The sequence below is a fragment of the Amycolatopsis sp. NPDC114484 genome, assembly GCF_055633755.1.
This window is the reverse complement of sequence record NZ_JBVKDQ010000015.1, coordinates 57,672-114,563: the sequence shown is the minus strand read 5'-3', so window position 1 is coordinate 114,563 and position 56,892 is coordinate 57,672. Positions and strand designations below refer to the sequence as shown.

Below are 56,892 nucleotides of genomic sequence, written 5' to 3'. Positions count from 1 at the left end.
GGCAACGGTTCCGGCAGCGCTGGTTCGTCCACTTCGGACAGTTCAAGAGTCTCGGAAGCGGGCGCGATGTCCACCTTGGACCCGTCGGGCAGCACCGCGACATGCGGAACGGCACCAGCGGACACAAAGGCCGCTGAGTAGACCCCGAACGGCGACGCGTCCGAAGGCGGTGCGGTGACGTGGAATCCCGGGTAGCTCGCCAGCGCCAGCTCAATCGCCGCTCCGCTGAACGCGCGTCCGGCGATCTTCGGATCGTTGTCCTTCACCGCGACGTGCAGCAACGCGCTGGCGCGTTCCTCAGTGTCGGCGTCCGCGTGATCGGTGCGAGCGAGCGTCCATCGGACGTCGGCCGGCGGACGCTTCGCCAGCGCGCCTTCCAGCTGCTCCCGCACCAGCGCGGCTTTCTCCTCGATGTCCAGTCCAGTAAGGACGAACGTCGTCTCGTTCCGGAAACCGCCGAGCCGGTTGAGGCACACCTTCAACGTCGGCGGCGGCGCTTCCCCGCGAACCCCGCTGATCCGCACCCGATCCGGCCCGTCGTCCGACAGCGACAGTGTGTCGAACCGTGCCGTCACATCAGGATTCGCATACCGCGCACCGGTGATCTCGTACAGCAGCTGCGCCGTGACAGTTCCAGTATTGACCACGCCACCGGTTTCCGGATGCTTCGTGATCACGCTGGAGCCGTCCGCGTGGATCTCCGCGAGCGGGAATCCCGGCAGGCCGATCGGCTGTTCGCGGAAGAACGAGTAGTTGCCGCCAGTCGCCTGTGCGCCGCATTCGATGACATGGCCCGCCGCGACCGCTCCGGCGAGCGCGTCGTAGTCGTCACGGGCCCAGCCGAAGTGCGCCGCCGCCGGTCCGACGATCACCGACGCGTCCGTGACCCGACCGGTCACCACCACGTCCGCACCGGCCTTGAGACATTCCGCGATCCCCCACGCGCCGAGATAAGCGTTGGCAGTCAACGGTTTCTCGAACCCGAACTCATCCGCACGCGCGATCAGGTCGTCGCCCTCGACGTGCGCGACGCGGACCTCGAGACCGAGCTTCGCGGCCAGTTCCCGCAGCGCGTCGGCGAGCCCGGCCGCGTTGAGCCCGCCCGCGTTCGCGACGATCCGGACGCCCTTGTCCTTCGCCAGGCCGAGGTTCTCCTCCATCTGCCGGAGGAACGTCTTGGCGTAGCCGCGGGCCGGGTCCTTCATCCGGTCGCGGCCGAGGATGAGCATGGTCAGCTCGGCGAGATAGTCGCCGGTCAGTACGTCGAGCGGGCCGCCGGTCAGCATTTCCCGCACGGCGGAGAACCGGTCGCCGTAGAACCCGGACGCGTTCCCGACGCGCAACGGCGCGCTCACGCGAACTGCCCCGGCTCGCGCCCCGCCCCGGGCGGCCCGGCGAACGCCTGCGCGATCCCCAGCCATTCCTCGACGTCCGCGCCGGTCGCGACCAGATCAGTGTCCGCCGGATGCCGCCGCTGCGTCGCGACCAGGCAGAAGTCGAGCGCACTGCCGGTCAGCCGCTGCTCCGCGTCCTCCGGGCCGAACGCCCACGTGCCGCCGTCCGGCGCGGTCAGCTCGACCCGGAATTCCTCGGTCGGCGGCGCGAGCGAGTGGAGTTTGTACGCGAAATCGCGCGTGCGCGTGCCGAACCGGGCGATGTGCCACAGCCGTTCGGTGGGCTCGCGCGTGACGCCGAGCGCGTCGGCGATGTCCTGGCCGTGCGCCCAGGTCTCCATCATCCGCGCGGACGCCATGGACGCCGCACTCATCGGCGGGCCGTACCACGGAAGCTTCTGTCCCTCCGGCACCGCGGCGAGCGCTTCGGCCAACGCGGCCCGTCCCGCGCGCCACTGCGCCAGCAGCTCGTCCGGCGGCAGCTGGGCACCTTCCTCAGCACCCGCGTCGACGTAGTTTTCGCCGATGCTCAACAGGTTTTCGACCTCGGACTGCCAGTCCTCCGGCCGGCTCGCGGAGATCAGCGATTTGCCGTCGGTCCACGCCAGATGCGCGACCTGATGCGCGATGCTCCAGCCGGGCGCCGGCGTCGGCCGCGCCCACCCGTCGGCGGGCAACCCGGCGACCAGGTCGTCGACCGCCTGCGATTCGGCCGCGAGATCCCGGAGAATCCCCGCGAGATCAGCCATTCCTGCGCCTCCCTGCGTCCGCCGCACCACCTCGTGCGGGACCCAGCGTGGACCCTGCCCCCGGAAAAATCAAGCGCGCCTGATTGTTTTGTCCCCGGCCCCAAGTCCGTGAGGGGAACCCAGACGGAATCAGAGTCCCTCAGGGTTCCCTTAACGGACAGCGGGTCAGCCGTGCGCGGTGTCGATCACGCAGAACCGGTTGCCTTCCGGGTCGGCCAGCACCACGAAATCCGGATCCTCCGGATAGTGCGGCCAATCCACCCGCCGCGCCCCCAGCCCCACCAGCCGCGAAACCTCCGCCTCCTGGTCCGCGGCGTCCCCCGCGTACAGGTCCAGATGCACCCGCGGCACCTCCTGCACCGGCACCGAACTCCGCTGGAACGCCATCCCCGGCCCCGCGCCGTCAGGAGGCAGCAGCACCACGAAATCCGTCGCGTCGTCCCGCCGCGCGTACCCCAGCGCGTCGCTCCAGAACGCGACCGCGCGCTCCATGTCCTCGACTCCCAGCACCACCGTGCCCAGCTTCAGCATGCTCCGAGCATGCCCAAGCCGCGGCCGCCCAAGCCTTATTGACGCATTGAAAATAAGGCCACGGCGCCCTACCGTCCTCCCATGGACTCCTATGCGGAGATCACCTGCGAGGTCGCCGCCAAGGTCGCGACCGTCCTGCTCGACCGGCCCGAAGCCCGCAACGGCTACACGATCCGGATGGCCGACGAACTCGCCCACGCCCTCGACCGGGCCGATCGCGACGAGGACGTCCGTGCGGTCGTGCTCGGGACCACCGGCCGGGATTTCTCCGTCGGGGCCGATCTCTCGTCCGGCGGATTCGACTTCGGCGACCGTCCGCCGGACGACTGGCAGGAACCCGCGGGCCGGGTGTCGAAGCGGATCTTCACCATGAACAAACCGGTGCTCGCCGCGTTGCGCGGGGCGTCCGTCGGCGCGGGGATCACCATCACGCTCTCCTGCGACTACCGGTTCGCCTCGACCGATTCCAAGTTCGGCTTCGTCTTCACCCGCCGCGGGATCTACCCCGAGGGCGCGTCCGCGTGGTTCCTCCCCCGGCTCGTCGGGATGGGCGCGGCCGTCGACTGGATGGTCAGCGGACGGCTCTTCGGACCCGACGAAGCGCTCCAGTCCGGGCTCGTCCACCAGATCCACGACGCCGGCGACGTCCTGAGCCAGGCCCAAGCCAAGGCCCGGGAAATCGCCGAGACGACCGCCCCCGTCGCGGTGGCAGTCACCCGGCAGCTGCTCTACCGGATGGCCTCGGCCCCGTCGCCGTTCGACGTCCACCAGGTGGACTCGAAGCTCATCTCCCGACTGGGCTCGAACCCCGACGCCGTCGAAGGCATCGCTTCCTTCTTCCAGAAACGCCCGCCCGAGTTCCCGTTGCGAGTGGACCGCGATCTGCCGCCGTACTTGCCATGGATGAGCGAATGACCGAGTACCCGCCCGAACCGTGGCACCTCGCCGCCGACGCCCGCATCTCGATGTGGCGGGTCCCCGTCGACGAACTGCCCGCGCTTCCCGCTGGAGCCGAACCACTGCTCCTGGGCGACCAGGCCGCCGTCTTCACCGCCTGGATCGACTACCTGCCGTCCGGCCAGCTGAGCTACCACGAACTCCTCTCCTGCGTCGCCGTGCGCGGTCGCGGGCTCGCCGCGTCGATCACCGGCATCTGGGTCGACAGCGAGATCTCGCGCGTGGGCGGGCGCGAGCTGTGGGGCATCCCGAAGGAACTGGCAACCTTCGCCTTCACCGGCGGGCGCACCTTCACCGCCGCGACCTCCGACGACTGGATCGCCACCGCCGCCTTCACCCCGCGCGTCGGGCTCCCGATCACCCTCCCGGTACGCTTCGAGATCGCGCAAGACCGCGGCGGCAGCCCGCTGCGTACCCCGGTCGAGTGGCGCGCGAAACCGCGCGCGGCGGCCGCGGACTGGTCGGTCAATCCGGCCGGGCCGCTGGGCTTCCTGGCCGGGAAACGGCCCGTGGCCAGTGCGGCACTGGGCGCCACGAAGCTCCGCTTCGGATCTTGCCCTCGGTGATCGGATAACCCGCCAGGGTGAGAGTGACACGCCATACCTTGGGGCCCGTGCGAGCCCCCACCCCAACATGTAGTCTCTGGGAACCGGCAGCCCCCAGCGACGGGGAGACCGCTTGAGGAGGGCGGCCGGGCTGTTTCGCCGAAACCGCAGCGCATGGCCTTGATCGGCCGTGTGCCGCTCGAACGCGCCCATTTCGAGGAACTGTTGGAGACACGCATGTCAGTGGAAACCGGTCAGCGGCCGCCGTCGGCGGCGGAGGGGGCCCCGAGCGCGGTCCGCGTCATCCGGCGGGACGGAAGCGTCTCGCCCTTCGACGCGGGCAAGATCTCGGTGGCGCTGACCAAGGCCTTCCTCGCGGTCGAGGGCGGCGACGCCGCCGCGTCCTCCCGCGTGCACCACGTGGTCGCGGAGCTGACCGGGCAGGTCGAGGCGGCTCTGCTGCGCCACACCGGCCCGGAGACCCCGCTGCACATCGAGCAGATCCAGGACCAGGTCGAACTCGCCCTGATGCGCGGCGAGCACCACAAGGTCGCCCGCGCCTACGTCCTCTACCGCGACGAGCGCAAGAAGGCCCGCGAGGCCGCGGCGCCCGCGCACGCCGAGGTCGCGCTGAGCGTCAAGGGCGCCGACGGATCGCTGCGTCCGCTCGACTGGGCGCGCGTCTCGCACGTCGTCGGCGAGGCTGTCGCCGGGCTTGAGGACGTCTCCGCCGAACCGGTGCTGGCCGAGGCCAAGCGCAACCTCTACGACGGCATCACCGCCGACGAACTGGCGCTCGCGCAGATCATGGCCGCGCGCGTGCTCGTCGAGCAGGAGCCGAACTACTCGTTCGTGTCCGCCCGGCTGCTGCTGGACAAACTGCGCGGCGAAGCGCTGAGCTACCTCGCCGGCACCCCGCGCCAGGCCAGCCAGGACGAGATGGCGGGCGAGTATCCCGCGTACTTCCGCGCCTACCTGCGCCGCGCGGTCGAACTGGAACTGGTCGACGGCGAGTTGCTGGGCTTCGACCTGGACAAGATCACCGCCGCTATTCACGCCGAGCGCGACCTCGACTTCGGCTTCCTCGGCCTGCAGACGCTGTACGACCGGTACTTCCAGCACCACAACGGCGTGCGGTTCGAGCTGCCGCAGGCGTTCTTCATGCGCGTCGCGATGGGCCTGGCGATCCGCGAGGACAACCGCGAAGCCCGCGCCATCGAGTTCTACGAGCTGCTGTCGACGTTCCACTTCATGGCGTCCACCCCGACGCTGTTCAACAGCGGCACCAACCGCGCCCAGCTGTCGTCCTGCTTCCTGACCACGGTGGACGACGACCTGGACTCGATCTTCCAGGCGTACAAGAACAACGCGCTGCTGGCCAAGTACTCCGGCGGCCTCGGCAACGACTGGACCCCGGTCCGCGGCCTCGGCGCGCACATCAAGGGCACCAACGGCCAGTCCCAGGGCGTCGTGCCGTTCCTGAAGATCGCCAACGACACCGCGGTCGCGGTCAACCAGGGCGGCAAGCGCAAGGGCGCGGCCTGCGCCTACCTGGAGACCTGGCACGTCGACATCGAGGAATTCCTCGACCTGCGCAAGAACACCGGCGACGACCGGCGGCGCACGCACGACATGAACACCGCCAACTGGGTCCCGGACGAGTTCCTGCGCCGCGTCGAGGCGAACGCCGAGTGGACGCTGTTCTCGCCGAACGAGACGCCGGACCTGCACGACCTCTACGGCAACGCGTTCGCGCAGCGCTACCGCGAGTACGAGGCGGCCGCCGCGCGCGGCGAGATCAAGGTGTTCCGCAAGGTCCGCGCGGTCGAGCTGTGGCGGCGGATGCTGACCATGCTGTTCGAGACCGGCCACCCGTGGATCACCTTCAAGGACCCGTGCAACCTGCGTTCGCCGCAGCAGCACGTGGGCGTCGTGCACTCGTCGAACCTGTGCACCGAGATCACGCTGAACACGAACACCGAAGAGGTCGCGGTCTGCAACCTCGGCTCGGTGAACCTGCTCAAGCACGTCACGCCTTCCGGGCTGGACACCGAGCGGCTCGAGAAGACCGTGCGCACCGCGGTTCGCATGCTCGACAACGTGATCGACATCAACTTCTACACGATCCCGGAGGCGCGCCGTTCCAACCTGCGCCACCGTCCGGTCGGCCTGGGCATCATGGGCTTCCAGGACGCGCTGTTCGAACTGGGCGTGCCGTTCGCGTCGAAGGAAGCGGTGAAGTTCGCCGACGTCTCGATGGAGCACCTCTCCTACTACGCGATCTCGGCCTCGACCGACCTCGCGCAGGAGCGCGGCCAGTACCAGACGTTCGAGGGTTCCTTGTGGAGCAAGGGAATCCTGCCGATCGACTCGATGCAGCTGCTGATCGACGCCCGCCAGGGCGACGGCCTCGACGTGGACACCTCCACGACGCTGGACTGGGCCCCGCTGCGCGAGCGCGTCAAGACCGTCGGCATGCGCAACTCGAACGTGATGGCGATCGCGCCGACCGCGACGATCTCCAACATCTCCGGCGTCGGCCAATCGATCGAGCCGCTGTTCCAGAACCTGTACGTCAAGTCGAACATGTCCGGCGACTTCACGGTTGTGAACCCGCACCTGGTCAAGAGCCTGAAGGCGCGCGGCCTGTGGGACGAGGTCATGGTCAGCGACCTGAAGTACTTCGACGGCAGCCTCGGCCAGATCGACCGCGTGCCGGACGACCTCAAGGCGCTGTACGCGACCGCCTTCGAGATCGAGTCGAAGTGGATCGTGGACGCCGGTTCGGTGCGGCAGAAGTGGATCGACCAGGCGCAGTCGCTGAACCTGTACATCGCGGCTCCGAGCGGGCGCAAGCTCGACGAGCTGTACCGCTACGCCTGGCACAAGGGTCTCAAGACCACGTACTACCTGCGGGCGCAGTCCGCGACGCACGTGGAGAAAAGCACCCTGCGCGGCACCGACGGCAAGCTGAACGCCGTCTCCGCCACCCCGGCCCCGGCCGCTCCGGCTGCCGCTGCCCCGGCCGCCGCGCCTTCCGCGGCGCCGTCGCCCTCGCCGTCCGCCGCGGTTCCGGCCGCCTCCCCCGCGCCGTCGCCGTCGCCCGCCGCGGCGGTCCCGGCGGAGCCGAAGGAGATGCCGAAGACCGACGTCGACTTCGTCGCCACCGAGGGCGCCGCCTGCCGGATCGACGACCCCGACTGCGAAGCCTGCCAGTAAGGAATCCCTGAACCATGACGAACGTGGAAACGACGGACGCGACCGGCCTCGGCGAGATCGAGGTCGGCGCGGCCCGGATCAACGTCGACGACAAGCGGATGATCAACGCGCGCGCCGACGTCAACCAGCTGCTGCCGATGAAGTACCGGTGGGCGTGGGACAAGTACCTCGCGGCGTGCAACAACCACTGGATGCCGACCGAGGTCGCGATGCAGGCCGACATCGCGCTGTGGAAGTCGCCGGACGGCCTCACCGAGGACGAGCGGCAGATGCTCAAGCGCAACCTCGGCTTCTTCGCCACGGCGGAGTCCTTGGTGGCCAACAACATCGTGCTCGCGGTGTACCGGCAGATCACCAACCCGGAGTGCCGCCAGTACCTGCTGCGCCAGGCCTTCGAGGAGGCCGTCCACACGCACACCTTCCAGTACATCTGCGAAAGCCTCGGCCTGGTCGAGGGCGAGCTGTTCAACATGTACCGCGAGGTCCCGTCCATTTCGGACAAGGACGCGTGGGCGCTGAAGTACACGCAGAACCTGGAAAACCCGGACTTCGAGACCGGCACACCGGAAGCGGACCGGGCGTTCCTGCGCGATCTCGTGGCGTTCTACGTGATCTTCGAGGGCATGTGGTTCTACACCGGTTTCGCGCAGATCCTGTCGCTGGGCCGGCGGAACAAGATGGTCGGCATCGCCGAGCAGTACCAGTACATCCTGCGCGACGAGTCGATCCACCTGAACTTCGGCATCGACTGCATCAACCAGATCAAGATCGAGAACCCGCACCTGTGGACTGAAGAGTTTCAGGCCGAGGTGCGAGGAATGCTGCAGGACGCGTGCGAACTGGAAGTCAAGTACGCCCGCGACACCATGCCGCGCGGCATGCTCGGCCTGTCGGCGGACCTGTGCGAGCAGTACATGCACTTCATCACCGACCGGCGCGCACAGCAGATCGGACTGTCCCCGATCTACGGCGAGAACGAGAACCCGTTCCCGTGGATGTCGGAGGCGATGGACCTGAAGAAGGAAAAGAACTTCTTCGAAACCCGCGTCATCGAATACCAGTCCGGCGGCGCACTAGACTGGGACTGATCCACCCCCGAGGCACCCCCTGAAACTCGGCCACGCCTGCCAAGGCGTGGCCGAGTTCGTCTACCCCGGCAAAAACACCAGCCCAGCAACCCACAGCACCGTGCAGCCAGCCCCCACCCCGCACCCCGATACGAAGCCTCCCTGCGGTCTGGGGTTGCTTGTCAAGGCATCTTTCCCGCCTTGACAAGCAACCCCAGACCGTCAGCACAATCAAGCTTCGGGGTGCCCCCACGCAACAACGAGGAGCAACGTCGCCGCCAGGCGACGAGCCAACTCCCACCCTCCAAAACACCCCCACCTCGCACCAAACCCGCTAAACTCTCCCCCGCCACTGGTTCGCCAGGACGCAGCCGCGTCCCGGCGAGGCAACAGGGAACCCGGTGCGATTCCGGGACTGCCCCGCAGCGGTATGTGGGAACGAAAGCTGTCACCGCGAAAGCGGTAAAGCACTGGGCACCCCGCCCGGGAAGCGACAGCCGGTAGGCACGAGCGACCCGCCCACGAGTCCGAATACCTGCCAATGGCACGCACGCCGACGGCGTGCGTGAGTCCGGGCCTCGCGGGACAGGGCACCGACCGAAGCACGGCTTTCCGCGTGCCCGGACTCTTCCGGCGAGCACGTGAGGATGCATGCTGTGAACCCCCTCGGCACCACCGTTCTTGGCTACCCGCGAATCGGCCCAGCCCGAGAACTGAAACGGGCGCTGGAGTCCTACTGGGCAAGCAAGAGCACCGAACAAGAACTACTGGCCACCGGTCGACGGCTGCGCGAGCAGACCTGGACCACCCTCCACGACCAAGGCCTGGACTCAATCCCGTCCAGCACTTTCTCCCTCTACGACCAAGTACTGGACACCGCCGCACTGTTCGGCGCACTGCCGGAACGCTTCACCCGGCTAGGCATGTCCCCGCTGGACACCTACTTCGCCGCCGCACGCGGAGTCCCGGACGCCCCAGCGCTCGAAATGACGAAGTGGTTCGACACCAACTACCACTACCTAGTCCCGGAACTGGGCCCGGACTCCCGATTCGCACTCACCGGCACCGCACCGATCGACGAGGTGCGCGAGGCTCGCGCGCTCGGGATCACGCCGCGTCCGGTGCTCGTCGGACCGGTCACCTTCCTCTTGCTGGCCAAGGCGACCGAGCCCGGATTCAGTCCGCTGGAACTCCTCGACGAATTGCTGCCCGCGTACACCGAGTTGCTGGGCAAGCTGGCCGACGAGGGCGTCGAATGGGTACAACTGGACGAACCAGCGTTCGCCGCCGACCGGACGACTCCGGAGCTCAACGCACTCACTCGCGCATATCACTTGCTAGCCAAGGAAAAGCACCGGCCGAAGCTCCTCGTGGCCGGATACTTCGGCGGACTCGGCCGAGCACTGGGCGTACTGGCTCGCTCCCCCATCGAAGCGGTAGCCGTCGATCTCGTAACCGATGCATCCTTTGTGGACAAAGTCGCGACGGAAGGAGCGTTGCGAGACAAGGAGGTACTCGCCGGAGTCGTGGACGGCCGAAACGTCTGGCGAACCGATCCGGACGTCGCACTGGCCCGCGCAGCACGGCTGAAGAACACTGCAGCGCACGTGAGCGTATCGACGTCCTGCTCGCTGCTGCACGTGCCCTACGACGTGGAAGCGGAGACAAATCTCGCCCCACGGCTGAAGAACTGGCTCGCCTTCGCGCGGCAGAAGGTAGACGAGGTCGTCCTGCTCGGCCGAGCGCTAAACGGCGAGAACGTCGACCTCGGCCCGGCACAGGCCGCCGTCGCCGACCGAGCCCGGGCCGCCGAGCTGAACGACGCCGACGTCCGAACGCGCGTCGCAGCTCTCCAACCACAAGACATCGTCCGCACGCCATATGCCGAACGTGCTGCGGCCCAACAGAAGTCCCTGAACCTGCCCCCACTGCCGACCACCACGATCGGTTCCTTCCCGCAGACCGGCGAAGTCCGTCGAGCCCGCGCCGCACACCGCGCGGGCAAGCTCGACGACAACGGCTACCGAACCGCGATGCGCGCCGAGATCGAGCGCGTCGTGCGGCTGCAGGAAGACCTCGGTCTCGACGTCCTCGTGCACGGCGAACCCGAGCGCAACGACATGGTCCAGTACTTCGCCGAACAGCTGACCGGGTTCGCGGCGACGACGCTCGGCTGGGTCCAGTCGTACGGATCCCGCTGTGTCCGCCCGCCGATCCTGTTCGGCGACGTGTCCCGGCCGAAGCCGATGACCGTCGAATGGGCCCAGTACGCGCAAAGCCGCACCGACCGGCCGGTGAAGGGCATGCTGACCGGCCCGGTCACGATCCTGGCCTGGTCGTTCGTCCGCGACGACCAGCCGCTGGCCGACACCGCGCGCCAGGTCGCGCTGGCCGTCCGGGACGAGGTCGCGGACCTGGAGGCGGCCGGGATCCGGATCGTGCAGGTGGACGAACCCGCGTTGCGCGAACTGCTTCCGCTGCGCGCGGCGGACCGCGAGGCGTACTTCGACTGGGCGGTGCCCGCCTTCCGGCTGGCCACGTCCGGCGTCGCGGAAACCACTCAGATCCACACGCACATGTGCTACTCCGAGTTCGGCGACGTGCTGCCCGCGATCGACGCTCTCGACGCCGACGTCACGAGCATCGAGGCCGCCCGCTCGAAAATGGAGGTGCTCGCCGATCTGAACGAAGCGGGCTTCGGCCGCGGCGTCGGGCCCGGGGTGTATGACATCCACTCGCCGCGCGTGCCGGACCGGGACGAGGTGGCTGGTTTGGTGCGCACGGCGCTCGGCGCGGTTCCGGCGGAGCGGCTGTGGATCAACCCGGACTGCGGCCTCAAGACCCGTGGCTACGCCGAGGTCGAGCCGGCATTGCGGCATCTCGTCGGCGCGGCCCGGGAACTGCGCGCCGACCCTCGCTGACCTGACCGGTGCCGGGCGGCGCGGCCAGCCGCCCGGCACCGGCCCGAGGATCACCCGAACGGCACGCCCGCAAGTATTGTCACAGCGTCAATAACAGGGGACCGTGGAGGCGGCCGATACCCTGGCCGGGAGGTGGTCGCCATGGCGGACGTGACCGGAAAGACGGCAATCCCCGCGCCGCGCGGCGCGCTCGGGCGGGTCGCGCACGCCGGGAGCGACGGCGTCACCCGGCTCTCGGAGAACCTGCGCGGGCGGATGCCGCCGCTGACCGCGATCCCGTTGCCGCGCAAGGTGGACGAACGCTGGCTCGGCGCACGCTGGCCGGTCCGCGAACTCGCCGCGCCGCCCGCGGGCAGCGGGCTGAAACCGGTGCTCGGCGACGACGGGCCGCCGCTGATCGGCCACACGCTCGACGGGATGCGGTTCGGCCTCGACTTCAGCCTGCGCCGCTTCGAGCAGTACGGCCCGGTGTCGTGGATGGGCGTGTTCGGCCAGCGGCTCGTGACGCTGTCCGGGCCTGAGGCCACCCAGGCCGCGCTCGTGAACAAGGACAAGGCGTTTTCCCAGGAGGGCTGGAAGTTCTTCATCGAGCGGTTCTTCGAGCGCGGGCTCATGCTGCTCGATTTCGGCGAGCACCACCTGCACCGGCGGATCATGCAGGAGGCGTTCACCCGCGACCGGCTCCGCGGCTACGTCGCGCAGATGGGCCCGGCGCTGCGCGAGGGCGTCGCCGCGCTGCCGTCCGGCCGGCCCCAGCTGTACTGGGCGTTCAAACAGCTGACACTGGACGTCGCGACGCAGGTTTTCATGGGCATGCGCTCGACCGCCGACGCCGAGCGCATCAACCGCGCGTTCGTGGCCGCTGTGCGCGCCGGTACGGCCGTGGTGCGATATCCGGTGCCCGGCGGTCGCTGGGCCGCGGGTTTGCGCGGCAGGCGGACGCTGGAGCGCTATTTCGGCGAGAACCTGGCGGCGAAGCGCGACGCGGACGGCGACGACCTGTTCTCCGCGCTCTGCCACGCGGCCTCCGAGGACGGCGACCGGTTCAGCGACGCCGACATCGTCAACCACATGATCTTCCTGATGATGGCCGCGCACGACACGACCACCATCACCGCCAGCGCGATGGCCTACTACCTCGCGAAACACCCGGAATGGCAGGACCGCGCCCGCGAGGAGTCGCTGCGCCTCGGCGACGACCTGCCGGACCTCGAAGCACTGGAAAGCCTCGAAACGCTGGACCTGGTGATGAAGGAGGCGCTGCGGCTGCGCGCGCCGGTGCCGTCGCTGGCCCGAAAGACCACAAAGGACACTTCCGTGCTCGGCCACTACCTGCCGGAAGGCACGCTGGTCGGGGTTTCTCCGACGCTGAACCACTACTCCCCCGAGCACTGGACCGATCCGCTGCGCTTCGACCCCGAGCGGTTCGGCCCGGACCGCCGCGAGGACAAATCGCACCGGTTCGCGTGGATGCCGTTCGGCGGCGGCGCGCACAAGTGCGTCGGACTGCAGTTCGGCGGCCTGGAAGTCAAGGCGCTGATGCACGAGCTGCTGCGGGCGCACCGCTGGTCGGTGCCCGAGGACTACGTCGCCAAATGGGACTACGTCTCGCTTCCGGTGCCCGCCGACGGGCTCCCGGCCCGATTGGCCTATCGTTGACGGCCGCCGAGCGGGACAGAAAGGTCGACAACTGGAGACAAAACCACAGTACAGGCCACCTTCGTGTACTCAAGGTGACTTGATGTCACCAGTTGTGTAGTGCCCATCACTCGTTCAGCCGGTAGACACCCTGTTTGGTCCGTGATGCCGTGGCATCACTTATGGCCGACTCGTACCCAGTGTGGGTCCTCGGATCCTCCGCACCGGGCCTGAGCTGGTCTTTGTCCGCGTATGAAGAGGTGGAGAGTGCCGGAGCCTGGTGCCACGCCAGGGTTGGTCGACGTCGCGCGCAAGTACGCGGCGGCGCTGACCGACACCAACGGAGTAACGCTCCCTCCCGCCGAGGTGGAGCGGATCCTGCTCGACTTCGCCGGAGAGGTCGCCGAGCGTCCCGAGGACGCCGGCGCCACGCGCCGGTTCACCGCGCTCTTCTCCTCCGCGCCGATCGGCATCGCGCTCACCGGCCCGGACGGGACCGTCGTCGAGGCGAACGCCGCGCTGGCCCGGCTGCTCGGCACGTCCGTGATCGAGTTGCGGGACAAGCACATCGCCGATCTCGCCGCCGGTCCGCAGGACGCCGAGCGGCTGCGCGCCGCGCTCGACGGGCTGCCGCTCACCGGCGACGCCCGCCGGACCGTCCGCGCCGTGCACCTCGCCCACAGCCGCGACGGCGGGCTCACCACGAACGTCACGATCACCTCGCTGCCCGGCGACCGTCCCGGGACGTACTTCCCGGTGGTCATGGCCGCCGATGACGACGACGTGCATCTGCTCGGCGAACGGCTGCGCCACCAGAACCTGCACGATTCGCTGACCGGGCTGCCCAACAGCGCCGCGTTCACCGCCCAGCTCGAACTCGCGCTCGGCTCGGGCGGCTCCTCCGAGATCGCCTTGCTGTACCTGGACATCGACGGGTTCAAGGTGATCAACGACGGGCTCGGCGCCGGCATGGGCGACCAGGTGCTGAAGGCGATCTCGAGGAAGCTGAAGTCGGTGTTCGACGGTCAGCACGAGGGCTACGTCGCGCGGCTGTCCGGCGACGGCTTCGCGGTGCTGCTGCGCGGCCCGGAGCTGACCGCGCAGAAGACGGTCGTGCTGGCCGACCGGGTGCTGGAGGAGCTCAGCGAACCGGTGTACGTCGAAGGGCACGGCATCGGTGTCAGCGCGAGCATCGGGATCGTCGTGCGCCCGGCGAACGAAGGCAGCCACGGCGATCTGCTGCGCGCGGCCGAACTGGCGCTGCACCGCGCCAAAGAGGCGGGCAAGGCGCAGTGGATGCTGTTCGATCCGCAGCTCGACGCGCGCGACCGCAACCGCTACCAGCTCGGCGCGGTGATCGCCGGGGCGCTGGAGAACGGCGAGTTCTCGCTGATCTACCAGCCGACGGTCAAACTCGCGAAGCCGGACGAGATCGCCGCGGTGAACGCCGGGCTGCTCTGGAGCCACCCCGAACGCGGCGAACTCGGCCCCGAGGAGTTCTACCCGCTCGCGCAGACCACCGGGATGACCGTGCCGCTCGGCAAATGGCTGCTGCAGGAGTCGCTCGGCGCGACCGCGCGCTGGCGCGAGCAGTACGGCCCCGCCGCGCCGGACGTGTGCATCCGGCTGCCGAAGCGGCTGGCCACCGACCCGGATCTGGTGCTGCTGGTCAAAAACCAGCTCGACCGGCACCGCCTGCCCGCGCGAGCGCTGCGGCTGTGCACCGACCGCGCGTCGATGTTCGACGGCGAGGGCGAACTGCTGGACTCGTTCACCGTGCTCGCCGACCTCGGCGCGCAGCTCGTGCTCACCATCTCCGGATCGTCCGACCTGGAACTCATCCCGCGCTACCAGCTCCCGGTCAAGCACGTCATCCTGAGCGGCCCGGTCGTCGACGCACTGGCCGGGCCCGATCCGGCCGAGACCGACGTGCGGCACCTGTCGCAGCTGGTCACCCGGGCGAAGGAGCTGGGGCTGCGCATCGGCGCCGAGGGCGTGCGCGACGACCAGCACGCCGAACGCCTGCGAGAGCAGGGCGTCCTGGCGGCGCGGGGTTCGTTCGTGGCGGAGTCCGCGACGGGCGACGAGGTCGACGAAATGATCGCCCGGCACGCCAGCTGACGTTCACTCCCGCCAGGGACGCCAGCGACCGGAGCTGTCGACGGTTCCCAGTTGCTGATCGGCGAAATGCACCCCGAACCCGAAGACGCCGTCCTTGGCCAGGTACTCGACGAGCTGGCGGCGCGAGCGTTCGGCGGCCGCCCGGTCGGCGTCGAGGACGACCTCCCAGTCCGGGTGCTCGACCTGGACCGGCGAGTGCATCGCGTCGCCGAAGGCCACGATCTCCCTGCCGTCGCCGGTGTCGAGGATCCAGGCCGTGTGCCCGGCGGTGTGCCCGGGAAGCGACCACGCCCGCACGCCGTCGGCGATCTCCTCGCCGTCGGACACCGCGGCGGCACGTTCGTCGTGGCCGGCCAGCACCGCCGGTTCGCCTTCTCCCAGCACCCATCGGGCGTGGGGGAACAGGCTTCGCCCGCCCTCGACCGCGTCAGGCCGTGCCCAGCCGCTGTGGTCCTCGTGAAGGTGGGTGAAGGCGACCGTGTCGAGCGCGGCCGGGTCGACGCCCAGTTCGGCCAGCGCCTCCGGCAGGCTCCGCACGTGGTGGAACGAGTCCTGGAAGTGCGCGGTTTCCTCGCCGGAGATGCGTCCGTGGCCCGCGTCGATCAGCAGCCGGGTCCGGCCGCGTTCGACGAGCAGGGCTCCGCAGCCCATGGCCAGGTGGCCGCGCGGAGTCGTGTGGGGCTTTTCCCAATCGTCCTCGGTCGAAAGCGGGTAGACCCGGGTCGGGATCATCGCCACGGCCGCGTCGGGGACGTAGCTCAGGGTGAGTTCGCCGACGGTGCGGGTCCAGAGTCCGGGCATCCGGGCCGCCGGGTGGTCCGGGGTCTGCTGCGCGTGCGTCATGCCGGGGACGTGCCTTTCTTGTGGTCGAGTTGCCGGATCGGGGTGCCGGCGGCGTAGGAGAGGACGGCTTCGAGCGCGTCGCGGTAAAAGATGTCGTAGGTTCCTCCCGTGACATAGCCCAGGTGCGGGGTGAGCACAGTGCGCGGGGCGCCGCGCCAAGGCGAATCGGCCGGAAGCGGTTCGGCGGAGTACACGTCCAGGCCCGCGCCGCCGATCGTTCCGGCGTGCAGTGCGTCGAGCAGGGCGGCCTCGTCGACCACCGGGCCGCGAGAAGTGTTGACCAGCAAGGCATCCGGACGCAGGAGTGCCAGTTCCTCGCGGCCGAGCAGGCCGGTGGTGCTCGGCGAGAGCTTGAGATGGACCGTCACGACGGCAGAAGTGGCGAGCAGTTCTTCCTTGCCTACGGGGACAACGCCGAGGGAGCGGGCATGCCCGGGATCGAGGTGCGGGCTCCATCCGACGACATCCATGCCGAATGCCAGCCCGATCCGGGCCACCGGCGCACCGACCCCGCCGAGCCCGATGACGCCGAGGCGGGCGCCGTGCAGATCGCGTCCGACGGTCCGTTGCCAGGCGCCCTCGCGGACGCCCCGGTCCTCGGCGGGAATGTGCCGGGCGAGGGCGTGGATCAGGCCCCAGGTGAGTTCGACCGTCGAGGTCAAGCCGCCGCCGCGAGTCCCGGACACGACGATCCCCCGTTGCCGGGCCGCGGCGACGTCGATGGCGGCGTTGGCGGGACCGGTCGTCACCAGCAGGCGCAATTTCGGCAGCCTGGCGAGGACCTCCGCCGGGAACGCGGTGCGTTCGCGCATGGCCACGACGACATCGAACGGTTCCAGCGCGGCGATCACGTCGGCCTCGTCGCCGAGATGCCCGGTGAACACGGTCAGCTCGGCGCTGCCGGGCAACGCGCTCCAGTCGGCGTGCCGGTGCGCCGCTTCCTGATAGTCGTCGAGAACGGCGACCTCGCGGATCTCAGGCATGGTTGTGCTCCTCCACGAGGGCTGCGGCGTGCAAGGGATCGGACGGGCTGGGACGGCGGAGTTCGAGAACCCAGATCCCGATGCCGGCCAGCGCGACGACAGCGCCGAGCCCGCAGACGCCGAGCCATCCGACGAGCGGGTAGAGCGCGGCGGTCGCTGCGGAAGCGATTGCGCTGCCCAGGAAAGCAGCGACCATCAGAGCCGTCGTGACCCGGCTCCGGGCGTGCGGGGCCCGGCGGTAGATCGCGCTCTGGTGGCTGATCAGCAGCGACTGCTGAGCGAGATTGACCGCCATGATCCCGACGATCAGCGCGACCGCGCCGACGGCTCCGCCGACGACGGCGAGCGCGAGAATTCCCCAGCTGAGCAAGAGCAGGATCACTCCGGCCGTGCCGACCTGCCGTCCGCGGCCCCGGTCCGCCAGCCGTCCCGCGACGACGGCGGCGCCTGCCCCGGCGATCCCCGCGAGGCCGAACAGTCCGATGGCGGCCGGACGGTAGTCGTACGGCGGATCGGCGAGCAGGAACGAGGACGCCGTCCACAGGACGGTGAACGCGGCCATGCCCGCCGCGGCGAGTCCCATTCGCCTGCGCAGCAACGATTCGGTGCGCACCAGGTGCAGGACCGACCGCAGCAGCCGCGGATACGGCGTCCGCTCCGGCGCCGGAACCCGGCGCAGCACCAGCCGCAGGACCACGGCGAGCACCGCCATCAGCACAGCCGCGACGACGAACACCAGTTGCCAGCCGCCGGCCTCGGCGAGCAGCCCGGCCACGACGCGAGCGATCATGATCCCGATGAGCAGCCCGCTCATGACCGTGCCCACCACGGAACCGCGCTCGTGGTCCCCGGCCAGCGACGCGGCCATCGGCACCACGATCTGCGCGACGGCGGAAGTCACCCCGACGACGGCGATCGCGGCCAGCAGCGGCCCGAGCGACGGGGACGCTGCCGCGGCCAGCAGCGCGACGGCGGTCAGGCCGAGCAACAGGCTGACCAGGCCGCGCCGCTCCCGCACATCCCCCAACGGCACCAGCAGCGCCAGCGAAAGCGCGTAACCGACCTGCGAAGCGGTGACCACCAGGCCGCCCGCCGCCTCGGAAACGCCCAGCGCCCGGGACAGGACCGGCAGCAACGGCTGCGCGTAGTAGATGTTCGCCACCGCCGAGCCGCACACCACCGCCAGCAGCCACACCGTCGGCCTGCCGAGCCTCGCCCGGCCCGCCACCACTTCTGGATCGACCATGCCAGAAATGCTACGCACGGATCGGCGGATATGCGGAACGATCGATCCAAAAGTGTCCGGCGGCACATCCCCGCCGGACCCGCGGACCGGAAGACCTACGATGGGGCGACCGGGCGACGCGGGGAGGGATTCGATGGTGCGCACAGGCCGGCCGCGCGCGTTCGACCTCGACCAGGCGCTGGAATCCGCCTTGCTGGTCTTCTGGGAACACGGGTACGAGGCGACGTCGCTGGCGCAGCTGCGCGAGGCGCTCGGCGTGTCGTCCGCGAGCTTCTACGCCGCTTTCTCGTCCAAGGAAGACCTGTTCGCGCGCGTCGTCGAGCGCTACATATCCGGCTACGGAATGGTGGCAGGCCATCTCGCCGACAAAGACCTCACGCCCCGGGAGGCGATCGAACGCTTCCTGCGCGCCTCAGTGGCCATGCAGACCGATTCCGCGCACCCGCTCGGCTGCCTCCTGATCATGACCGGCACCCTCACCGGCCAGGCCAACGCCCGCGTCCGCGCGCTCCTCGCCGGATACCGGGACATCCAGCGCCGGAACCTCCTGGCCCGTATCGAACGCGCCGTCGCCGACGGCGAACTTCCGCCGGATACCGATGCGGCGGCACTGGAAACGCTGTTCCACATGTTCGTCGCGGGCATCTCCACCGAGGCCCGCGACGGCGTGCCCGCGAAGACGATCGACGGCGCGCTGGACCACCTGATGCGCCTGTGGGACTCCCTCGCCCGCTGACCCTCTCTGGAAGGACCTCTCCGCGATGCAGCCTGGCGACCTCGCCCCCGACTTCACCCTGCCCGACGACCAGGGCGTGGAACGCACCCTGTCGGGTTTCCTCGCCGACGGCCCGGTCGTGCTGTTCTTCTACCCAGCCGCGATGACGAGCGGCTGCACCGCGGAAAGCTGCCATTTCCGGGACCTGGCCGCGGAATTCGCCGAGGCGGGCGCGCAGCGCGTCGGCATCAGCCCGGACGCGGTCGGCAAGCAGCGCGAGTTCTCCGCGAAGCACGGTTTCGACTATCCGCTGCTGTCCGATGTGGACGGTGTGGTGGCGAAGCAGTTCGGCGTGTGGCGCAAAATCCTGCCCCTGCACACGAAACGGCAGACCTTCGTGATCGGGACGGACCGGCGGGTGCTGGACGTGGTCAAGAGCGAGCTGAACTTCACCGCGCACGCTGACCGGGCTCTGCAGGCACTACGGGACCACACCCCCGCCTGACCCGCCGGGCGCGCGAGAGTTCTCGCCAGCCCGATCGACTCGGTGCGCGCTGCCGAAGGTCCGTGAGGGGAACCCTGAGGGACTCTGATTCCCTCAGGGTTCCCCTCACGGACTTTTCCGCGGGAACGAAACCAGCGTCACGCGGGCCGATCGAGCCGCCACACGACGTTGACCCCGCTGCACGCCGACGGCAGCGGCGGCTCGGCCTTTTCCTCACCCGCCCGCGAGAACCCCAGCCGAGCCGGAACCGCCCCGCTGCGCACATTCAGCGAGTCGTGCTTGATCAGCACATGCGTGGCGCCCAGCTGCCAAGCCCGCTCGATCAGCAGCGCACTAGCCCGGGTCACATAACCCTTGCCAGTCTGGGTTTTCGCCAGCCAATACCCGATCTCGCGCCCCTCGCCGCGCGCCATCAGGCCAGCGCTGCCCGCCAGTTCCCCGTCGGGCCCGAAGACCGCGTAGTGGTGCGCTTCCCCGCTCTCCCACTGTTCCGCGACGTGCCGGACGAACTCGTCGCCCTTCGCCTGGTCGTAGCCGTCGATCGCCCAGGGCAGCCAGGGGCTGATGTGGTCGAGCGATCCCACGACGGCGTCCACGAGCAGGCCCCGGTGCTCCGGAAGCCAGCGAACGAGGGTGATCACGCCGTCGGTGAGAGTGTCCATGCGGTCATCCTGACAGCAGAAACGGCGGCAAGCTCGCGAATTAAGCGAAGCCTGCCGCCGTCCCCGGCGAACATCAGTTCATCACGATGTCCTTCGGCACCTCGGTGTCGTTCTTCAGCGCGTCGAACAGCTGCCCCGACTTCTTCTTGTCCCAGTGCTGCGCGGACGCGTCGGTCAGCGGCACCGTCGTGGTCGTGACCCCGTCGGACGAGATGCCGCGCATCGCGATCGCCAGGCCGGCCAGGTTGTGCACATGGTCGCCGGTGTCCATGGTCAGCGCGTCCGGCGCGGAACCCAGCAGCGGGAAGAAATCGAAGGGGTTCAGCAGCGTCCAGGGGCTCGCGATCTGGCTCACCAGCGCGCCGATGAACTTGCGCTGGTTCGCCACCCGGTCGAGGTCCGAGCGCGGCGTCGCGTCGGCGTGCCGCATCCGGACGAAGCCGAGCGCCGAGCGTCCGTCGAGCTTCTGGCAGCCCGCCTTGATGTCGATGCCGGTCATCGGGTCGTTCATGTCCTTCTCGATGCACATGTCGACCCCGCCGATCGCGTCGACGATGTTCGCGAAGCCGCCGAAGCCGATCTCCGCGTAGTGGTCCATGCGCAGCCCGGTCGCCTGTTCGACCGTCTGGACCAGCAGCTTCGGCCCGCCCAGCGCGAACGCGGCGTTGATCTTGCTCGTGCCGTGGCCCGGGATCTTCACCTGCGAGTCGCGCGGCAGGCTCAGCAGCGTCGGTTTGGTCGAATTGTCCGGAAGGTGCGCGATCATGATCGTGTCGGTGCGCTGCCCGCCCGCCTCGCCGGAGTCACCGGTCGCCAGCCGCTCCTCGTCCGCCTCGGACAGGCCCTGGCGGCTGTCCGAGCCTACGATCAGCCAGTTCGTGCCCGACGCCGCGGCCGGGCGCCCGGAGTAGTCGCCGATCGCGTCCACCCGGTTGATGTTGAACTCCAGGTACGCCCAGATCGCGCCGATGAACAGCACGAACACGATCAGCAGCGTCATCAGGACCTTGCCGACGCTCCACCGGCGGCGACGGCGCGGCCGCGGCTGCTGGCCCCCGTACCCCGGCGGGTCCTGCCGCGGCGGCGCCGGCGGCGGGGCAGGTGCCTCGCCGCGCGCGCTCATCGGCCGGGTGCGGGCGTCATACGGGCTCTGCCCTCTTCCCGGCAGCGGCATCATCTGCGCCCGCTGCTGCTGGCGCGGGCGTGCGGGGGGCTGCGGTGGACCGGGCGGCATCCGCCGCCTGCCGTCGTCGCCTCCGTACGTCATGGGCCTGTCTCCCCGATCCGGTGGTGCGCGTGGCCGCGCAGAGTCCTGCGCGGTCCTCCTGCGGTGGACGTGCGGGACCCTACGCGGGTTGTCCCGGCGGGGAGCGTCGGCCTCAGCGCGGGTCGGCGAACCCGAACTGGTGGACCTTCAGATGCCCCGATGAGAACCCGGCCTCGGAGTAGGCGAGGTAGAACTCCCACATCCGCCGGAACACGTCGTCGAACCCGAAGCCGCGGATGTCGTCCCAGCGCTGCTGGAAGCGGTCCCGCCACAGCTTGAGCGTGCGTGCGTAGTCCTGGCCGAACTCGCGCATCCCGGCCAGCTTCAGCCGGGTGTTCTCCCGCATCCCGTCCTCGATCGCCTGCACCGACGGGATGATGCCGCCGGGGAAGACGTACTTGTGGATCCACGTGTAGGACTTGGCCGAGGCCAGCATCCGGTCGTGGTCCATGGTGATCGCCTGCAGGCCGAACTGCCCGCCGGGGCGCAAGCGCTTGCCGATCGTGGAGAAGAACGTCGGCCAGTAGGACGCGCCGACCGCCTCGATCATCTCCACGCTGACCACCGAGTCGTACTCGCCGGTGGCCTCGCGGTAGTCGCACAGCCGCACGTCGACGCGGTCGGAAAGGCCCGCTTCGGCGATCCGGGCGTCGGCGAGCACCTTCTGCTCCTGCGAGATGGTCAGCGACGTGACCTTCGCGCCGCGCGAGGCCGCGCGGATGGACAGTTCGCCCCATCCGGTGCCGATCTCCAGCACCTCGCTGCCTTTGCGCACGCCGGCGTAGTCGAGCACGCTGTCGAGCTTGCGGTGCTGCGCCCGGGTGAGCGTGTCCCCGGGGCCGAACAGCGCCGAGGAGTACATCATCGACTCGTCCAGGAACGCGCTGAACAGGTCGTTCGACAGGTCGTAATGCCGGTGGATGTTCGACCGCGCGCCCTCGACGGTGTTCTCCTCCTCGGACGGCTGGACGCGCTCGGCGATCCGGCGGAACCGCTGCAGGAACGGAGGCACGAGCGTGGCGAGCCGCTCGGCGAACGGCGTGAGGACGCCGGCCAGGTCGTCCGCGGTCCAGTCGCCGACCAGGTACGCCTCGCCGAAGCCGATCTTCGCGTCGGCGCCGAGCCGGTGGAAGAACGCCGCGGGCCGGTGGATGCGCATCTCCGGCGCGTCCGGGCCGCCCGCGCCGAGCACGGTGCCGTCCGGGAACGTGACGCGCACAGCCAGCGTTTTCACCGCGTGCCGGAACAGCGCCTCGGCCGCGCGCGCCCGAAGGGGCGAATGCGGCGGCGTGGCGAGACCGGGCCATCGGGATTCGTCGGGCACCGGCTGCGAAACCACCGTCGGATCGACTCGTGACGTGGACAAGACACTCCCTCCGAACGGGCTTTTCGAGCCCTTCCCCATGATATTCCCGCTTCGTCCCCGTCGCCCTCGCGACCGGGCCGCACGCTCCGGTTACCCCGGAATGCGCAGCCGGTCGCCGGAGGGGCGGGACCAGGCCTGACGAAGAGTTTCGTCCGTCTCGCCCACTCCGATCCGGTCCAGTGTGAAAGCACACATCAGCCGGGTCCAGACCGCGGGACGGCGCACCATCGAATGGCCCTCGCCGGCGATTTCGAACCGCGCGACCAGGTCGGTGACCTCGCGGGCGCGCGCGGCGAAGGCGTAGGACTCGGCGGGCGAGGTCATCCGGTCGCGGGTGCCGTGCGCGATCAGCACCGCCCGGCCCGCGACGGCGTCCACCGGCTCGCCCTGCGGCGTCCACGGGGCCATCGCGCAGACCCCGGTCACCGCCGGGTCGTCGGCGACCCGCAGCGCGACGCGGCCGCCCATCGAATGACCGACGAGGACCACCGGGAGCCCGGGATGGTCCGCACGGATCCGCTCCAGGGCCCAGCGCGCGTCCGGGATCGGGCTTTCCATCCGCCCGTTCCAGCCGTACAGCCGGTTCCGCATCAGCCGGACTTCCAGGCCGTGCCGCTTTCCGGCGCGGTGCAGCGAGCGGGCCAGCGGCACCATCCGCTGATATGCCAGCCGCCACGGCTGGACGGCCGTGGTGCTGCGTTCGGCCCCGCCGTGCAATACGAGCGCCACCGCGCGGGTCTGCCCGGGGGCCCGCCACACCCGCACGGCCGGATCCGCCTGGCCGCCTTGCCGTTTCCCGTTCACCGGCACCCCCGTTTCGATCAACTCCACGGTAATCCACCACGAAGCGTGTCCACCCGATAGATTCGGTGCCCGGACCCGCGAGGAAGGGCAGGTGTGGTGAGCGCCACGGATCTCGTGAAGAGCACTTCGGACCAGCTTGCGGCGGCAGCGGAGGCCAACGCCGCGCAAGTGTCCGCCGCCGCGGACCTGCTGCTGGGGGTGATCCGGGCCGACGCGCTGGTCTTCACCGCCGGCGCCGGGCACTCGCTCGCCGCGGTAGCCGAGACGTTCTACCGCGCGGGCGGGCTCGCCTGCGTGTATCCGGTGTATCACCCTGAACTGCTGCCGCTGCACGGCGCGCAGCAGAGCACGCGCACCGAACGCCGTTCCGGGCTCGCCGAAGAGGTGCTGGCCGAACGCGCGCCAGGCCCGGAAGACGTGCTGGTCGTGTTCTCCACGTCCGGCGTCAATCCGTACCCGGTCGAGCTGGCCGCAGGTGCGCGCCGCCGGGGCGCCGCGGTGATCGCCGTGACGTCGCGGGCCTGCGCGGCCGCCGCGCCGCGCCGCTCGGCCACGACGTTGGCCGAGGAAGGCACTGTGGTGCTGGATTCGCTGGTGATTCCCGGCGACGCCAGCTATCCGGCGTCCGCGCCGCGCACCGGCCCGCTGTCCACTGTGGTCAACGCGTTTCTGTGGAACCTGATCCTGGCCGAGGTTTACGACCGGGGCACGGCCGAGGGGCTCGACGTTCCGCTGTGGCGCAGCTCCAATGTGGAGGGTGGCGACGCGGCGAACGCGGCGCTGCTGGCCAAGTACGAGCCGCGAGTGCCCGCCCTGCGCTGACCCCGCCCCACTCGCCCCACTCGCCTCAATGTGGCATTGGGTGTGTCACATGCACCCAATGCCACATTGAGGTTTTCTCAGTAGCGCGAAGGGATTCTCGACCCCGTCGACGGGCCTGGCGCGCGATGCCAAGGTCCGCCAGAACAGAGCCGCACGCCCGTCTCACCAGACGGAGCACCGCATCCTCCTCACCAGCACCCCCACAACGAACCCGCCGAACACCACGGACGCTGCTGAGAAAACCTCATTGGGGCGTTCGGGTCACGCCGCGGCCGGTTCTTCCGAGAACTGCGTGTGGTACAGCTCCGCGTACCGGCCTTCCTTCTCCAGCAGTTCGTCGTGCGTGCCGCGTTCCACGATGTCCCCGTTTTCCACCACCAGGATCAGATCCGCCGCTCGCACGGTCGACAGCCGGTGTGCGATCACCAGCGACGTCCGGCCTTCCAGCGCGCCGGTGAGCGCTTCGCCCACCGCGGCCTCGGATTCCGAATCCAGGTGCGCGGTCGCCTCGTCCAGCACCACGACCTTCGGCTGCGCCAGCAGCAATCGCGCGATGGTGAGCCGCTGCCGTTCCCCGCCGGAGAGCCGGTAACCGCGTTCGCCGACGGTCGTGTCCAGTCCGTCCGGCAGCGAGTGCACCAGATCGCCCAGCCGCGCCTTTTCCAGCGCGGCCCAGATCTCGTCGTCCGTGACGTCCGGGCGCGCGTAGCTCAGGTTGGAACGGATCGTGTCGTGGAACAGGTGGCCGTCCTGGGTCACCACGCCGACCGTCTCGCGCAGCGAAGCGAAACTCAGGCCCTTGACGTCCACATCGGACAGTCGAACCGAACCGGCGTCCACGTCGTACAGCCGCGGCAGCAGCGAAGCGATCGTCGACTTGCCCGCACCGGAAGAACCGACCAGCGCGACCATCTGCCCGGCTTCGGCGCGGAAGCTGAGGCCGTGCAGCACCTCTTCGCCGCCTCGGCTGTCCAAAGTGGCCACGTCCTCCAGCGAGGCGAGCGAGAACTTGTCCGCCGCCGGGTAGCCGAACCGGACGTCGGAGAACTCGACCGAAACCCCGCCCTCGGGCAGTTTCTTCGGCTCGGCCGGCTCCTTGATCATCGGCTCCAGGTCCAGCACCTCGAAAACGCGCTCGAACGACACCAGCGCGGTCATCACGTCCACGCGCACGTTCGCGAGCGCGGTCAGCGGCGTGTACAGCCGGGTCAGCAGCAGCGCCAGCGCCACCACGGTGCCCGGTTCGAGCTTCCCGGTGAGCGCCAGGTAGCCGCCGAGCCCGTAGACGAGCGCCTGCGCGAGCGCCGAGACGAGCGTCAGGCTCGTCATGAACCAGCGCGTCAGCATCGCGGTGCGCACGCCGATGTCGCGCACCCGTCCGGCGCGGAGACCGAAGTCGGCGACCTCCTGCCGCGGCCGGCCGAACAGCTTCACCAGGGTGGCGCCCGGCGCGGAGAACCGCTCGGTCATCTGTGTGGTCATCCCGGCGTTGAGCTGCGCGGCCTCGCGCTGCAGTCCGGCCATGCGGCGGCCGAGCCGCCGGGCGGGCAGTACGAAAATCGGCAACAGCACCAGCGCGACGAGCGTGACCTGCCACGAGAGCGACACCATCACGATCAGCGAGAGCACCAACTGGATCACATTGGTGACCAAACCGGACAAAGTCGCGGTGAAGGTGCGCTGCGCGCCGATCACGTCGTTGTTGAGCCTGCTGACCAGCGCGCCGGTGCGAGTGCGGGTGAAGAACGCGATCGGCAGCTTCTGCACGTGCTCGAACACCGCCACGCGCAGGTCCAGGATGATGCCCTCGCCGATCCGCGCGGACTGCCAGCGTTCGGCGAGACCGAGCCCGGCGTCGAGGATCGCCAGCACCGCGATCACCACCGACAGCCAGATCACCACGTTCAGCTCGCGCTTGCCGACGATCGCGTCGACCACCTCGCCCGCGAGCACCGGCGTCGTCACGGCGAGCACCGCCGAGATCACGGTGAGCACCAGGAACGCCAGCAGCCGCTTCCAGTGCGGCCGGGCGAACCGCGCGACCCGGCGGACCGTGCCCCTGGTCAGCGCTTTCGGCGCGTCGCCCGCCCGCATGGCGGAGCTGAGCAGCGCCCACGTGTTGTCCATTGGAGTGTCCCCCAGCTCGTGAAAACCTCTAGATTACTTGAACTTTTTTCCGGAGATGACCTGCACAACACCGGGACGCCCCGCATTCTTCCCGACCGTCCGGGAAGGGCTCTCCGAGGGAATCAGATTCCCTCGGGGAGCCCTTCCCGGACCTTGGGCCGGGCGCGGAGGAGGGGCGAGCGGGGTGGCGGGGTTCGGCGGGGCCCGGCTCGGTAGCCTGGCGTTCGGGGTCGGCGAGCCGGGGAGGAAACGCGGGTGCAACTGCTGATGGCCCCTGCGCGCGCCGAGGCGGCTCATCCCGTCCGCGTCGTCGCCTGGGATCTCGTCTTTTATCTCGGCTGCTTCGCCTTCGCGCTCGGCACCGCGCTCGCTTCGGAGTTCTACGGCTACCGGATCTGGGGCAATTTCGCCGTCGCCGGATACGGATTGGCCGCCGCGCACAGCGCCTGGCTGACGATTTCCGCGCGCCGCGGAATGCAAACTAACGGCAAATTCGGTTCGCGCTGGATCGGTATCGGCGCGGTTGTCGTACTCGCGATGTGCGCGCCGTTGCTGATGCTCGTGATCCGGCGGCTGACCGGAACGGACTGGCTGATCACCCCGTTCTCCTGGGCCGCGCAACCCGAGGTGTGGGTGATCGAACGCAGCGCGGATCTGTTGCTGCGCGACGGGACCCCGTACGTCGACATCGCCGCGCTCGGCCGTGCGCCGGAAGTGAACGACTACACCCCGTACGGCCCGGTGATGACCGTCTTCGGGCTGCCGCGCGCGTTGTTCGGCGGCACTCCAGTCCTCAATGCACTGACCGACGCGCGCTGGATGTTCGCGCTCGCCGCGGTGATCTGCGCGTACGCGTCCTGGCGCCTGCTGAACCGGCCCCGCATCCCGGTTTTCGCCGCACAGCTCGCGATCGCCTGTCCGCTCACCGCGCTGACCTGGGCGGTGGCCGGTCCGGACCTCGCGATCGTGGGCCTGCTCGTGCTGGCGTTCGCGCTCGCCTCTTCCGGCCGTCCGGGATGGACCGGTTTCGTGCTGGCGCTGGTGATCAGCGCGAAACTCATCGTCGCGCCGGCGGCCGCGGTGCTCGCGGTCTTCGTTTACCAGCGGGCGCGCGGCGAAAATCCTTGGGCCGCAACAGGTCGCTTCGCGGGCGCGCTGGCCGCGACGACGATCGTGCTGCATCTGCCGGTGTATCTGGCGAACCCGGCGGCGTTCACCGAGCACGTGATCCGCTTCCCGCTCGGCATGGGCGCGGTCCGCTCCCCCGCGGCGAGCCCGCTGCCCGGGCATCTGATCGCACAGGCCGGACCGGCCGGCACCGCGATTTCCCTGGTACTGGTGGGTCTTGCGGCAGTGGCGATGCTGATCTGGCTGGCACGCCGGCCCCCCGCGACGGGATCCGCTGCACTGACGCGAACCGCCGTCGGACTCGGCGCGTTGATCCTTCTCACTCCGGCCACCCGGTACGGCTACCTCGTGTACCCGCTGGTACTCCTCGGCGCCGCGCTGACCTTCCGGGCCTCCGGACCGACCGTGCGCCCCCCGCGCAGCGGCCGCGCTGACGCTACTTCTTCTTGACTCGCGTGGCCCCGCCGCGCCCCCGCAACTGGACCCCGGACTCCGACAGCACCCGGTGGACGAACCCGTAGGACCGTCCGGTGGATTCGGCCAGAGCCCGGATGCTCGAGCCCTTCTCGTATTTCTTCTTCAGGTCAGCGGCCAGCTTGTCGCGCGTGTTGCCGGTGATCCGCGCGCCTTTCTTGAGATCAGCCACGTCGATCGCCTTCCCGCCGAGTGGTTGTTCCGGGCCATTCACGGCCCCTGCCGGGGCAATGATCGAACACTACGCGCCGGATTGCCAGACGACAGCCGTAAAACGATCGAAACCGCGATCACATTGGGCCATTCCAGTGCTTTGCCCGACACGGTAAGCACCCGAACGGACGCACTCGGTCAGGCAAGCTGGACAAGTTCAAGATAATCCGGGGACCAGTGGTCCTCGGTTCCGTCCGGAAGCAGGATCACGCGCTCGGGTTCGAGCGCCTCGACCGCGCCCGGGTCGTGCGTCACCAGCACGACGGCGCCGGCGAAGCTGCGCAGCGCGTCGAGAACCTGCGCGCGGCTGGCCGGGTCCAGGTTGTTCGTCGGTTCGTCCAGCAGCAGCACATTGGCTTGGCTGGACACGAGTCCAGCGAGCGCGAGCCGGGTCTTCTCGCCGCCGGACAGCGTCCCGGCGGGCTGGTCGAGCTGTTCGCCGGTGAAGAGGAACGACCCGAGCAGGTTCCGCAGCTCCTGCGCGCCGGTGTCCGGCGCGAGATGGCGGATGTTTTCCCACACCGACGCTTCGTGGTCGAGAGTTTCGTGTTCCTGTGCGTAATAGCCCAAACGCAATCCGTGACCCGGTTCGACGGATCCGGTGTCCGGCGTTTCCATTCCGCCGAGCAACCGGAGCAAGGTCGTCTTTCCGGCGCCGTTCAATCCGAGCACCACGACCTTCGAGCCGCGGTCGATCGCCAGATCGACGCCGGTGAAGATCTCCAGCGAACCGTACGACTTGGACAGTCCGTCCGCGGTCAGCGGCGTGCGCCCGCACGAGGCCGGTTCCGGGAACTTGATCCGGGCGACCTTGTCCGCCTGGCGCGTCTCGTCCAGCGAGGAGAGCATCTGCTCCGCGCGCCGGGCCATGTTCTTGGCCGCGACGGCCTTGGTCGCCTTCGCGCCGAGCTTCGCGGCCTGTGCCTGCAGCGCGGACGCCTTCTTCTCGGCGTTCGCGCGCTCGCGGCGGCGGCGCTTCTCGTCGGTGGCGCGCGCGTCGAGGTAGCGCTGCCAGCTCATGTTGTAGATGTCGATCTCGCCGCGCGTGGCGTCGAGGAACCACACCTTGTTCACGACGTCGCCGAGCAGTTCGACGTCGTGGCTGATCACCACGAGACCGCCGTCGTGCTGTTTGAGGAAACCGCGCAGCCAGTTGATCGAGTCGGCGTCGAGGTGGTTGGTCGGCTCGTCCAGCAGCAGGATCGTCTCGGATTTGCCGCCCGCGCCCGCCTCGGCGGCGGCGAACAGGATCCGCGCCAGCTCGACGCGGCGGCGCTGACCGCCCGACAGCGTGCTCAGCGTCTGGGCCAGGATGCGGTCGGCGAGGCCGAGGTTCGAGCAGATCCGCGCCGCTTCGCTCTCCGCGGCGTACCCGCCGAGCGAGGAGAAGCGCTCCTCGAGCCGCGCGTAGCGGTTGATCGCCTTGTCCCGCTGCTTGTCGTCGACCAGCTCGGACATCGCGGTCTGCGCCTTTTCCATGTCGCGCAGCAGGGTGTCGAGGCCGCGCGCGGACAGCACGCGGTCCTTCGCGGTGACCGACAGGTCGCCCTCGCGCGGGTCCTGCGGCAGGTAGCCGAGTTCGCCGCTGCGGCGGACGTCGCCGGCGTGCGGTTCGCCCTCGCCCGCGAGGACTTTGAGCGAGGTGGTCTTGCCCGCGCCGTTGCGGCCGACGAGGCCGATGCGGTCGCCGGACTGGATGCGGAGGGTGGCGCCGTTGAGCAGGATGCGCGAACCGGCGCGCAGCTCAAGGCCGGTGGCCGTGATCAAGAGAACTCCCGGAGACGGGGGGTGGTCGGCTGGACGTGCTGGAGCGCCCCGGCACCGCGTGCGATGCGGGGCGGGCGGTTATTCTCTCTGAATCCGCACGAATGCCCTGATGACCACGGACCCAGTGTACGGGTCGGCGTCGAACGGTTTTCGCGGCCGTGTCCGGATTCACTCGCGCCCCGCTGTCGGCTCCCTCACCACCAGCTCCACGGCGCGTGCCCGCCGCGCGGCCTCGGCCAGCACCTCGCGCCGCGGTTCGGGGATCTCGAGCACGCGCGGCTCCGCCCGGTCGAACAGCTTGGCGAGCCGCCGGTCGGCCCTCAGTTCGCCGAGCGCCCGGCGGTCCCCGCCGAGCACCACAGCGTCCACTTCGGACAGTCTCGGCAGCAGGACGTCGTAGGCGTCCTGGGCGGCTGACTGCAGTGCGGCCCGGGTCTGGCCTTCGCGACGGCGTGCGAAACGTTGTTGCGACCAGCCGCCCGCCGCGGTTCGGCCTTGCACGTGGTGACGGTCGGTTCGGGAAAGGACCACGCGGCCGTCGTAGGCGAGTCCGAGCGAATGGCCGCCTTTCCGGACCAGCAGCAGCGCGATCAGTCTTGGCGTTTGCGCGTGGCGGATTAGTGGTTCGACGGCCAGTCCCGGGTACTCGCCTTGAGCTGGCAACGGTCCAAACGGGACAGTCGCGGTGGCTGTGGTGCCGTTTTCGGCACTGACTAGCACTTGTGTCGCAGCGAGAACGGTGGTGCGCACACCGCCGTTGCGTTCGGCGAAGCGCGCGAACCAGCCGTCGAGTCGTTCGGGCGGGACTTCCACCGCCCGCCCGCCGCCCGCGACCTGCCGTGCCATGCCGGAAACGGTACGGGGCCGCCGCGCGTCGCGACGGCCCCGCATCCCGTCAGGCGAGCTGAGGCCGCACCGGCCCCGCGGTCACCGTCTTGTGCACGTCCGCCGGATGCCCGGCCGCGACGTACCCGTTGATGTGCAGAGAAACGCTGCGGAGCGAACCGGTGTCGCCGCCCGCGGTGTCGGCCACCTTGAACGTCCACGTGCCGTCCGCCGAGGCGCCAGCCTGGATCTGCGGCGTGACCGGCCGGTAGGTGCCGGTGAACGGCGCGTCCGCGGACCCGGTCGTGCTGAACAGCTTGGTCGCGGAATCGTCGAACACCACCTGGCAGAGGTTGTTGCCGCTGCCGCCGCCCTTCTGGAACAGCGTCGCCATCGCGCCGGACGGCGAGGTCAGCGTGCCGACCAGGTCGTTGACATAGGTGTGGTCGATGCCGACCGTGGTCGCCTTCTCCACGGACGTGCAGGTGCTGCCGTCGATCGACAGCGACACCTTCGACGCCGGTCCGACACCGCTCACCACGAGCGGAACCGACGCGCCGAGCGGCGAGTTGTCCGGAATCGCGACCGCCGGACCGGCGTAGGCGAACGCCTGCGAAACCGGCGACGGCGTGCCGACCGGCAACGCGAACGTGCTGGTGCGCGGCGAGTACGAGCCCGCGAAACTCACCTTCGCGTTGAGCACCACCGGCGAGCCGAGCTGCTGATTGGCCGGAACCGTGACGGTGAAATCGTTGATTCCGGTCTGGCCGGGGCTGATCGTTCCGTACGACTTCGCCCGCGGCTCGATCGTGACGCCCTCAGTCGGCGAAGTGAGCACGACGCTCGTGGACACCGCGGTGCCGTCGCCGGTGTTCTTCACCGGCAGGGTGACCGTCGCGGTGTCACCGGGGTTGAGCGTGCTGCCGCCGTTGGGTCCGCGAACTGTCGGCTGCCCGGCCTCCGCGTACGGCTGCGGGCTGGCACCGGTGTAGGCCAGCACCTTGTCCGCCAGCAACACTCCGGCCCCGGTGAGGTTGTCCGTGCCCGGCGCCTCGATGTCCACCGCGGTCTTCAGGAAGGCCTCGCGAATGTCCGAAGAGGACAGTCCGGGATTGCCGGACAGCACCAGGCTCGCGATCGCCGCCGCGTGCGGTGCGGCGGCCGAGGTGCCGAAGAACGGGTCGAACCCGCTCACCGAGGTGTGCACGCCGTCCGCCGCGGTGATTTCCGGCTTCTGCCGGACCTCCCCGCCGGTCGAGGACACGTTGCCCGGCGTGATCGGCGTTCCGTTGGCCTCGTAGAACACGCGTCGCGGGCCGTCCGAGCTGAACCGTTCCGCCTTGCTGGCCGAGGAATACGCCGCCGGATACGGTCCGGCCGGGTTCGCCGGGTCGCCCGGTTCGAGCGGCCGTCCGAACGCCGCTTCGGCCGGTGCCGCCGCGACCGCGAACGCCTTGCGCGCAGCGGCGTGGCCGACGACCGCGCCCGGCGTGGAGTACGCCTTGAGCCCGTCCGCGGAGTCGCGGAACCGGCTGCCGAACGCGGTCAGCGAGAGATACCGGCTGGCTCCGGAGAACTTCACCACGGCGAGCCGCAGGCCGGTGCCGCCGAACAGCGGGGTGGCCAGCTGCTCGTACGGGTCCTGGGTGCCGTTCTGGACGTCCTGGCTGAAGCTCACGACGTTGCCGCGCGCGTCGAGGAGGTAGAGGTCGTAGTCGTCCGCGGCCGCGCCGAGCGGATCGGACCAGTGCAGCGTCACCGGGATGCTGGCCGACGAGGCATCCGAGATCGGCTCGAACACCTGCTTTCCCGCTGTGCCAGCGAAGTTGTGCGCGGTGCCGGCGAATTTGCCGATCGAGATGCCGGAGTCGACGAAGTCGCCTTCCCAGTGCGCCGCGGTGCCGTCGGCGACGTTGCCCTCGTTGCCCGCGGAGGAGAAGTAGAGCGCGCCGTCAGCCGTCACGTCGTTCACCGCTTGCGCGATGATCCAGTCCTGGAACGGGGATTCCTTGAAGTAAATGACGTCGTCGACGATGACGTCGCAGTGCGCTTCGAAACGCAGCTTGCGAATGTTGTCCGCGAAACTCGCGTCGGAGGTGAATGCCGTGGCGAAACCGAGCTTCGCGTTCGGGGCGAGGTCGTGGATGATCTCCAGCATTGCCGTGCCCTCGTCGCCGCTGCCCGCTTGTCCGGTCAGGACATCGACCGCCGGAAGCTCGCCTTTGGTGCGGGAAACCTCCAGTGAATCGACCCCGTCGGACAGCGCGCACGCCTTCACGCCGGTGCCGGTCACGCCGAACTGCTGACGCGCGGTGTCGGCGTTGTGCGCCCGGTCGCCCGCGCTGACCACCTGCGTTTTGGTTCCGATCGCTTCCTTGAGCTGCCGGTCAATGCGATCGGCCTTCTGCTGCTTGGTTTCCGTGCCGTCCTTGGTGTTTTCCCGCTGCCGCGCCGTCATCGCCTGATCCGCGGTCTCGACGTGCTTCACGTCGCCGCGCTTCGCGATCTCCGGCAAGGCAGTCAGCGGCACGTCGGCGCGGATGCTCGCGGCCGTGCTCGACACCGCACGCACCTCGGCCCCGGCGTTGCGCAGGTCGTTGACGAGCCCGTCGCTGACCTTCGTGACGCGGATGTCGACCAGTGCTTTGTCCGCGACCTTGGCGATTCCCGGCAACGCGGCCGCACTCAGGCTCCGCGCGCGCATCTTCTCCTGGACGAGCAGTTTGCTGTCTATTTTGGACTCAGTCGCGGTCTGTCCGGCTTTGACCGCCTGCAATGCCGCGATCTGGCTCTTCGCGGTGGAGTCCACAGTGGACTCCTGCGCTCCGGCGAGGGGCGGGGTCGCCAGCCCGGCGGCGAGCACCGCCGCGGCGACCACGACCGTCCGGCTTCTGGCCGGACCTCTCGAGGCTCTAGGTGAACGGGTACGACGCACGTGCGCCTCCGATCTCACACCGCGTGCCCCGACTCACGCTGGCCAACGCCGGTGATCACCGGCTGGATCCAGCTAAGTCCCACTTCTGTCCGGGACAAACGGCCGTTGGGGTGACGTTGGTCAGGCAATTTCCGGTGCCCGCCGGACGTCGTAGGCTGTTCGGCCGAGCCGCTGCCGCCCCGGCTGTCCTGGCGGCGGCCGACCGGACAGCGGGTTCACTGTTCGCGCAGTTCGACGCCGTGTTCGCGGAAGACTTCCGCGACCGCGTCCACGAACGCGTCGCCCAAGACGCGGCGGGATTCCGCAGCGGCGTTCCAGAGCACAGAATAGCGGGGCGGGGAGCCGGATCCGCTCCGGAGACAGTCATCGAGCGCGTCCAAGTTACCGCCGAAGTAGCCGCCCGGTCCGTTCGCCGCCTCGCCGAGGGCGCAATAGAACGAATCCTTCGACGGCAGCTCCCGACCGTCGAGGACGAGGTCGCCGGTGCCGTAGCGCATCGCGTTCTTCCCGGAAACGAACCACGCGTTTTGCACGACGTGGAGCCAGTCGCCGTGCTGCGCCGCGGGATACCGCGTCCACTCGCGAGGAAGAATCGGACCGCGATGCCACCGTGCCCAGATCGCCTGCGCATGGGGATGCGAACCGCCCCACGACGGAATTTCGAGATTCATCGACCTGTCCGGTGCCCGGACAAGGTTCTTCGGCCGCAATTCCAGGCGGACGGGCCCGTAGCGGCCGAGTGCTTTTCCGGCATGGTCGACTACCTCGATCACCGCGTCATCGACAGTCGCCGGTATCGCGTCGGCCGCGCCGCAGACGTTTTCGAGGGTCACCAGTCCAGCGGTCGCCTGTTCACCGAAGAAGCCGGACAGCGATTCGAAGGCCAGCGCGAAATCCGGCCGGTCCGCCTCGGACACGAGCCGATACAACAGCATCCGGGATTCCCTTCCCGCTCGTCGAGCCTCGATCACCGCGTCACCCGGTGCCGTAGTCGGCGACCAGCGCGCCCGCGAACTCGTCCGGAACCGGCCCCCGCCGCGTCCAGGAACGGGCCGAACCGCTCGCGCCAGCAGCCCCACATCCCGGACTGTCCCGTTAGCGTGCCAGCGGGCCATTTCCCGAAGCGGGGGCCCAAATTTCCGGAGCCAAAAGAGCGTCGTACTCGCAGAACCGGAAATCCCCCAGAACTTCCGGGAAAACCTGGCCCGGCAACCGCACACCGAGATCGAAAACCTCCGCGAAGCCGGTCACAGCTCCAGCCACATGATCCGCAATCCCACCCGCCCCTCGACCGGATGCTGGAACGCCCCCGGCGCCACCCCCAGCGTCACGAACCCCACGCTCTCGTACAACCGAATCGCGTGAACATTCGTCTCCACCACCGCGTTGAACTGAATCGCCGCGAACCCGGCCCGCCGCGCCCACGCGATCAGGTCGACAACCAACGACCGCCCCACTCCGGCGCCGCGCGCGTCCCGGGCCACCATCAAACTTCCCGAAGCGACATGACTGCCCGGTCCCGGCCGATTCGCATACATGTTCGCCGTGCCCAGCACTCGATCCCCGTCGGCCGCGACCACCACCCGCGCCGGAGCGGGGACCAGCCACTGCCCACGGGCGTCCGATTCGCTCATGGCCGGGTCGTACGGGAACGTCTGCTGCTCGGTCACCACGTCCCGGACGATCGGCCAGATCCGCGGCCAATCGTCGGCACCGGCTTCCCGGATCGTCAAAGGCATCCGCCTACCGTGCTGACCGGACCCGGCGAACGCAACCTATTTACAGCACAAAGGAATCCGACCAAGGCTGGCTCGACCGCCCGGACAACGCGTCCAGCAGCGTCACCGCCTGCTTGTCGGTCAGCGAAGCCACGAAATCCACGACCGCCCGTCCCCGGGCCAGCCCGCGCACCGCGTCCGCGCCTTCGATTCGCTCGCCGGTCGCGCCGACGAGCAGCTCCGGCGACGTCCGGGCGAGGTCCGAGTATTCGCCGCGCGCCAGCTCCATCAGGTCGTGCAGCCGGCGCGGCAAACGGGAGGCCTCGTCGCGGTCCAGGAGCCACGCGTCCAGCGCGTCGACCAACGTCGTCACCAGGCTGGCCTGACCGCGCTGGTGCAAGGCGAGATCGGGGCGCAGCAACACAAACCGCCGGTGGACGAACTTCAGGACCTGCACCTCGTGCCACTGCGCGGGCCGCAGCGAGACGTGCCCGGACCGCGTCGGGGGCGACGACAGGACGAAAACCCCGTCCACCAGCCGTACCATCCAGTTCGACGAGAACGCGGCCGTTGCTTGTTCGGCTTCGGTCGAGCCGTCGAAACCGTCCGCGAGCAGGCCGTCGACGAGTTCGCGCTGGACTCGGGCGACAGCCGCGGCGAAGGCGTCGTCGTCCACGATCCAGCTGTCTTTCAGGTGCATGCGCCGGCGCATCCGCTCCAGGGAACGACCTGGGCGGCGGATCTCCGCGGTCAGCCGCGCATCGTCCAAAGAGGCCAGTTCGACGGCGTGCGCCAGCCACTCCCCCAGTTCGGCGGCGACGGGTGCGTGTTGCAGGACGCCGATGCGGTGGAAATCCTGCAGGTCGTGGATCGCGTACGCGATGTCGTCGGCAGTGTCCATTACGGACGCTTCCACCGTCTGCTGCCACGGCTCGATCCGACCGGCGAAGGGGGCGCGCGCCTGCTCGAAGTCGTCCAGTTCCGTGACATAGGCGGAAAATTTGCTCGCACCGGTTCCAGGAGCATCGTCCGGCTCGGCGGCGCCACGGGGCGGCGACGGCATCGCGGTCGGATGCGGCTGCGGGTAATGCAGGCGCGCCCACGGGTATTTCAGCACTGCGGCGCGGACCGCGGTCGTCAAGTCCAGGCCGATGGCCGACGGGCCGCGCACGTCGGTCGTGGTGATGATGCGGAACGACTGCGCGTTGCCCTCGAAACCGTCGGCGAGGCCGAACCGGTGCCGCGCGATCCGGTCGAGCGTCTGCTCGCCGAGGTGCCCGAACGGCGGGTGCCCGAGGTCGTGCGCCAGCGCGGCGGCCTCGCACGCGTCCGGGTCGCAGCCGCCGAGTTTCGCCGCCAGTTCGGCCGACTCGCTCGACCCGGTGATCCGCTCCGCGATCCCGCGCGCGACCTGCGCGACCTTCAGGCTGTGCGTCAGCCGGTTGTGCAGCAGCCCGGCCCCGCCGGCACTGACCACCTGGGTGACCCCGCCGAGCCGCGCGAAGAACGGCGACGCGGTGATCCGGTCGCGGTCGACGCGGAACGGGCTGGTCGCCAGATCGGTGAAGCCGCCCGCCCCGTTCTCCGGGTCCCGGCGCGCTGCCCTCGGATCGGTCTCGTCCATGTGTCCCACCGTATCCGGCGGTCCGGCAGGATTGCGGGATGACCGACGTGCTGGTGGCGGGCGGCGGCCCGGCCGGACGGGCGCTGGCGGCCGCGTGCGCCCGGCGAGGGCTGGAAACGGCCGTGCTCGACCCGGATCCGCACCGTAAGTGGCCGAACACTTACGGACTGTGGGCGAACGAAGTCCCTGACCTGCCGGCGAAGGCGATCGCGGCGGCTCCGGCGACGACGCTCGCGTTCGGCACCCGCGAGCACCGCGTCGACCGGGCGTACCGGGTGCTCGACAACGCCGGTCTGCGCGAGTGGCTCGCTGAGCCCAAGGTCCAGGTCATTCCGGGCAAGGCGACCGGCGCGGAACACGGTCCGCACGGTTCGACGGTCCTGCTCGCCGACGGACGACGGCTGGCGGCGGCGGTGTTCGTCGACGCGTCTGGCGCGCCCAAGCTGCGCGGCCCGCGTGCCGAGCAGACCGCGTACGGGCTCGTGCTGCCCGCAGATCAGGCCGAGCGGCTGGCTCCGGCCGACACGGCGGTGTTCATGGACTGGCGCGACGGCACGGACAGCTTCCGCTACCTGCTGCCCCTCGGCGACGGCTCCGTGCTGGTCGAGGAGACGTCTCTGGCGCGCAAGCCCGGACTCCCGGTGCCCGAACTCGCCCAGCGGCTGCACGCGCGGCTCACCGCGACCGGAATCCGTCCAGCGGGCCGGGTCGAGCGGGTGCGGATCGTGCTCGACGTCCCGCTGCCGAAGCGCGGTCAAGCGGTGCCGTTCGGGGTCGCGGGCGGGCTCGTGCACCCGGCGACCGGCTACAGCCTCGCGACCGCATTGCAGCTCGCGCCTCGCGTCGCGGATGCTCTCGCGGACGCGTTCGACGCAGGTCCGGCGGCAGCGGCCAGCGCGGCCCGGAAGGCATTGTGGCCAGCCGAAGCGCGCGCTGTGCATGCCTTGCGCCGCCACGGACTCCGTGCATTGTGCGGAATGTCACCTGCCCAGTCGGCGCAATTTTTCGATCTGTTCTTCGACCTGCCGGCCCCGGCGCAGCGCGCGTTCGCCTCGGGCCGGACCGACCTCCCCGGAACCGCCGCGACCATGGCGAACCTGTTCCGCGCGGCCCCGGCCGGGATCCGCCGGAGGCTGCTCGGCTGACCACGTGCGGTGATTTTTCCCGCTCCCGAACGAGGGAACGGAAAAGCATTTTGTTACTCCGATCCGGTGGCCAAAGTGCCGCCCCGGTGAACTTCAGCTGACAACGGTTTCGCCGCCCCCTTCGGCGATGCGAGTATCGCCTCCGTGACGACGCTGCGAGCGGTCCGATTCGCCTTCCAGCCGATGTACAGCCTGCACACCGGCGGGGTCGTCGCGTACGAAGCGCTGGCCCGGCCGGGCCGGGGCACGGCGCACGAACTGCTCGCCGAGGCCCGCCGCGCCGGCAAGCTCACCGAGGTCGACCTCGGGCTGGCCGCCGCCGCGGTGCGCCAAGAGGCCGAGCGGCCCAGCGCGCTCCCGCTGCACCTCAACCTTTCCGCGCGCACGCTCGCGTCGCCGCTGGAGGCGTTCGACGAGCTGATCGCCGAACTCGGCGCGGCCGGACGGCGCACCCGCGACGTGGTGCTCGAGGTCGGGCCGCCGTTCACGCATCTGCCCACCGGCCGCCTGCTCGAAGGCATGCGCGCGCTCACCGAACAGGGCTTCCGGCTCGCGCTCGACGGGCTCGGCCGCGGCGACCTGCCGCTGGCGCTGCTCGCGCAGTCCCCGGTGGACCTGGTGAAACTCGACCGCAGCGTGCTGCGCGGCCTGCCCGCCGACCCGGCGTCGACGGCCGTCGTCGAGGCGCTGCTGCACTTCACGACGCGCACGAACACCCGGCTGGTCGCGACCGGGATCGAGACCGAGTCGCAACTCGACGCGGCACAGCACCTCGGCGTCCGGATCGCGCAGGGCAATCTGCTCGCGCCGCCCGCCGCGCACCGGTCCGCGCCCGCCGCCGGCGCGGTCGTCCCGGAGGACCGGCGCTCGCCCGCGCCGCCGCAGGCCCCACGCGTCGGCGATTTCCTGCGCCCGGCCACCACCTTGCCGGTAGACGCGACCTGCGACGACGTCCGCGAGGTGCTCGCCGCCGCGGACGCGCCGAGCGGCGTGGTCGGCGTCGACGCGGACAACCGTCCACAGTGGTCAGTCGACCGGACGCGCTTCCTCGTGACCATCACCGGTCCGTACGGGCACGCCTTGCACGCCAAGCGGTCCGCCGCGAGGCTGGCGGACAAACCGCACCTGATCGATGCGGGCGCGAGCGCGCTGGAGTTCCTGGAACTGGTCACCGACGCCGACTGGGGCCGCACCGGCGACGACGTCGTGGTGGTCGACGCGTCCGGGCACTGCCTCGGCGTGGTGCTGGTGACCGAGGTCGTGCGCGGCGTCGCCGAGGCGAAGGTCGAGGAGGCGGTGACGCTCAGCCCGCTCACCCGGCTGCCGGGCAGCGAAGCGGCGGCGCGCGACGTCGAACGCCGCATCGCCAGCGGCGAGCAGTTCGTGGCGGCGTGGCTGGACGTCGACGCGTTCAAATCCGTCAACGACAACGCCGGTTTCGCCGCGGGCGACGATTTGATCCGCGCACTGGGCGAAACCCTGACCGACCTCGCCGGACGGCTGCCGCGGATGCGCGTGAGCCACGTCGGCGGCGACGATTTCCTGATCGTGTGCGATGTGGACGAGATCGGCACGGTCGCCGCGGCGTTGCTGGACACGCACTGGTCCGCCGAAGGCATGCCGGTCACGGTGTCGCTGGCGACGCTCGTGTGCGGCAGCGGCACCATTCCGTCCTATCGGGACGCTTCCCGGCTGCTCGCGCCGCTGAAGAAGCGCGCCAAGGCGGTTCCCGGGTCCAGCTGGGTCCTCAGCCGCCCCGGCAGTGACCGCGTCGAGGTCCTGCGCGGCATCGGCCGGGACGTCGCCATCAGCCGGTCGGCGTGACGAACCCCGATTCGTAGGCCCGGATCACCGCCTGCGTCCGGTCCCGCGCGCCCAGCTTCGACAGCACGTTCCCGACGTGGGTTTTCACCGTCTGCAGCCCCAGAAACAGCTCCGCGGCGATCTCCCCATTGGACAGTCCGGCCGCCATCAGCCGCAGCACGTCGCGTTCCCGTTCGGTCAGGAACTCCAGCGGGGCCGCCGAAGCCGCGGGCGAGCGGCGCGCGGCCATGCCCCGGATCGCCGCCGGGAACAGCAGCGAATCCCCCGCCAGCACCGTCCGGATCCCGGCGACGATCTCCTCCGGGCGAGCGCGCTTCAGCAGGAATCCGCTGGCCCCGGCGAGCAGCGCGTCGTACACGTAGTCGTCGTTCTCGAAGGTGGTCACCACGATCACCTTCGGCGGATCGTCCATAGTGGACAGCAGGTGCTCGGTCGCGCGGATCCCGTCCACCGCGGGCATCCGCACATCCATCAGCACGACGTCCGGCCGCAGCTGCGCGACGAGGCCGGGCACCTCCGCGCCGTCGGACGCCTCGCCGACCACGGTCAGGTCCGGTTCGCTGTCCACGATCGCACGGAGCCCGGCCCGGATCAGCCGTTCGTCGTCCACCAGCAGGACTCGCACGCTCACCGGTTCCCCCACGGCACCGTCACCACGACCTCCCAGTTTTCGCCCACCGGTCCCGCCGACAGCTTGCCACCCACCAGTTCCGCCCGCTCCGCCATGCCCCGCAGACCGCGTCCGCCGCGGGCGCGCGACGGACGGGCCGAGCCGAGCGGATTCGCGACCGCGGCCCGCAGCTGCCCGTCCGCGACCGCCAGCGCGACGGTGACCGGCACCTTCCCCGCGTACCGCACCGCGTTGGTCAGGCATTCCTGCAGGATCCGGTACACCTCGCGGGAAACCACCGCTGGCACCTTCTCGACGTCACCTTCTACCGTGACGCGGCACTCCGTCCCGGACTGCCGCGTCACGGTGATCAGCGCGGGCAGGTTGGCGAGACCCGCGTGCGGCGTCCGGTCGCGCGCTTCGTCGCGGAGCAGACCGAGCACGTGGTCGAGGTCGTCGAGCGCGGTGCGGGCCGATTCCTCGATCGCGGTGAGCGCTTCCTCGGTGAAGCCGGGATCGGTGTGCAATGTCCGGCGCGCGGCCCCGGCTTGCAGCGTGACGACCGAAAGCGCGTGGCCGACGGAATCGTGGAGCTCGCGCGCGAGCCGGGTGCGTTCCGCGAGCAGGTCGGTACGGCGTTCGAGCTGCTCGATGCGTTCGGCGGCGGACCAGCCCAGCAACCGGGCCGCCACGCGGCGCAGCACTCCGCCGACGCCCCACACGACATAGATCAGCACGACGAAAGCCGCCACGAACGCCGCGGGCAGCCACGCCGAGGCCCAGCCGCGCGGAACCGTCAGCTGGAAGTCCGGCGTGTCGACAAGCCGACCGGTGAAGACCGCGTTGATCGCGAACCCGAATCCGGCCGGCACCGCGAGCGTCGCGAGCCCGGTGATCAGCCCGGCCCCGACGTGCAGCGCGAACATCACCGCACACCGCGTCCGGCCGCGCCCCGGCGCGGGCTGGGCGAGCAGTTCCCGCACCGCCGCCGCCTCCAGCACCCGCACCGCGGGCAGGAACGCGGTCGCGGCCAGCACGGCGAGCGTCACGACGAATCCGGCCAGGCTCGCCCATCCCGTCGTCGCGGCGAACGGCATCAGCGACGGCATCGCGATCATCGCGAGAAGCAGGTACGGCACGCTGAGCGCGGCGCCGAGGATCAAGTACACCCACCGGCGATAGGTGACCCCGCTGACCAGCGGACGGAAGAAACGCACCCGCCAATCCTGACAGGCGGTTCCGGCGGGCGCCTCCCTCCGGAGCGGGACCCTGGCGCCGTTTTCTGGCACGACTTGATGGCCGAGAGCTAGACCATCTGGTCCTACGCCGAATCCAGAACGCCTGCTACTTGCGGTCCGCCGTGCTGGCGCCAGCCGGGAGGCGAACCCCCGAAGCGGGCGGGTGCCGTCGGGCCGCTGACCGTCGCAGTATGCGAACGAGGCGTCGAACTGTCCGGATTCGCCCTCGGCCGTGGACCTGCGCGTCGGTGGGCCGCTCCCCTGCGCGGACAACTCCTTCGACGACATCGTCGCGCCACTCGTGCTGCACTGCCTGGAGGACGCTCGCCGAGTTTCACCGCGTCCTCGAACCCGGCGGATGGTCGACCATCCGTACGCGATCCACCTGCTGCAGCGCCAAGCCGGGCAGAAGACCGACTATTCGGCGACTTACGAGTGGACCGAGGACTGGGAGGTCGACGGTCGCACCACGCCGATGCGCTTCTGGAACCGGCCGCTGCACGCGATGACCGACGCGTTCACCGCGGCCGGGTTCCGGATCTCGGTGCTCAGCGAGCCGAAACCCGTGCCGGAGGCGGAAGAACTGTTCCCGGAGGACTACCGGATGCTGTGCGTCAGCCCGAGTTTCCTGTTCTTCGTGCTGCAGGCGGAATGAGTGCGCAGGCCGGATTCGCTCCGGCCTGCGCACAGTCCTCAGTAGACAGTCGTCGTGACCCGGGTGCCCGCGGCCCGGACCCCGTTGGCCCACAACTGCTGCACCTTCGCCGATTCCTGCGCGTCCGGCTTGGCGTTCGTGCAGGACGTGCCCGGTCCGTGGCCCGACATCAGCTCGGTGCACGGACCCGAATAGTGGTCCGGCAGGCCGAGGTTGTGGCCGAGTTCGTGCGCGGCGATGCGGGTCGGGTCGTAGCCCTCGGCGACCTGGCTCGTGTCCAGGTAAACGTCGCCGTTGCCGTGCCCGTCGGTCTGCGTGTACGAACCTCCGCTGGTGACCTCGTGGATCTTCACCGTCGCCTTGCCCTCGTCCTTCACCAGCTGCACGTCGCTGACCGCGGCGTTCCAGTTGGCCGCGCCCTGGTCGATCTGCGCGACGTAGTCCGGCGCGTCCGCCGAGCTGTAGTAGACGGTGGTCGCCGCGGCGGCGGACGCGGCGGGTGCGGTCGCCAGGCCGAAGCCCAGCGGAGCGGCGGTCGCCATGGCCAGTGCGGCGATCCGCCGGAACCCTCGTGCGTGCATCGTGTCCTCCGTACGTCATCGGGAAAGCAAGCAACCCTTGTCCGCGAGACGACGTTAGAAGTTCACCACCGGGGCGACTACGTCCGAAAGTAGGACTCTCCCCCGCGAGAGGGAGGCCCGTCCCGCCCCGGCTGGATCCGCGCGCGCCGCCGCGCTGGTGTGCTCGTCGGCATGCAAACGCTGCTGCTCGGCCTGCTGGCCTACGTCGTCGTGCTGTGGCCGCTCGTCGCCGCGGCCCGCAAAGTGCTCGGCGTGCGCGTCGGGATCGTCCGGGCGCTCGGAGCCGCGCTCGCGGGCTGGCTCGTCGCGGGCACCGTCATCCGGACGTTCCCGGCGGTCGTGCTGACCGCGCCCGGTGTCGCGGTCGGACTGCTGATCCCGCTGGCCGGCAGCGCGCTCGCGGTGACCCTGCTGGTCCTTTTCGTCGCCGAACTCGCGATTCCGTCCGGCGGGCCCGGTTTGTTCGCCCGGATGCGGTCGCTGCGATCTCGCGCGGCTCGCACCCGGCGCTATTCGCGGATCATGCGCATCGCGATCCGGCACGGCCTCGGCTCGTTCCTCACCGGCAGGCGCACCGCAGGACCCGACGGCTCGGCGAAACTCGCGCGGTCGCTTCGGCTGGCGCTCGAAGAGGCGGGCGTGACGTTCGTGAAGCTCGGCCAGTTGCTCTCGACTCGCGCGGATCTCCTGCCACCGGTGTACATCCGCGAACTCAGCCGACTGCACGACCAGGTTCCGCCCGCGCCCGAAGACGAGGTGCGCGCCTTGCTGCGCGAGGAAATCGACCTCACCGCGTTCGCGCACATCGACGACGAACCCCTTGCCGCAGCGTCGATCGCGCAGGTTTACGGCGCCCGGCTGCGGTCCGGCGCCGAGGTCGTCGTGAAGGTGCAACGGCCCGGGATCCGCGAGCAGGTGGAACGCGACATCGACATCGTCCGCCGTCTCGCCGCCGTGCTGTACGAGCGCGCTGACTGGGCACGATCGCTCGGCGTGCGGGAACTGGCCGACGGATTCGCCGAGTCCCTTGAGGACGAACTCGACTTCCGCACCGAAGCCTCGAACATCGACGCGATCGCCGCCCACCCGGTCCCCGGCGTCACGTTGCCGACTGTCCACAAAGCACTGTCCACAGAGCGCGTTCTGGTGATGCGAAGACTGGACGGCAAACCGCTTTCCGCCGGTTCCGCCGGGGCCGGCGCCCGCGAAAAACTCGCCCGCACCTTCCTGCGCGGCCTGCTCGACCAGGTTCTGCTCGGCGGGGTGTTCCACGCGGATCCGCACCCTGGCAACGTTTTGCTGCTCGAAGACGGCACCCTCGGCCTGCTCGACCTCGGCTCCGTCGGACGTCTGGACACCGGCCTGCGCGCCGGTCTGCAAGCCCTGCTGCCCGCCATCGACCGAGGCGACCCGGCCGGCGTCCGCGACGGACTGCTGGAGATCGTCAACCGCCCCGACGATCTCGACGAGCAACGCTTGGAACGCGCCCTCGGCGCCTTGCTCGCCCGGCACTTCGGACCCGGCCGGAGCCCCGGCCTCGACCTGTTCACCGGACTGTTCCGCGTCATCGCCGACTTCCGCCTGGCCGTACCGCCGCCGATCGCCGCGGCGTTCCGGGCGCTGGCGACCATGGAAGGCACCCTCGCGACGCTGGCCCCGGACTTCGACCTGGTCGCCGAATCCCGTGCGTTCGCCACCGAAAGCATCGGCCTGCGCCCGGAAACCCTGCGCCGCACCGTCACCGACGAGTTCACCGCCTTGCTGCCGGTGCTCCGCCGCCTGCCCCGCCGCGTCGACCGGATCGGCGCGGCGCTGGAAGAGGGCAGGCTGTCGGTGAATATGCGGCTGTTCTCCGACGAACGCGACCGCGACCTGGTGACCGGCCTGGTGCACGAGGTGCTGCTGGCGCTGGTCGGCATCGCGACCGGGCTCATGGCCGTGCTGCTGCTGGCCAGTTCGAGCGGCCCCCAGCTGGTGCCGGGGCTGACGCTGAACCACGTGTTCGGCTACAACCTGCTGATGATCAGCGCGCTGGCGGGGTTGCGGCTGCTTTTCGTCGTCTTCCGGCGATCCGGACGACAGTCACGAGCAGACCGGCGAACCCGACGATGAACACCCCCGCCCCGGCCGCGGCGGTGATCCGGCCGGTGACCGGCCCGGAATCCGGCTCTGTCGCACCCGGCAAGCCGGCGTCGGTGAACGCGGTGGTCGCCGGGAACTGCTTGACCCACAACAGATTCCCGGTCGCCGAGACGACTCCGTACACTTCGGACAGCGGCACGGCTCCGGCACCGGGATTGTTGGCGCGCCACCGGGAATCATCCGCGGTATCCCGCTGGTCCCCCGCCACGAACACCGTGCCCTGCGGCACTTTCGCGTAGAAGGTCGTCTGCTCGCCGACCGCGTAAGGCTCGTCGATCGACTTGCCGTTCACCTTGATTCGACGGTCGTAGTCACAGCACTCGACCTCGTCGCCGCCGACCGCGATCACGCGTTGCAGGAACATCCCGCGCCGTCCGTCGTTGAACGCGCCCGCGTTGAAGACGACGACGTCGCCGCGGTGGATCTCCTGGCCCTCGCGCAGCCCGAAGACGACCCGGTCGCCCGGAGCCATGGTGTGCGCCATCGCCCCGCCGGTCACAGTCATCGAGCGGTAGCCGAACACCTTCAGGAGCCCGGTCGCCGCCACGGCCGAGCCCGCGATCACGACCCCGACGAAGACCGCGAGCAGCCAGGGAAACCGGCGCGGCGCACGCGCGGGAGAAGGTGGAGCGGCAGGGAAGCTTTCCGTCACGAAGCGATCATCGGAACAGGTCGGACAGTCGTTACCCGGCCGGAAGCCACCCCGGTCCGGCGGTCGCCCGCCGCCGCTTCCTTCCCCGGCGCACTCCCGTCACCACCGCGCCCAGGAACCCGGCCAGGAACGCCCCCGCTCCCGCTCCGACAAGCACTCGCCCCAGGAACGGCCCCTGATCCGCCTCCGGCGCACCCGGCAATCCCGCGGCGGTGAACGCCGTCGTCGGCGTCAGTGTGCGCACCCACCACGGGCTCGCCCCGGTCGCGACGACCACCCCGTACACCTCGGAGCCCGGCACTGAGCCGTTCAATCCGCTGACCTCCTCCTGCCGCGAGTCCCAGCCGAGGTCGCGGCGGTCCTCGGCGAGGAAGACCGCGTTCTTCTCCACGACCACCTGGAACATCGGCCCGTCGCCGCTCGCGTAGGACTCGTCGACGGAGTTGCCGTTGACCACGATCCGGTGCTTCTCGTCGCAGCAGCGCACGTCGTCGCCGCCCACGCCGATCACCCGGCCCAGCAGGACGAACGCCCGGTCGCCCTGCTGCGCGGGCATCCGCGCCAGCACGACGTCGCCGCGGTGGTAGACCTGCCCGTCCCGCTTGCCGAACACGATCGTCGTCCCGGCGGGCACGGCGGGAGCCATCACATTGTCCGGCACCTTCACCGAGCGATAGCTGAACACCGTCACCAGCCCGTACCCGCAACCGGCCACCCCGGCCAGCGCGAGCACGACGAAGAGCGCCAGCACCACCGAAAACCGGCGAGGGGCGCGGGAAACCGGCGGCGGGGCCGGGAAATCGTCGATCACCTCGCGAGGATCGGCGACCACCGCGGATCCGTTACGCGGCCCGGCATCATCCAGGCGGATTGTCCCGTTCTGTCCATAATGGACAGACACCCCTCCGCGCCGACGTATAGGTCGTTATACAGACATCATCGGCCCCACGTCGAGTGGGTGGGACGGACGTCGAACTGCCCCGTCGCGAACCCGGGGTTCGAGGTGAACGCGACCGTTCCGGCCAGCGCCACCACGAAGGCCAGTCCGCCGAGCAGCGCACCCGCCCGGGCGAGGTCGGTGCCGTACCGCCGCGCTCCCCCGAGGAGCCCGAAGACCACCGCCAGCACCGAGGCCAGCAGCGCCAGGAACCACAGCGCGCCGAGCACCAGGACGAACACCTCGGCCACGATCGGGTAGCTGCCGCCCATGAGCAGCCTCGGCCGCACAAGCAGCCAGGCCAGCCAGGTCGCCACGCCGAGAGCGAAACTCACCGCGGCCACCGACACCGCCGCGACGGCCAGGCCGCGGCCGGGTCTCTCCCCCGGAGCGGACGGGGATTCGGAGTCAGGTTCGGTCATCGATCAGTAATAGCACCCGGCCCCGACAGAATCCGGCGTTCCGCCCGCCCGCGCCCGAAAGCACCAATCCCGGATACGCCGAAGGCCGCCCCCGGCGAACCGGGAGCGGCCTTCGCGAACAATAGACCTCAGACCGTGAAACCGAGCGCACGCAACTGCTCGCGGCCGTCGTCGGTGATCTTCTCCGGGCCCCACGGCGGCATCCAGACCCAGTTGATCCGGAAGTCGTTCACGAGACCGCCGGACGTCAGCGCCGCCGACGTCTGGTCCTCGATCACGTCGGTCAGCGGGCAGGCCGCGGACGTGAGCGTCATGTCGATCGTCGCGGTGTTGTCGGTCTCGACCCGGATGTCGTAGACCAGGCCGAGGTCCACGACGTTGATGCCGAGTTCGGGGTCGACGACGTCGCGCATCGCTTCCTCGACGTCCTCGATTTTCGCGATGTCGGCGGGGACGGCGGGGACGGCGGCGGTCTGCTCGGGCAGGTCCGCGGCGGTGCGCCCCTCGCGCGGGTCGGTGGCCGTCTCTTCGCTCATGCCTTCTCAGCTCCTGTGGTGGTGCTGGACACCGCGTCCTTGAACGCCATCCAGCCGAGCAGGGCGCACTTCACGCGCGCCGGGTACTTCGCGACGCCGGCGAACGCGACGCCGTCCTCCAGTACGTCCTCGTCCGGTTCGACCTTGCCCTTGCCCTGCATCAGTTCCACGAAGGCCTCCATGGTCGTGAACGCCTCGTCGACCGTGTGCCCGACGACCAGGTCGGTCAGCACCGACGCGGACGCCTGGCTGATCGAGCAGCCCTGCCCGTCGTAGGACACGTCCTCGACTTTGCCGTCGGAGACCTTGACCCGCAAGGTGATCTCGTCGCCGCAGGTCGGGTTGACCTGGAACGACTCCGCGTCGAACGGATCGCGCAGGCCTCGCCCGTGCGGGTTCTTGTAGTGGTCCAGGATGATCTCCTGGTACATGCTCTCCAGGTTCACTTCCCGGCCTCTTCCTGGGCCGCCCCGAAGAACTTCTGCGCCTCGCGGATCCCGGCGACCAGAGCGTCCACTTCGGACAGCGTGTTGTACAGGTAGAAGCTCGCCCGCACGGTCGCGGGCACCGAACAAGCCCGGTGCAGCGGCCACGCGCAGTGGTGCCCGACCCGCACCGCGATGCCGAGGCTGTCCAGCACCTGGCCGGCGTCGTGCGGGTGCACGCCGTCGATCACGAACGCGACAGTCGCGCCGCGGTCCTCCAGGTCGGTCGGCCCGACGACGCGCACGCCCGGGATCGCGCCGATGCCCTCGATCGCGGCCGCGGCCAGCTCGTGCTCGTGCGCCGCGATCCGGTCCATCCCGATGGCGGACAGGTAGTCCACCGCCGCGCCGAGGCCGATCGCCTGCGACGTCATCGGCACCCCGGCCTCGAACCGCTGCGGCGGCGCGGCGAACGTGGTGCGCTCCATCGTGACCAGCTCGATCATCGAGCCGCCGGTCAGGAACGGCGGCATCGCTTCGAGCAGTTCGGTCCGGCCGTACAGCACGCCGATCCCGGACGGGGCCAGCATCTTGTGCCCGGAGAACACCGCGAAATCGACACCCAGCGCGTGGAAATCAACCGGGAAGTGCGGCACCGACTGGCAAGCGTCGAGGACGGTCAGCGCGCCGACCTCCTTCGCCTTGGCCACCAGCTTGGCCACCGGGTTGACCGTGCCGAGCACGTTGGACTGGTGCGCGAACGCGACCACCTTGGTGCGCGGCGTGATCACACTGTCCATATCGGACAGATCGAGCCTGCCCTCGGCGGTGACCTTGAACCACTTCAGCGTCGCCCCGGTGCGCTGGCACAACTGCTGCCACGGCACCAGGTTCGCGTGGTGCTCCATCTCGGTGATGACGATTTCGTCGCCCTCGCCGATCCGGAAACGTTCGGCCTCCGGACCGGCGGTGGCGGCGTTGCTCATCGCGTACGCCACGAGGTTGATGCCCTCGGTGGCGTTCTTGGTGAACACCAGCTCCTCCGGGTCCGCGCCGACGAATTCCGCGGTCTTCGCGCGCGCGGATTCGTAGGCGTCGGTGGCCTCTTCGGACAGCTGGTGGGCACCGCGGTGCACGGCCGAGTTCGACGTGAACACGTACCGCCGTTCCGCGTCGAGCACCTGCACCGGCCGTTGCGAGGTCGCTCCGGAGTCCAGGTACACCAAGGGTTTCCCGTCGCGCACAGTGCGCGTCAGGATCGGGAAGTCGGCACGCAGTGCCGCCACGTCAAGGGGAACAGAGTTGGTCGGGCTGTTCGAAGCCGTGGTGGTCATCGAGCCAACTCCTCTCTCTCGGTGTCGTCGGGAACGGGGCGCGGGAAACGTCAGGCCTTGGCGGGCTCGGAAGAGCCGACGTACTTGACGTAGCCGTTCTCCTCCAGCTCGTCGGCCAGCTCGCGGCCGCCGGACTCGACGATGCGGCCGTCGGCGAAGACGTGCACGAAGTCCGGGGTGATGTGCCGCAGGATGCGGGTGTAGTGCGTGATCAGCATGACGCCGACCTCGTTGCCCGCCTTGTACTCGTTGACGCCCTCGGACACGACGCGCAGCGCGTCGACGTCCAGGCCGGAGTCGGTCTCGTCGAGGATGGCGAACTTCGGCTTGAGCAGCGCCAGCTGCAGGATCTCGTGGCGCTTCTTCTCGCCGCCGGAGAAGCCCTCGTTCACCGAGCGCTCGGCGAACTCCTGGGAGATGCCGAGCTTGCCCATCTCCTCCTTGACCTCCTTGACCCAGTGGCGCAGCTTGGGAGCCTCGCCCCGGACCGCGGTGGCCGCGGTGCGCAGGAAGTTCGACATCGAGACGCCGGGCACCTCGACCGGGTACTGCATGGCGAGGAAGAGGCCCGCGCGGGCGCGCTCGTCGACGCTCATCTCGAGCACGTTCTCGCCGTCCAGCAGCACCTCGCCGGAGGTCACCGTGTACTTCGGGTGGCCGGCGATCGCGTAGGACAGGGTGGACTTGCCGGAGCCGTTCGGCCCCATGATCGCGTGCGTCTCGCCGGACCGGATGGTCAGGTCGACGCCCTTGAGGATCTCCTTGGCGCCTTCGTCGGTGTTCACCGAGGCGTGCAGGTCCTTGATTTCCAGGGTAGCCATTCTTCGTTTCCTAAAGTCTGCGGTGGAGGGCGTCAGGCGCCGACGGCTTCGAGTTCGGCCTCGATCGCGGCTTCGAGGCGCTCGCGCACCTCGGGGACGTCGATCTTCACCAGGATCTCGTGGAAGAACCCGCGCACGACCAGGCGACGGGCGGCTTCTTCGGCGATTCCGCGCGACTGCAGGTAGAACAACTGCTCGTCGTCGAACCTTCCCGTCGCGCTCGCGTGGCCGGCGCCTTCGATCTCGCCGGTCTCGATCTCCAGGTTCGGCACCGAGTCCGCGCGCGCCCCGGGCGTGAGCACCAGGTTGCGGTTGAACTCGTAGCTGTCGGTGGACTCGGCCGCGGCCCGGATCAGCACGTCGCCGATCCACACCGCGTGCGCGCCCTCGCCCTGCAGCGCGCCCTTGTAGCCGACCCGCGACTTGCAGTTGGGCACCGCGTGGTCGACGAAGAGCCGGTGCTCCTGGTGCTGGCCGCCGTCGGCGAAGTAGACGCCGAGCATGTCGACGTCGCCGCCCTTGTCGGTGAAGGTCGCGGTCGGCGAGATGCGGACCAGGTCGCCGCCGAGGGTGATCACGGTGTGCCGCAGCGCGGCGTCGCGGCCCAGCTTGAGGTGCTGCTCGGAGACGTGCACCGCGTCGTCGGCCCAGTCCTGGACGCTGACCACGGTGACCTTGGCGCCGTCGCCGATGACGAACTCGACGTTGTCGGCGTAGGTGCCGGACCCGACGTGGTCGAGCACGATCACGGCTTCGGCGAACGCCTCGGCGCGGACCTGCAGGTGCCCGTAGGCGACCTGGCCCTCGCCCGGGCCGTGGATCCGCAGCACCGACGGCTTCGACGCCTTCGTCTCCTTGGGCACCGTCACGACGGTGGCCTTGGCGAAGGACGAGTAGGCCTGCGCGGCGATCCGGTCGCTCGGCACGCCCGCCTGGCCCAGCCGCGAGTCGTCGCGGCCGACGGTCTCGATCTTCAGCTCGGGCGCGGCCTCGGTCTCCAGCGTGATCTCGCCGGAGGCGACGGCGGAACCGTCGTGCAGGCCGCGCAGGCGCTTCATCGGAGTGAAGCGCCAGTTCTCCTCACGACCGCCGGGGACCTCGAAGGCCTCGACGTCGTAGGAGGTGAACCGCTCCGCGCGGGAGGCCGCCGGAATGACGGCCCCCTCGCGAAGGGCTTCCGAAACATTGCTGTCCGAGGCCACGGACTGTGTTGACTCCATTTAGCCGACGGACCCTTCCATCTGCAGCTCGATCAAGCGGTTCAGCTCGAGCGCGTACTCCATCGGCAGCTCGCGCGCGATGGGCTCGACGAACCCGCGCACGATCATCGCCATCGCCTCGGCCTCGTCGAGGCCGCGCGACATCAGGTAGAACAGCTGCTCTTCGCTGACCTTGGACACGGTGGCCTCGTGGCCCATCGACACCTCGTCGTTGCGGATGTCCACGTACGGGTACGTGTCCGACCGCGAGATGGTGTCCACCAGCAGGGCGTCGCAGACCACGCTGGAGCGCGAGTGGTGCGCCCGCTTGGCGACCTTGACCAGGCCGCGGTAGGAGGTCCGGCCGCCGCCGCGCGCGACCGACTTCGACACGATGGTCGAGGACGTGTGCGGCGCGAGGTGCTCCATCTTGGCCCCGGCGTCCTGGTGCTGGCCCTCGCCCGCGAACGCGACCGAGAGGACCTCGCCCTTGGCGTGCTCGCCCATGAGGAAGACCGACGGGTACTTCATGGTCACCTTGGAGCCGATGTTGCCGTCGACCCACTCCATGGTCGCGCCCTCTTCGCACTTGGCGCGCTTGGTGACCAGGTTGTAGACGTTGTTCGACCAGTTCTGGATCGTCGTGTAGCGGCAGCGGGCGCCCTTCTTCACGATGATCTCGACGACCGCGGAGTGCAGCGAGTCCGACTGGTAGATCGGCGCGGTGCAGCCCTCGACGTAGTGGACGTAGGCGTCCTCGTCGACGATGATCAGCGTCCGCTCGAACTGGCCCATGTTCTCGGTGTTGATCCGGAAGTAGGCCTGCAGCGGGATCTCGACGTGCACGCCCTTCGGCACGTAGATGAACGAGCCGCCGGACCACACCGCCGTGTTCAGCGCGGAGAACTTGTTGTCGCCCGCCGGGATCACGGAGCCGAAGTACTCCTGGAAGAGCTCCGGGTGCTCCTTGAGCGCGCTGTCGGTGTCCAGGAAGAGAACGCCCTGCTCCTCCAGGTCCTCGCGGATCTGGTGGTAGACGACCTCGGACTCGTACTGCGCGGCGACGCCGGCCACGAGGCGCTGCTTCTCCGCCTCGGGGATGCCCAGCTTGTCGTAGGTGTTCTTGATGTCCTCGGGCAGGTCTTCCCAGCTGGTCGCCTGCTTCTCGGTGGACCGCACGAAGTACTTGATGTTGTCGAAGTCGATCCCCGAGAGGTCGGCGCCCCAGTTCGGCATCGGCTTGAGGTCGAACAGCTTGAGCGCCTTCAATCGGGCGTCGCGCATCCACTCGGGCTCGGACTTCTTGCCGGAGATGTCGCGGACGACATCCTCGTTCAGGCCGCGGCGGGCGGTGGAGCCAGCCTCGTCGGAGTCCGCCCAGCCGAAGGCGTAGTTGCCAAGGGACGCGATGGTCTCTTCCTGGCTCAACGGCTCGGTGGTGGGAGTGCGCTGCTCGGCAGCGGCAGTCATGCGGGTTTCCCTCCATTCGGGATCCGTGGTGCGTGCCCTTCCGGCGGCGTGGCCGCTTCTCCGGGCGTCGTCGTGCGGTCCGGCTCGGGATGGGCCGGGATACCCGCCGGTCCGGCGGGTACGTGTGTGGTGCACGCGTTGTCTCCGCGCGCGATGGTCGCCAGCCGCTGGACGTGGGTGCCCAGCAGCTTCGCGAACGCTTCGGTCTCGGCCTCGCACAGCTGCGGGAACTCCGCGGCGACGTGCGCGACCGGGCAGTGGTGCTGGCACAGCTGCGCGCCGACGTTCGCGACCTGGGCTCCCGCGCCGATCTGGCGGGTCGAGGCAGCGTAGCCCTCCCTGCTCAGCGCGGTGGCGAGGGCCTCGGCGCGCTCGACCGGATCAGCCGATCCGGTGATCGCCTGCCGGTGCGGCCCGACGAGTCCTTCGACCCGGCGCTCGGCGAACGCGCGCACCGCGTCCGGGCCGGCGTGCTCGGCGAGGAAGCGGATGGCCGAGGAAGCGAGGTCGTCGTAGGCGTGCCCGAACCGGGCGCGGCCCGCTTCGGTGAGCAGGAACAGCTTGGCCGGGCGGCCGCGTCCGCGCGGGCCCTTGCGCGGGGCGTCGCGGGTCTCGGCCTCGCCGTCGGCCAGCAGCGCGTCGAGGTGCCTGCGGATCGCCGTCGGGCTGATGCCAAGCTGCTCGGCGACCACCACGGCGGTCATCGGGCCCTGCTCCAGCAGCAGCCGGGCGACCTCGTGCCGCGTGCGGCCCTCGGCCACGTTCACCGCGCTGACCTGCACGGGAACGCCGACAGCCGCGGTGCGCGACTGCTCGCCGCGCCCCTCGCCGGTGCTCCCGTTCTTTTTCACAACACAAGTGTGTCTTATTTCCGGCCAGCGGGCAAAGGCGGGGGGTCGGCCAGTGACCCGACTCACGCGGAAACCGGCTCGCTCCGCCGGTCCGCTCGGGTTCGCCGGATCCGCCCGGCGACCTGCCGCGGCGCACCCGGAACGGTCTTCCGGCCGGACTCGGCACGCCGTCCGAACCGGACTCGATACGCTTCCGGGCGTGGCAGTCGGCGAACACCCGGACCAGCGGGCACCGGAACCGGACTTATCCGGCGACACCGGCGGCTCCGGCGGCTCCGTCGCCGCCCCGCCGGCCCCGGAGGCCGCGCCGTCCCCGGTCGGCCCGCGCCGCACCGATCCGCTGAACTCCGCCGAGACCCGCGGCCTCGACGCGGTCCGCCGCTTCGGCACGGTCGGCTCGCTGTTCCTCGCGCTCGGCTCGCTCGGCGCCGGGGCCGCGCCGGTGATCAACCCGGTGCAGGACCTGCCGGTGCTGCGGCTGTTCATCCGGATCCCGACGGTCTCGCTCGCGATCGCCTTCTCCGGGATGGGCATCCTGGTGCTGAGCTGGCTCATGCTCGCCCGGTTCGCCCGCCCGGCGAGCGCGCGGCTGGCCACCAGCGGACAGCTCGCCCGCACGATCGCGATGTGGGTCGCGCCGCTGCTGCTGATCCCGCCGCTGTTCTCCCGCGACGTCTACAGCTATCTCGCGCAGAGCGAGATCGTGCACCGCGGCATGGACCCGTACCAGCTGGGCCCGGCCCAGGCGCTCGGCGTCGCCGACCCGCTCACCGCGGGCGTCACCAACATCTGGCGCGAGACCCCCGCCCCGTACGGCCCGCTGCTGCTGCGGCTCGGCGGCTGGCTGGCCCCGGTCGGCGGCAACAACATCGTCGTCGGCGTGCTGCTGCAGCGCGGTCTCGCGATGGTCGGCGTGCTGCTGATCGTGTGGGCGGTGCCGCGGCTGGCCCGGCGGTTCGGCGTGCAGCCGGCCACCGCGCTGTGGCTCGGCGCGGCGAACCCGTTGCTGATCTTCCATTTCGTCGCCGGCGCGCACAACGACTCGCTGGCCATCGGGCTCATGGTGGCCGGGCTGGAGATCGGCATCCGGCGGCTGCCGGTGCGGGTGAAGGGCGACAGTCCGCCGCCCTTGGCGAAGGGCGAACTCCTCTTCATCGCGCTCGGCGTCGTCATCATCACGATCGGCGCCACCGTGAAGATCCCGGCGGTGCTGGCGTTGCCGTTCCTCTCGGTGATGGTCGCGCGCAGATGGCACGGGCGGCTGAAGGACCTGGTGTGGGCGGGCGCGCCGATGGCGCTGCTGTTCGGCGTGGTGCTCACCGCGATCTGCGTCGGCACCGGGCTGGGCTTCGGCTGGATCGGCGCGACGGCGAGCACGCCGGGGCTGGTGCGGTCGTTCATCTCCCCCACCGCGGAGGTCGCGAACCTCGGCGGCGTCCTCGGCATCGCGCTCGGGCTCGGCAACCACACCGACGCGCTGGTGCCGATCCTCGGCACGCTCGGCAACGTGATCACCGCGGTCGTCACGGTCAAATTCCTGTGGGCCAGCTTCAAATGGCGCTACCGGCCGATCATCGGGCTCGGCGTCTCGCTGGGCGCGGCGATGATCCTGCAGATCAACCTGCAGCCGTGGTACCTGCTGTGGGCGGTGATCCCGCTCGCCGCGGCGGCCGGGACGTCGCGGTTCCGGGTGGTCGCCACGGTCATCAGCGCCGGGCTGCCGTTCCTGCTGCCGCCCACCGGCGGCACCTTCGACGGCCGCTCCTACGTCCTGCCGTGGGCCTACGGCGCGGCCGCTCTGGTGACCCTCGGCGGGCTCGCGATCGTTTACCGGGTTTCGCCGCTGCTGTTGTCCAGGACACCTCCGGCGTCCCCAGCACCGCGCGCGCCCGCCGACGTCGTATCGTGATTCGTTGTGGACAACCCCGCCGTCGAGATCTCCGGCTTGGCGAAAAGCTACGGCTCCACCACCGCGGTCGACGGCATCGACCTGCGCATGGAGCGCGGTTCCCTGCTGGCCCTGCTCGGGCCGAACGGCGCCGGAAAAACGACCACTGTCGAGATTTGCGAGGGTTTCCGCAGACCTGACGCGGGCCGGGTGCGCGTGCTCGGCCTCGATCCCGTCGCGGACAGCTCGCGGCTCCGCCCGCGCGTCGGCATCATGCCGCAAGGCGGCGGTGCGTACCCGGGCGTGCGCGCGGAGGAAATGCTGCGACTGGTCGCCTCCTGCGCGGCGAACCCGCACGATCCGGCGTGGCTGCTCGACGTGCTCGGGCTGGCCGGCGCCAAGCGGACGCCGTTCAAACGGCTCTCCGGCGGGCAGCAGCAACGGCTTTCCCTGGCGTGTGCGCTGGTCGGCCGTCCGGAGCTGGTGTTCCTGGACGAGCCCACCGCGGGCATGGACCCGCAGGCACGGCGGCTGGTCTGGGACCTGCTCGCGGCGCTGCGCGCGGACGGCGTGAGCGTCCTGCTCACCACCCATCTCATGGAGGAAGCGGAAACGCTGGCCGACCAGGTGGTGATCGTGGACCACGGCAAGGTCGTCGTCGAGGGCACGCCGCATTCGCTGACGCTGGAGGCGGGCGAGGCGGCGCAGCTGCGGTTCCGCGCCCGCACGAAGCTCGACACGACACTGCTCGAAGCCGCGCTGCCGGAGGGGTACCGGGTCAGCGAAACCGCGCCCGGTTCGTACCTGGTGGAGGGCGCGGTCGACCCGCAGGTGGTCTCCGCGGTCACCGCCTGGTGCGCGCAACAGGGCGTACTGCCCGAACAACTGCAAGTCGGACGGCGGACGCTCGAAGAAGTGTTCCTCGAACTCACCGGACGGGAGCTGCGCGCATGAGTTCTCCGTTCCCCGCGGGCACTTTCGTCCCCGCGCCCGGCC

General features: G+C 69.9%; 49 protein-coding genes and 1 riboswitch (2 of these 50 running past the window's edge). Of the genes, 18 read left to right on the top strand and 31 right to left on the bottom strand.

What is annotated here, in order from left to right:
• The 3 genes from ACZ7SW_RS31235 to ACZ7SW_RS31225 all read right to left on the bottom strand — a co-directional run.
• Window positions 1-1,355 carry the 5' portion of an acyclic terpene utilization AtuA family protein gene (locus tag ACZ7SW_RS31235; RefSeq protein WP_470233938.1) on the bottom strand. It extends 340 nt beyond the left edge of the window, so only the first 1,355 of its 1,695 coding nucleotides appear in the window; the start codon lies at window positions 1,353-1,355; its stop codon lies beyond the left edge, outside the window.
• Window positions 1,352-2,143, bottom strand: coding sequence for a TIGR03084 family metal-binding protein (locus ACZ7SW_RS31230; protein WP_470233937.1), 792 nt, complete (start codon window positions 2,141-2,143; stop codon window positions 1,352-1,354). Before ACZ7SW_RS31230 ends, ACZ7SW_RS31235 begins: the two co-directional genes overlap by 4 nt.
• A 165-nt stretch (window positions 2,144-2,308) precedes the next feature.
• A complete protein-coding gene (locus ACZ7SW_RS31225) occupies window positions 2,309-2,674 on the bottom strand; it encodes a VOC family protein (RefSeq protein WP_470233936.1) in 366 nt (121 codons plus the stop codon).
• A gap of 81 nt (window positions 2,675-2,755) precedes the next feature.
• Here ACZ7SW_RS31225 and ACZ7SW_RS31220 point away from each other — a divergent pair, with 81 nt between their 5' ends.
• The 7 genes from ACZ7SW_RS31220 to ACZ7SW_RS31190 all read left to right on the top strand — a co-directional run bounded on the left by ACZ7SW_RS31220 (window position 2,756) and on the right by ACZ7SW_RS31190 (window position 15,142).
• Window positions 2,756-3,589: an enoyl-CoA hydratase-related protein gene (locus ACZ7SW_RS31220; protein ID WP_470233935.1), complete on the top strand. Its 834-nt coding sequence runs from the start codon at window positions 2,756-2,758 to the stop codon at window positions 3,587-3,589.
• The gene (locus tag ACZ7SW_RS31215; protein WP_470233934.1) at window positions 3,586-4,197 is read left to right on the top strand and encodes an acetoacetate decarboxylase family protein; all 612 of its coding nucleotides are present in this window, start codon (window positions 3,586-3,588) and stop codon (window positions 4,195-4,197) included. Before ACZ7SW_RS31220 ends, ACZ7SW_RS31215 begins: the two co-directional genes overlap by 4 nt.
• A 216-nt stretch (window positions 4,198-4,413) precedes the next feature.
• Complete coding sequence (locus ACZ7SW_RS31210) at window positions 4,414-7,395, top strand: ribonucleoside-diphosphate reductase subunit alpha (protein WP_470233933.1); 2,982 nt, start codon at window positions 4,414-4,416, stop codon at window positions 7,393-7,395.
• Between the two features lie 14 nt (window positions 7,396-7,409).
• Complete coding sequence (locus ACZ7SW_RS31205) at window positions 7,410-8,483, top strand: ribonucleotide-diphosphate reductase subunit beta (protein ID WP_470233932.1); 1,074 nt, start codon at window positions 7,410-7,412, stop codon at window positions 8,481-8,483.
• A gap of 315 nt (window positions 8,484-8,798) precedes the next feature.
• A riboswitch (cobalamin riboswitch) is annotated at window positions 8,799-9,019 on the top strand.
• Between the two features lie 90 nt (window positions 9,020-9,109).
• Window positions 9,110-11,383, top strand: coding sequence for a 5-methyltetrahydropteroyltriglutamate--homocysteine S-methyltransferase (metE, locus tag ACZ7SW_RS31200; protein ID WP_470233931.1), 2,274 nt, complete (start codon window positions 9,110-9,112; stop codon window positions 11,381-11,383).
• 255 nt (window positions 11,384-11,638) lie between these two features.
• A complete protein-coding gene (locus ACZ7SW_RS31195; protein WP_470234097.1) occupies window positions 11,639-13,042 on the top strand; it encodes a cytochrome P450 in 1,404 nt (467 codons plus the stop codon).
• A 246-nt stretch (window positions 13,043-13,288) separates the two neighbouring features.
• The gene (locus tag ACZ7SW_RS31190) at window positions 13,289-15,142 is read left to right on the top strand and encodes a diguanylate cyclase domain-containing protein (protein ID WP_470233930.1); all 1,854 of its coding nucleotides are present in this window, start codon (window positions 13,289-13,291) and stop codon (window positions 15,140-15,142) included.
• Window positions 15,143-15,145: 3 nt separating this feature from the next.
• On the opposite strand, the gene ACZ7SW_RS31185 is transcribed toward ACZ7SW_RS31190, so the two are convergent.
• From ACZ7SW_RS31185 to ACZ7SW_RS31175, 3 genes are read right to left on the bottom strand one after another with little or no spacing between them, the layout of a single operon-like run.
• Window positions 15,146-15,985 carry an MBL fold metallo-hydrolase gene (locus ACZ7SW_RS31185; protein ID WP_470233929.1) on the bottom strand — a complete coding sequence of 280 codons (840 nt, stop codon included), beginning with the start codon at window positions 15,983-15,985 and terminating at the stop codon, window positions 15,146-15,148.
• A complete protein-coding gene (locus tag ACZ7SW_RS31180) occupies window positions 15,982-16,968 on the bottom strand; it encodes a D-2-hydroxyacid dehydrogenase family protein (protein WP_470233928.1) in 987 nt (328 codons plus the stop codon). Before ACZ7SW_RS31180 ends, ACZ7SW_RS31185 begins: the two co-directional genes overlap by 4 nt.
• Window positions 16,961-18,214, bottom strand: a complete 1,254-nt coding sequence (locus tag ACZ7SW_RS31175) for an MFS transporter (protein ID WP_470233927.1) — start codon at window positions 18,212-18,214, stop codon at window positions 16,961-16,963. Before ACZ7SW_RS31175 ends, ACZ7SW_RS31180 begins: the two co-directional genes overlap by 8 nt.
• A gap of 133 nt (window positions 18,215-18,347) precedes the next feature.
• Here ACZ7SW_RS31175 and ACZ7SW_RS31170 point away from each other — a divergent pair, with 133 nt between their 5' ends.
• Window positions 18,348-18,950, top strand: coding sequence for a TetR/AcrR family transcriptional regulator (locus tag ACZ7SW_RS31170; RefSeq protein WP_470233926.1), 603 nt, complete (start codon window positions 18,348-18,350; stop codon window positions 18,948-18,950).
• Between the two features lie 25 nt (window positions 18,951-18,975).
• Complete coding sequence (locus tag ACZ7SW_RS31165; protein WP_470233925.1) at window positions 18,976-19,434, top strand: peroxiredoxin; 459 nt, start codon at window positions 18,976-18,978, stop codon at window positions 19,432-19,434.
• 137 nt (window positions 19,435-19,571) lie between these two features.
• Here ACZ7SW_RS31165 and ACZ7SW_RS31160 read toward each other — a convergent pair whose 3' ends face one another.
• From ACZ7SW_RS31160 to ACZ7SW_RS31145, 4 genes are all read right to left on the bottom strand, one after another.
• Window positions 19,572-20,096, bottom strand: coding sequence for a GNAT family N-acetyltransferase (locus ACZ7SW_RS31160; RefSeq protein WP_470233924.1), 525 nt, complete (start codon window positions 20,094-20,096; stop codon window positions 19,572-19,574).
• Between the two features lie 73 nt (window positions 20,097-20,169).
• A complete protein-coding gene (locus ACZ7SW_RS31155; protein ID WP_470233923.1) occupies window positions 20,170-21,363 on the bottom strand; it encodes an LCP family protein in 1,194 nt (397 codons plus the stop codon).
• Between the two features lie 112 nt (window positions 21,364-21,475).
• On the bottom strand, window positions 21,476-22,729 hold the full coding sequence (locus ACZ7SW_RS31150) for a class I SAM-dependent methyltransferase (protein ID WP_470233922.1): 1,254 nt from the start codon (window positions 22,727-22,729) through the stop codon (window positions 21,476-21,478).
• Between the two features lie 90 nt (window positions 22,730-22,819).
• Complete coding sequence (locus tag ACZ7SW_RS31145) at window positions 22,820-23,560, bottom strand: alpha/beta hydrolase (RefSeq protein WP_470233921.1); 741 nt, start codon at window positions 23,558-23,560, stop codon at window positions 22,820-22,822.
• A gap of 66 nt (window positions 23,561-23,626) precedes the next feature.
• On the opposite strand from ACZ7SW_RS31145, the gene ACZ7SW_RS31140 reads away from it, so the two are divergent.
• A complete protein-coding gene (locus tag ACZ7SW_RS31140; RefSeq protein ID WP_470233920.1) occupies window positions 23,627-24,355 on the top strand; it encodes a sugar isomerase domain-containing protein in 729 nt (242 codons plus the stop codon).
• A 261-nt stretch (window positions 24,356-24,616) separates the two neighbouring features.
• Here the strand turns inward: ACZ7SW_RS31140 and ACZ7SW_RS31135 are convergent, their stop codons facing one another.
• Entirely contained in the window at window positions 24,617-26,482 is a 1,866-nt protein-coding gene (locus ACZ7SW_RS31135) for an ABC transporter ATP-binding protein (protein ID WP_470233919.1), read from the bottom strand.
• 267 nt (window positions 26,483-26,749) lie between these two features.
• Here ACZ7SW_RS31135 and ACZ7SW_RS31130 point away from each other — a divergent pair, with 267 nt between their 5' ends.
• Entirely contained in the window at window positions 26,750-28,060 is a 1,311-nt protein-coding gene (locus ACZ7SW_RS31130; protein ID WP_470234096.1) for a glycosyltransferase 87 family protein, read from the top strand.
• Here ACZ7SW_RS31130 and ACZ7SW_RS31125 read toward each other — a convergent pair.
• From ACZ7SW_RS31125 to ACZ7SW_RS31095, 7 genes are all read right to left on the bottom strand, one after another.
• Window positions 28,047-28,256 (bottom strand): helix-turn-helix domain-containing protein, encoded by a 210-nt coding sequence (locus ACZ7SW_RS31125; protein ID WP_003071237.1) that lies wholly within the window; start codon window positions 28,254-28,256, stop codon window positions 28,047-28,049. The two genes, ACZ7SW_RS31130 and ACZ7SW_RS31125, sit on opposite strands and share 14 nt — an antisense overlap.
• 179 nt (window positions 28,257-28,435) lie before the next feature.
• A complete protein-coding gene (locus ACZ7SW_RS31120) occupies window positions 28,436-30,064 on the bottom strand; it encodes an ABC-F family ATP-binding cassette domain-containing protein (RefSeq protein ID WP_470233918.1) in 1,629 nt (542 codons plus the stop codon).
• A gap of 168 nt (window positions 30,065-30,232) precedes the next feature.
• Complete coding sequence (locus tag ACZ7SW_RS31115; protein ID WP_470233917.1) at window positions 30,233-30,910, bottom strand: acVLRF1 family peptidyl-tRNA hydrolase; 678 nt, start codon at window positions 30,908-30,910, stop codon at window positions 30,233-30,235.
• Between the two features lie 49 nt (window positions 30,911-30,959).
• Window positions 30,960-33,767 carry a S8 family serine peptidase gene (locus ACZ7SW_RS31110; RefSeq protein ID WP_470233916.1) on the bottom strand — a complete coding sequence of 936 codons (2,808 nt, stop codon included), beginning with the start codon at window positions 33,765-33,767 and terminating at the stop codon, window positions 30,960-30,962.
• A gap of 272 nt (window positions 33,768-34,039) precedes the next feature.
• Window positions 34,040-34,759: a barstar family protein gene (locus ACZ7SW_RS31105; protein ID WP_470233915.1), complete on the bottom strand. Its 720-nt coding sequence runs from the start codon at window positions 34,757-34,759 to the stop codon at window positions 34,040-34,042.
• A 312-nt stretch (window positions 34,760-35,071) separates the two neighbouring features.
• Window positions 35,072-35,563 (bottom strand): GNAT family N-acetyltransferase, encoded by a 492-nt coding sequence (locus ACZ7SW_RS31100; RefSeq protein ID WP_470233914.1) that lies wholly within the window; start codon window positions 35,561-35,563, stop codon window positions 35,072-35,074.
• Between the two features lie 40 nt (window positions 35,564-35,603).
• A complete protein-coding gene (locus tag ACZ7SW_RS31095) occupies window positions 35,604-37,166 on the bottom strand; it encodes a deoxyguanosinetriphosphate triphosphohydrolase family protein (RefSeq protein ID WP_470233913.1) in 1,563 nt (520 codons plus the stop codon).
• A 38-nt stretch (window positions 37,167-37,204) separates the two neighbouring features.
• Between ACZ7SW_RS31095 and ACZ7SW_RS31090 the strand changes: the two genes are divergently transcribed.
• Entirely contained in the window at window positions 37,205-38,311 is a 1,107-nt protein-coding gene (locus ACZ7SW_RS31090) for a lycopene cyclase family protein (RefSeq protein WP_470233912.1), read from the top strand.
• 144 nt (window positions 38,312-38,455) lie between these two features.
• Window positions 38,456-40,135, top strand: coding sequence for an EAL domain-containing protein (locus ACZ7SW_RS31085; RefSeq protein ID WP_470233911.1), 1,680 nt, complete (start codon window positions 38,456-38,458; stop codon window positions 40,133-40,135).
• On the opposite strand, the gene ACZ7SW_RS31080 is transcribed toward ACZ7SW_RS31085, so the two are convergent.
• Window positions 40,119-40,766: a response regulator transcription factor gene (locus tag ACZ7SW_RS31080; protein WP_470233910.1), complete on the bottom strand. Its 648-nt coding sequence runs from the start codon at window positions 40,764-40,766 to the stop codon at window positions 40,119-40,121. The two genes, ACZ7SW_RS31085 and ACZ7SW_RS31080, sit on opposite strands and share 17 nt — an antisense overlap.
• On the bottom strand, window positions 40,763-41,962 hold the full coding sequence (locus ACZ7SW_RS31075; RefSeq protein ID WP_470233909.1) for a sensor histidine kinase: 1,200 nt from the start codon (window positions 41,960-41,962) through the stop codon (window positions 40,763-40,765). The genes ACZ7SW_RS31080 and ACZ7SW_RS31075 overlap by 4 nt, the downstream gene beginning before the upstream one ends.
• Before the next feature lie 253 nt (window positions 41,963-42,215).
• Here ACZ7SW_RS31075 and ACZ7SW_RS31070 point away from each other — a divergent pair, with 253 nt between their 5' ends.
• Window positions 42,216-42,638 (top strand): hypothetical protein, encoded by a 423-nt coding sequence (locus ACZ7SW_RS31070; protein ID WP_470233908.1) that lies wholly within the window; start codon window positions 42,216-42,218, stop codon window positions 42,636-42,638.
• 38 nt (window positions 42,639-42,676) lie between these two features.
• Here ACZ7SW_RS31070 and ACZ7SW_RS31065 read toward each other — a convergent pair whose 3' ends face one another.
• Complete coding sequence (locus ACZ7SW_RS31065) at window positions 42,677-43,219, bottom strand: snapalysin family zinc-dependent metalloprotease (protein ID WP_470233907.1); 543 nt, start codon at window positions 43,217-43,219, stop codon at window positions 42,677-42,679.
• A gap of 171 nt (window positions 43,220-43,390) precedes the next feature.
• Between ACZ7SW_RS31065 and ACZ7SW_RS31060 the strand changes: the two genes are divergently transcribed.
• Complete coding sequence (locus ACZ7SW_RS31060) at window positions 43,391-45,331, top strand: ABC1 kinase family protein (RefSeq protein WP_470233906.1); 1,941 nt, start codon at window positions 43,391-43,393, stop codon at window positions 45,329-45,331.
• On the opposite strand, the gene lepB (ACZ7SW_RS31055) is transcribed toward ACZ7SW_RS31060, so the two are convergent.
• The 10 genes from lepB (ACZ7SW_RS31055) to ACZ7SW_RS31010 form a co-directional block, all read right to left on the bottom strand.
• The gene (lepB, locus tag ACZ7SW_RS31055; protein WP_470233905.1) at window positions 45,243-46,013 is read right to left on the bottom strand and encodes a signal peptidase I; all 771 of its coding nucleotides are present in this window, start codon (window positions 46,011-46,013) and stop codon (window positions 45,243-45,245) included. The genes ACZ7SW_RS31060 and lepB (ACZ7SW_RS31055) overlap by 89 nt on opposite strands.
• Window positions 46,014-46,044: 31 nt before the next feature.
• Window positions 46,045-46,845, bottom strand: a complete 801-nt coding sequence (gene lepB, locus ACZ7SW_RS31050; RefSeq protein WP_470233904.1) for a signal peptidase I — start codon at window positions 46,843-46,845, stop codon at window positions 46,045-46,047.
• A gap of 104 nt (window positions 46,846-46,949) precedes the next feature.
• Window positions 46,950-47,372: a hypothetical protein gene (locus ACZ7SW_RS31045; RefSeq protein ID WP_470233903.1), complete on the bottom strand. Its 423-nt coding sequence runs from the start codon at window positions 47,370-47,372 to the stop codon at window positions 46,950-46,952.
• Between the two features lie 128 nt (window positions 47,373-47,500).
• Window positions 47,501-47,908 carry a metal-sulfur cluster assembly factor gene (locus ACZ7SW_RS31040; RefSeq protein WP_470233902.1) on the bottom strand — a complete coding sequence of 136 codons (408 nt, stop codon included), beginning with the start codon at window positions 47,906-47,908 and terminating at the stop codon, window positions 47,501-47,503.
• Complete coding sequence (gene sufU / locus ACZ7SW_RS31035; protein WP_470233901.1) at window positions 47,905-48,354, bottom strand: Fe-S cluster assembly sulfur transfer protein SufU; 450 nt, start codon at window positions 48,352-48,354, stop codon at window positions 47,905-47,907. Before sufU ends, ACZ7SW_RS31040 begins: the two co-directional genes overlap by 4 nt.
• Window positions 48,351-49,667: a cysteine desulfurase gene (locus tag ACZ7SW_RS31030; protein ID WP_470233900.1), complete on the bottom strand. Its 1,317-nt coding sequence runs from the start codon at window positions 49,665-49,667 to the stop codon at window positions 48,351-48,353. Before ACZ7SW_RS31030 ends, sufU begins: the two co-directional genes overlap by 4 nt.
• A 50-nt stretch (window positions 49,668-49,717) precedes the next feature.
• Entirely contained in the window at window positions 49,718-50,488 is a 771-nt protein-coding gene (sufC, locus tag ACZ7SW_RS31025) for a Fe-S cluster assembly ATPase SufC (RefSeq protein ID WP_470233899.1), read from the bottom strand.
• Window positions 50,489-50,520: 32 nt separating this feature from the next.
• The gene (gene sufD / locus ACZ7SW_RS31020; protein WP_470233898.1) at window positions 50,521-51,708 is read right to left on the bottom strand and encodes a Fe-S cluster assembly protein SufD; all 1,188 of its coding nucleotides are present in this window, start codon (window positions 51,706-51,708) and stop codon (window positions 50,521-50,523) included.
• Window positions 51,709-53,157 (bottom strand): Fe-S cluster assembly protein SufB, encoded by a 1,449-nt coding sequence (gene sufB, locus ACZ7SW_RS31015; protein WP_470233897.1) that lies wholly within the window; start codon window positions 53,155-53,157, stop codon window positions 51,709-51,711.
• Window positions 53,154-54,008 carry a helix-turn-helix transcriptional regulator gene (locus tag ACZ7SW_RS31010; RefSeq protein ID WP_470233896.1) on the bottom strand — a complete coding sequence of 285 codons (855 nt, stop codon included), beginning with the start codon at window positions 54,006-54,008 and terminating at the stop codon, window positions 53,154-53,156. The genes sufB and ACZ7SW_RS31010 overlap by 4 nt, the downstream gene beginning before the upstream one ends.
• Before the next feature lie 199 nt (window positions 54,009-54,207).
• Between ACZ7SW_RS31010 and mptB the strand changes: the two genes are divergently transcribed.
• The 3 genes in view from mptB to ACZ7SW_RS30995 are tightly spaced (at most 6 nt apart) and all read left to right on the top strand, a layout consistent with a single transcriptional unit that may run on beyond the window.
• Complete coding sequence (gene mptB, locus ACZ7SW_RS31005; protein WP_470233895.1) at window positions 54,208-55,917, top strand: polyprenol phosphomannose-dependent alpha 1,6 mannosyltransferase MptB; 1,710 nt, start codon at window positions 54,208-54,210, stop codon at window positions 55,915-55,917.
• Window positions 55,918-55,923: 6 nt separating this feature from the next.
• Window positions 55,924-56,850 (top strand): ABC transporter ATP-binding protein, encoded by a 927-nt coding sequence (locus ACZ7SW_RS31000; RefSeq protein ID WP_470233894.1) that lies wholly within the window; start codon window positions 55,924-55,926, stop codon window positions 56,848-56,850.
• On the top strand, window positions 56,847-56,892 hold the start of the coding sequence (locus ACZ7SW_RS30995; RefSeq protein ID WP_470233893.1) for an ABC transporter permease. The gene runs 743 nt beyond the window's last position; 46 of the gene's 789 nt are visible here — the first part of the coding sequence; its start codon is at window positions 56,847-56,849; its stop codon lies off the right edge, out of view. The genes ACZ7SW_RS31000 and ACZ7SW_RS30995 overlap by 4 nt, the downstream gene beginning before the upstream one ends.

What these genes read in the sequence shown, in the direction of transcription:
- ACZ7SW_RS31230 (WP_470233937.1), bottom strand. Translation starts at nt 2,143, where the DNA reads ATGGCTGATCTCGCGGGGATTCTCCGGGATCTCGCGGCCGAATCGCAG.
- ACZ7SW_RS31225 (WP_470233936.1), bottom strand. Translation starts at nt 2,674, where the DNA reads ATGCTGAAGCTGGGCACGGTGGTGCTGGGAGTCGAGGACATGGAGCGC.
- ACZ7SW_RS31220 (WP_470233935.1), top strand. Translation starts at nt 2,756, where the DNA reads ATGGACTCCTATGCGGAGATCACCTGCGAGGTCGCCGCCAAGGTCGCG.
- ACZ7SW_RS31215 (WP_470233934.1), top strand. Translation starts at nt 3,586, where the DNA reads ATGACCGAGTACCCGCCCGAACCGTGGCACCTCGCCGCCGACGCCCGC.
- ACZ7SW_RS31210 (WP_470233933.1), top strand. Translation starts at nt 4,414, where the DNA reads ATGTCAGTGGAAACCGGTCAGCGGCCGCCGTCGGCGGCGGAGGGGGCC.
- ACZ7SW_RS31205 (WP_470233932.1), top strand. Translation starts at nt 7,410, where the DNA reads ATGACGAACGTGGAAACGACGGACGCGACCGGCCTCGGCGAGATCGAG.
- metE (WP_470233931.1), top strand. Translation starts at nt 9,110, where the DNA reads ATGCATGCTGTGAACCCCCTCGGCACCACCGTTCTTGGCTACCCGCGA.
- ACZ7SW_RS31195 (WP_470234097.1), top strand. Translation starts at nt 11,639, where the DNA reads ATGCCGCCGCTGACCGCGATCCCGTTGCCGCGCAAGGTGGACGAACGC.
- ACZ7SW_RS31185 (WP_470233929.1), bottom strand. Translation starts at nt 15,985, where the DNA reads ATGACGCACGCGCAGCAGACCCCGGACCACCCGGCGGCCCGGATGCCC.
- ACZ7SW_RS31180 (WP_470233928.1), bottom strand. Translation starts at nt 16,968, where the DNA reads ATGCCTGAGATCCGCGAGGTCGCCGTTCTCGACGACTATCAGGAAGCG.
- ACZ7SW_RS31175 (WP_470233927.1), bottom strand. Translation starts at nt 18,214, where the DNA reads ATGGTCGATCCAGAAGTGGTGGCGGGCCGGGCGAGGCTCGGCAGGCCG.
- ACZ7SW_RS31170 (WP_470233926.1), top strand. Translation starts at nt 18,348, where the DNA reads ATGGTGCGCACAGGCCGGCCGCGCGCGTTCGACCTCGACCAGGCGCTG.
- ACZ7SW_RS31165 (WP_470233925.1), top strand. Translation starts at nt 18,976, where the DNA reads ATGCAGCCTGGCGACCTCGCCCCCGACTTCACCCTGCCCGACGACCAG.
- ACZ7SW_RS31160 (WP_470233924.1), bottom strand. Translation starts at nt 20,096, where the DNA reads ATGGACACTCTCACCGACGGCGTGATCACCCTCGTTCGCTGGCTTCCG.
- ACZ7SW_RS31155 (WP_470233923.1), bottom strand. Translation starts at nt 21,363, where the DNA reads ATGACGTACGGAGGCGACGACGGCAGGCGGCGGATGCCGCCCGGTCCA.
- ACZ7SW_RS31135 (WP_470233919.1), bottom strand. Translation starts at nt 26,482, where the DNA reads ATGGACAACACGTGGGCGCTGCTCAGCTCCGCCATGCGGGCGGGCGAC.
- ACZ7SW_RS31130 (WP_470234096.1), top strand. Translation starts at nt 26,750, where the DNA reads ATGGCCCCTGCGCGCGCCGAGGCGGCTCATCCCGTCCGCGTCGTCGCC.
- ACZ7SW_RS31115 (WP_470233917.1), bottom strand. Translation starts at nt 30,910, where the DNA reads ATGGCACGGCAGGTCGCGGGCGGCGGGCGGGCGGTGGAAGTCCCGCCC.
- ACZ7SW_RS31105 (WP_470233915.1), bottom strand. Translation starts at nt 34,759, where the DNA reads ATGCTGTTGTATCGGCTCGTGTCCGAGGCGGACCGGCCGGATTTCGCG.
- ACZ7SW_RS31100 (WP_470233914.1), bottom strand. Translation starts at nt 35,563, where the DNA reads ATGCCTTTGACGATCCGGGAAGCCGGTGCCGACGATTGGCCGCGGATC.
- ACZ7SW_RS31095 (WP_470233913.1), bottom strand. Translation starts at nt 37,166, where the DNA reads ATGGACGAGACCGATCCGAGGGCAGCGCGCCGGGACCCGGAGAACGGG.
- ACZ7SW_RS31090 (WP_470233912.1), top strand. Translation starts at nt 37,205, where the DNA reads ATGACCGACGTGCTGGTGGCGGGCGGCGGCCCGGCCGGACGGGCGCTG.
- ACZ7SW_RS31065 (WP_470233907.1), bottom strand. Translation starts at nt 43,219, where the DNA reads ATGCACGCACGAGGGTTCCGGCGGATCGCCGCACTGGCCATGGCGACC.
- ACZ7SW_RS31060 (WP_470233906.1), top strand. Translation starts at nt 43,391, where the DNA reads ATGCAAACGCTGCTGCTCGGCCTGCTGGCCTACGTCGTCGTGCTGTGG.
- ACZ7SW_RS31045 (WP_470233903.1), bottom strand. Translation starts at nt 47,372, where the DNA reads ATGACCGAACCTGACTCCGAATCCCCGTCCGCTCCGGGGGAGAGACCC.
- ACZ7SW_RS31040 (WP_470233902.1), bottom strand. Translation starts at nt 47,908, where the DNA reads ATGAGCGAAGAGACGGCCACCGACCCGCGCGAGGGGCGCACCGCCGCG.
- ACZ7SW_RS31030 (WP_470233900.1), bottom strand. Translation starts at nt 49,667, where the DNA reads ATGACCACCACGGCTTCGAACAGCCCGACCAACTCTGTTCCCCTTGAC.
- sufC (WP_470233899.1), bottom strand. Translation starts at nt 50,488, where the DNA reads ATGGCTACCCTGGAAATCAAGGACCTGCACGCCTCGGTGAACACCGAC.
- sufD (WP_470233898.1), bottom strand. Translation starts at nt 51,708, where the DNA reads ATGGAGTCAACACAGTCCGTGGCCTCGGACAGCAATGTTTCGGAAGCC.
- sufB (WP_470233897.1), bottom strand. Translation starts at nt 53,157, where the DNA reads ATGACTGCCGCTGCCGAGCAGCGCACTCCCACCACCGAGCCGTTGAGC.